Raw genomic sequence first — 57,671 nt, forward strand, 5'->3', positions numbered from 1 at the left:
TCTGGATTGATCTGCAGGTAATCAATCACCGAGAAGCCGTCGTCGGAACTGAATGGACAGAAGGGAAGAATGTGCACCGACGAAACGGCGTCGCCGACCCGTCGCTCCAGAAACTGATCCAGCGTCGATAACGGTGATTCGCCCGGCTGGGTCAGTGTGTCGCCGTAAGTGATGATGACCGAATCGCGCTCACTCCAGGAACTTCCCGGAGCGGGAGGAGTCTGCGGCGCCGGGAAGATCTCGAAGATCCGGGAGACAAGACTCGCCGAGGCTTCATTCGGGTAGATGAACTGGAGGTGGTTCTGGAGTCGTTCTCGAAGGATCGCTTCGGTGTCGGACATGGGACTGGTATCTGTCTCTAAAGAAAAATCACTGTGCAGGCCCTGAAGTTGCAGATCGCGTACCATGTGGGCAACTGTGCCTGCTCCAGACAATCGTGGTCTCAATTCACCCCCTCTTACGAGGGCAGGGAGCCAGGCAGGCGTGTTGCGAAGCGGCGGGCGGGCACGTTTGGACAGAGCCGCACTGCCTGCCGGGTGGGCGAGGTCGCGTATTCCTTACGCGATCTGCCTCAGTTTGAAGTCGACTCCGGACCGGCTTCGACATCTCGTTCGGCGGCTTCTTCGCGGCCTTCCTCGATCATGGCATCGGAATCCTGTTTATCGTCGCCTTCCGGTTCGGGCTCGACTCCTTCCTGGCGCTGTAAATGGATATCGGCCACAATCGCGAAGTGATCTGAGCCCGGCATTCGGTGACGCTGGAAATCCTTCAGCTGGTAGCCTTTGGCCAGAAAGACGTGATCGATGGGATAACGGAACAGCGGGTAGTCGGCGTGATAGGTGTTCATCAGGCTACGGCCAATCCGTGGATCCTGCAGTCCGCTCACGCGCTGGAAGAGCCGCGTTGTATGCGACCAGGCGACATCGTTGAAGTCTCCGGTCACGATCCAGTTCTCATCGGGCTCTTCGGCGACTTCATCGGCGACAATCATCAGCTCGGCGTCACGAACGCGACTGTCGCGACGCTTTTCCCCGGTGCTGTCCTTCAAGCCGGGCGGGGTCGGATGAACGCCGACAATTCGAGCCGTTCCGCCCGGGAACTCGATTGTGGCGAAGATTGAGGCCCGCCGCTCGGAAACGAGATGGCGAATTTCGTCGTGCTGGACCGGGAGTCGGGTCCAGAGTGCCATTCCGAGTCCCTCGTCACGAACAACGTGACTGTACAAGGTGAGACGGTCGCTCAACGTCGAAAGGGCTTCATGCCATTCTTCGTCGACTTCGAGAGCGAGCAGGATATCGGGGTCGAGTTCGCGAAGTTCCTCGAGAACGGCAGGCTTTTCCGGATTCCCGATCTCGAGATTGGCGACGACGATCCGTACAAAATGATCGGGGTCAATCGACTGATCGGCTGTCTCGACCGTGCTCTTCCAGACCGGCGTATACGGCAGAATGAAATAGAGCTGGAACACGGCGATGCCGCACGCGATCCCGACCATCGTCACGTCGTAATGAGACCAACTGCGGAGCCAGCCCCGCAGGGCGAGCAGCAACAGGGGAATCACCAACAGCATTAGAATCTGCAGGCGAGGAAAGTCGCAGACCCGCACCCACCATTCGCCGACCGGAAGCTGGGGTAGAATGGTGAGAAAGGCCAGGAACATCAAGACCGCGGCTGCAATCCAGCCGAAAATGGCAGTGAGCATGAATGGGATCTACTGTCGGATTGGAAGTTAACGGGAGAATGCGACACATGCTCCCCAATCAAAGACGACCCTGCGGGCCGCGTTGACGAAACGCCGGCCCGGATTATCCTGAATCTTTCGCAGGACAAAACATACGGTCGATAGTCTGATCATATCGCCTTTTTCCAGGAGTGAATAAGCCATGTCAGTAGAAATCCTGTATGTCGGTCATTCGACGTTCCAGATTCGGACCGCTCAGCACACCATCCTCATCGACCCGTTTTACTCAGATAACCCGACGACCGAAGTCTCTCCCGACGACGTGAATGCTGATTTCATCATCGTGACGCATGGCCATTTTGATCACGTCGGAGACACCGTCAGCATCGCTAAACGGACCGGAGCGCTCGTCATTTCGAATTTCGAAATCGCGAGCTGGTTCGAAAAGCAGGGGGTGCAGCATACGCACGGCATGCATCTGGGAGGCGAGTTCGGCTTCGATTTCGGGCGGCTCAAACTAACAATCGCCCATCACGGTTCGATGCTGCCCGACGGTAGTTACGGCGGAAATCCGGCCGGCGTCGTGCTGAAACTCGACGAAGGGAACATCTATCACGCCGGCGACACGGCTCTGTTCTACGATATGAATCTAATCGCCGATGAAGAACTCGACCTGGCGATTCTGCCGATCGGCGACAACTTCACGATGGGACCGTCCGATTCGATTCGGGCCATCGAGTTCCTTCGCTGCCCCAATGTGATTCCCTGCCATTACAACACCTGGCCGCCGATCGAGCAGGATACGGACGCATGGGCGGCTCAGGTTCGGGAGAAAACGGAATCCGAACCGGTGGTCCTGGCGCCGGGGCAGTCGTGGACGCTCGACTGATTCCGCGATCAAAGCGACCACTTCATTCTGCTTCGCCGTTGGTATAGAATCGAAGTAGCGTCAGTTTAATGCCTCTCAAATCTCTTCATGTTCGGAAGGTCGAATGCCGGTCTATCTCTACGAAGTCGTCCGCGAAGATGGTCAGCCCGGGGAACGGTTTGAAGTGGTTCAACGCATGGCCGAAGATGCACTCACTGTGCACCCGGAAACGGGGGAACCGGTCAAGCGTGTCATCACCGCTCCTGCCATCGGCTCCCGCTGGATGGACATGAACATGGACCGGAACATGAAGGACGATTCCAAGCTCAACAAACTCGGCTTCACCAAGTACGAGAAGAGTGGCGATGGAAAGTACGTCAAAAAGTTCGGCCAGGGGCCCGATATGATCTCGAAAGACTGATCGCCTCGGATACCGTCGAATTTCGCGAGAGTTCAGGGAAATCCCTGACGCCGGCCCAGCTTTCCTCCGCTTTGCAGCGAACAACCGGCACAACCCGATCAGCGAGACCGCGCCGTTCACCATCCGCATCGCTGCAGTTTGACCAACCGGTTATCCAGCCTATGTTTTAGGAGATAACGCCGCGCTCCCACGGGATCGATCCGTCAATGGTCGGTCTGCGGGAAGGATCGCCTCCAGTTGAGGCAGCGGTGGTCAACGTCTTGAGATGTTCCGGGGATGGACTCGATGCCTACCAAAGAAGTTTCGGCTGTTCGAAAGAGTGATCAGCAGGCCACAAGCCGTGCAGCGATCAATTCCTCTCGCGGTCTGCTGGCTCTCCTGCAGCTCTATTACCGGGCGGCAGAACTGGAAGCCTCAGCGGCCGACGAATCGGGGGAGTTCTCTGTTTCCCCGCTCATTCTGCGCGAACTCCTTACGGTCCTTCAGTATCGGGATGAGAATACATTCCTGCATTCGCGACGGGTGGCTCTCATTGCCGTGAAGCTGGCCCAGCAACTCTGCTGGAATCCGAGGGCCGTGCGCGAGCTCGAACTCGCAGCCATGCTCCACGACATCGGCAAGATCGGGATCCCCGATCACATCCTCTTCAAGCCGGGTCGGCTGACGGTCGAAGAAGCCTCGCTGATGGATCTGCGGACATCGATTGCCGAGGACATTCTCGAAGTCTGCCGCATTCCGCAGAAGATTCGCAATATCATCGTCGAGTCCCGACTCCCGTATTCCGGACTCGAAGACTATATGCGTCCGGTCGGACGAGAACTGTCGCAGGCGGGACGTCTGCTGGCTGTTGCCGATGTTTATGAATCGCTTACCCGCGACCAGGTGTACCGGAAATCCAAAACACGTAACGAGATCGTCGAAATCCTTAGCGAGCAGGCTGGCTCCCGCTTCGATGCCTCGATGGTCAAGACGCTCATTCGCTGGCTCGACAATGGTGGCGAAGAAACGTTGAAGCAGGCGACGGCCGATATGTCCGGAAATCGGGCGTTGGACCGCAATAATGCCTCGCTGGCGATGACATCGCTCTGCAATGTCTTTTCCTATCTCTACACTCTTGAGCAGTCTTACGATGGCTTCGTGGTGGTCGATCCAACCCGTCAGATCCTGCTCGCCAGCCGCGGCTGCCGACAGATTTTCCAGCGGACGGATGAAGAGATTACCGGCGAGATTCTGAACGCCGAGATGTTCCCTATGGCCGACCTGTACCAGGAATGGCTGGCCGATGAGGAAACGCCATTACGTCGGACTCTGCTGACCCACGAGGCCGATACGGTGGAAGTGAAAGTCGCCTGTCCGGACAAGGGCTGGGCAGAGCTCGAAGTGCAGTCGATCCCGTTGTTCGATTTCGACGGCGAGCTGGTCGGCGTGACCGAGTTCTACCGCTATAAGAATCGTAACCGCACACAGTCAGCTCAGTATCGGGAACTGGCGCTTCAGGCCAGCCGCGACGCGTTAACCGGGGTCGCCAATCGCGGAGCTCTGGAAAGTCAGCTTTCGCGGATCATGCAGAGCTTCAAGACCGATCCCACGGGGAATGTCTTCTCGGTGATCTATCTCGACATCGATCACTTCAAATCAATCAACGACAACTTCGGTCACGCCACCGGCGACGAGGTCCTCGTGACACTGGCCCGTCTCCTGCGGGAAGAAACGTACTCCAGCGAGTTCGTTGCCCGCTACGGCGGCGAAGAGTTTGTGGTGATCTGTCCCGAACTCGAAGCCGATCAGGCGGCCCAGCGGGCTGAGCGGTTCCGACTCGAAATCGCCAAGCTGAAGTTTCGCTCCGCGCCGACGTTGAAGATTACCTCGTCGTTTGGCATCTCTCAGGCCGAGGCTTCAGACTCTCTGGAGAGTGTCCTCAAACGAGCTGATCAGGCGCTGTACAAATCCAAGAACAACGGTCGAAACAGGACGACGATCCTGAAACGCAGCGAGGTCCATCAGGACACGCAGGGCAAAAGTGAAAAAGAGAATCCGTATCTCTTCGAAGCGGAGATCGTCGGCATGTTGTTCGATGATTTCCTCATTATGAAGCTGGAAGGCTTCGTCTCGGAGAACTGTGCGAAAATCGGTCGTGTTGCTGAGGGGGAGGTTGAGATCATTCTCGGCCGCAAAGGCTTCTTTCGCAAATGGGGAAAATCGGCTGATCGGCAGCCAGTTCGTGTCCACGTCGATGCAAGTTCCATCGTCAGTGCCCGGGGCAACCTGTCGAACAATCAACGGCTCAGCGTGACGGTCACTCCGGTTGGCAAGCCGGCCAGTCCGGCCGAGTTCCAGCAGCGGGCCCGACTCGCTTATCGGACTCTCCGCTACCACTTCCTCAGCCAGGGCTAAGCTTCCGGAATCGACTGCGGCGCGGCTTCCACGTTGCATGTGATGGCGATCGTCTATAATGCGGCAACAAATCTGTCGCACTGACCCGGCTGTTCTGGCCCGGTGAAGTCGACGAGCCTGGGGGCCGCATGATCGCCATTGTTTCATTGCTCATAACGCTGTTCTTGTCGCTGCTGGTGACGCGGATCGCCGCCATGGCCCTGATGTTGACCGGCATCTCCAGCGAGATGGCCCGCTTTCAGGCCCGTTCCGCATTCACCGGATGTGGCTTCACGACGAATGAATCCGAATCGATCGTCAATCATCCGGTCCGCCGCCGGATTCTCATGATGCTGATGCTCCTGGGGAATCTCGGAATCGCGACCGTCGTGGCAACCGTGATGATTTCATTGATTCAGGTGAAAGATACCGGTCTGCAGTGGGGAACGATGCTCGTGCTGTTGGGAGGGATCATAATTCTCTGGCTGTTCGCGACGAGCCGGATTATTGAACGTCATCTCAATCGCGTAATCTCCTGGTCGCTGCGACGCTTCGCCCGACTTGAAGTCCGGGACTACGTGGCGATTCTGCAATTGCGGGAAGGGTACGTCGTCTCTGAGATGGTCGTGCAGGCCCGCGACTGGCTGGCCGAACGCAGCCTGCGCCAACTTCGGCTCACGAAAGAAGGCGTGCTCGTTCTCGGCGTCCAGCGGAAGGAGGGACACTATCTTGGAGCGCCGGAAGCTGATACGGTGCTGAAGCCCGGTGATCTTCTCATTCTTTACGGCCCGGTCCATCGAGTGCAGGAACTCGACGAGCGACGAGCCGGGCGGAGGGGAGACGTGGCACACGCCGAGGCAATCGACGAACATGTGGAAACGGTCGAAGAACAGGCCGCACTGGATGAGGAAGTAAGTGTTGATGAGCAGCTCAGCAACGAAAGCGACAGTCGAAGAGATCCGCAAACGCTTTGACGGCGATGTGGAACGTTTCTCCAATCTCGAAACCGGCCAGGCCGCTACGGTCGATGCCCCGCTGGCGATGGAATTGATCTGCCAGGCCGCCGCGGCTGTCACGCCCGAAGCCCGCGACCTGCTCGACATCGGCTGTGGAGCAGGGAACTACTCCGTCAAGATGCTCCAGCAGCGCCCTGGCATGAAGGTAACACTCGTTGATTTGAGTCAACCGATGTTGACCAAGGCGTCGGAGCGGGTTCTCGATGTCACCAAAGGCGATGTGGCGACCCATCAGGCCGACATCCGCGATCTCGACCTTCAGCCCGGGTCCTTTGATATCGTCCTGACCGCCGCGACGTTGCATCATCTTCGTTCCGACGAAGAGTGGGAAGCCGTCTTTCAGAAGATTTACGATGCGATTCGCCCCGGTGGTTCCTTCTGGATTTTCGATCTCGTTTTAAGCTCCGCAACAGCCATCGATCAACTGATGTGGACCCGTTACGCAAACTATCTGACGGATCTGAAAGACGAAGACTACCAGAAGCACGTCTTCGACTACATCGCCTACGAAGACACGCCCCGCCCCCTGATGGAACAGATTGACCTGCTCCGCAAAGTCGGCTTCACCGACGTCGACATCCTCCACAAAAACTCCTGCTTCGCCGCCTTCGGAGGCCTCAAACGGTAGGAACCTGTGCTACGAAGAACAGCAGGCTTGCCTTCCGCGTTTCAGCAAACAAGGGTGGCCCTGATAGCTCCGCTATCAGGGCGGCGCAGCCGTCGGAGGATGCCGCTTGGCGAGGGGGAAGATTCAACCCTGCTTCGTCTTCCCCTTGAATAGCGTCGCTCACCAGTAAGTCGTCTATTCCCGTCCTCCCACGGCTGCGCCGCCCCGAAAGAATCTTTCGGGGCCACCCCGGAGGGCGTCAAACAACCGGGTTGGCTCAGACGAGTGCGTCTGAGTGACGCAGTCACTGGAAGCAGGTCAGCCGCGTGGGTCGCTTCCACACGCTGCTCTATCAAGTGTCGCCCCGCAAAAGGGTGGCCGTGATAGCTCCGCTATCAGGGCGGCGAAGCCGTCGGAGAATGCCGTTTGGCACGGGTGAAAATACAACCCTGCTTCGTCTTCCCCTTAAATGACGTCGCTCACCAATAAGTCGTCTATTCCCGTTCTCCCACGGCTGCGCCGTCCCGAAAGAATCTTTCGGGGCCACCCCGGAGGAACGCCATCCGGTTAACTACTCCACCACCTCGGTGCGAATCCAGCATGAGGGATGTTGTTCCAGTCCGATGTGCGGATAGAACGTAACCGCCTTTGGGGCGGCCAGGAGGATCAGTTTCGTATGGCGGCCCGCTCGGTCGTGAATTCGATTGAGAATCTCGGTGCCGATGCCGTGTCCCTGCCAGTCGACGTCGACAGCCAGGTCGGCCAGATACGTGCAGACGGCGAAGTCCGACAGCGCCCGGCCGATGCCGACCAGTTGTCCGCTCTCGGTGCGGGCTCCAACCAGAATGTCGGCCTTCCGGAGCATTCCTTCCATAATTTCGCGACGCTCGATCGGTCGCCGCTCGGCAAGTGTGGAACGTTGCAGAACGTCGATAAACTCATCGACATTCAGATTGGTCTCTTCGTGGTAGGTCAATTTCATCGGGGGGGATTCTGCAGCCCGTCGCACAGGTCGCGGACGTTCTTGTAAAACATTTCGGACGTAATCACCGCTTCGCGGGATGCTTTTCGGTAACCCTTCATCGGACCCGGTTCTGTCCACGCGCCCCGATCATCGAGAGAGCTGACGATCTCGTTCAGACGGCTCGCGGATGGACGACGAACACGCTCTCCCGGCTTTCGGGCTTTCTGGACCAGTTCGTACAATCGTTCGAGCTTTTCGATCTGGGAAGAAATCTTGAAGCCGTAATGCGTTGGCAGATTGGCATCGCTGCTGGTCAGGTTGTATCTGCCATCCTCGACCACGAAATAGAGCGGCTGGTTCGTCTTCAATTCGTAGAAACGGGCCAGTTGGCCATCGTCAAGCAGCGACTTTTTCAGCCACGCCAGAGCGCCGGGGACCGGTTCAAGATACTTCTCCTCGCCGGTCCATTCGTAGAGCGTTATCAGCGATTCCAGCGTTTCCTGCGTTTCATCGCTGGCGATTGAGGGGGGCTCGAACTTGCGATCCCAGACCGGGTGCATCTGTTCGTTGTACTGCTGTGCCCACGCCGGTTGAGGCTCGGGCATCCGGGCCAGCAACAGAAAGTCGCCGGTCTTCTTTGCCGACTCCAGATAGCGCGAATCCTGATAGTGCTTCGACGCGAGCAGCATCGTGTCGATCATGTTGCCGCTAACGTTGTCGTTCAGGTAATACTTGCCAGTCCAGTCATTCAGCCAGACGCGGCTCCACTCCGATGGATACGAGGCGGCGAGAACGGGATACTCGGGCCAGACCGGATTGCGGGGATGCCGGTCCCAGTTCTGAGCCCAGCCGCCGTTCGGGTGCTGAGCCAGCAGCAGAGAATCCAGAGCAAAGCGGACGGCATCGTGAATCTCCGTATTGCGGAAATTCAGAGCCGCGTCGAGTTCAATCAGAAACCGCACGGCTGCCGGGGTTGTGTCATCATCGAGCGTGGTGATGTTCGTCTTGTTCTTCCGGGAAGAACTGATGCGGAAACCGACATTGTCGCGGTAGCCCCACTTCTTCCGCTCTTCCGGATCAAACGTGATGGAGTAGAACCACCCGCCGGAATGAAGTTGCCCGGAAACGAGCGCTTCGCCCGTTTTGAGAGCTTCCTCGAGATACTTGCGGTCGCCCGTCACTTCATAGACGCGCAGCAGGCTCGATCCGATCGACGGGGTTCCGTACGGCTGGACCCAGACCACATCGGCCGGCGTCTCGGCTTCTCCCTCACTCAGTTTCAGATCGTTGCTGTATCGCCAGACGTAGCCGCCGTGCTTGGAACAGTTCTCAATATAGAAGTCCGCCGCCTTCTTCAACGTCGTGATCATCTCGTCCTGGCTCGGTTGAGCCGCGGCGGAAGCGGAGAACATGAGAACAGCCAGCAGGCCAGTCACGGAGGGAAGCAGACGCATACTGAGCGATCCTTGAAAGCGAATCATCAGACAGGGAGCCGAACGCATCAACACCATACCATGGGAGGGATCTGTTCCTGAAGCCTCGGCAGGCCACGATTGATGATTCCCGGCCGGATTGTTACGGTTTCGCTGCCTCCATTCACCACGCTGCACGGGCGCCTTGTCCACACTCGGGCGGCCATGGAAGCGACCGTTCAACATCGGATCAAGAGGATTCCACAGAGTTCTTCTCTGTGCCATCCGGGGACTTTACCTACCGTTCACACTCCCAGCTGAAACCATTTTCCTATGAATGCCATCCGGACCCGATTTGCTCCCAGCCCGACCGGTTACATGCACATCGGCGGCATGCGAACCGCTCTGTTCAACTGGCTGTACGCCCGCCGGCATCAGGGGACGTTCATTCTGCGGATCGACGATACCGATCAGGCTCGCAATGTCGAAAGCGCCCTCGGACCGATTCTGCAGGCGTTTCGCTGGCTCGAACTCGGCTGGGATGAAGGTCCGGAAGTCGGCGGCGATTTTGGCCCCTATTTTCAGTCGCAGCGGAATGAACTCTATACCGCGGCCTGCCAGAAGCTGGTCGAACAGCGGCTCGCCTTCTACGACTTCACTCCGCCGGAACGGGCGAAAGCCGAACGGGAAGCCGCCGAGAAAGAAAAGCGGAACTACATCAACAACCGCGACGATCTCGAACTGAGTTCGGCTGACGTCCAGTCGAAGATCGACGCGGGTGAGAATTACGTCATTCGCTTCGTCGTTCCCCGCGAGACCGGCGAGAAGATTGTGATTGACGACGAAGTCCGCGGACGTGTCGAGTTCGATCCGACGACGATGCCCGACCCGGTCATCATGCGAGGCAACGGCACGCCACTGTATAACTTCGCTACGGTGGTCGACGATGCCGCGATGCAGATTTCGCATGTCATTCGAGCCGAAGAGCATCTCTCGAATACGCCCGTGCAGGCTCTGCTGTTCGACGCCCTTGGCTACACTCGTCCGACGTTCGCTCACATTCCGTACGTGGCCGCCCCCGGCACCAAGGAAAAGATGAGCAAGCGGAAGCTGGAACAGTATCGGAAGAACCCGAAGTTCAAGATGCTCTTCCAGCACGGCGATTTTATCTTCCCGCTGCTCGGCCTGAAGCAGGAACTCGGCCTCGACCCGGTGATGGTCGAATACTACGAGAAGATCGGCTACCTGCCGGACGCCGTGTTCAACGCCCTGGCGCGCATCGGCTGGTCGCTCGATGATCAGTCGGAAATCATGAGCCGCGAGACGATCATCAACAATTTCTCGCTCGATCGCGTGGTGAAGTCGCCGGCCGGCTTTGACCCCGACAAACTGCTCAGCTTCCAGTCGCACTGGATGAACGAAGTTCCGCTCAGCGAGAAGGCGAGCCGCTGCCTTCCATATCTCACGGCGGCTGATTACATGTCGGAACGGGAGGATGTTGTCGGCAAGGACTATGTCGAGAAGGTCATCACCGCTGTCGGCGATCGACTTGTCCTGTTCAGCGATATCCTGAAGTACGACGAGTTCTTCACAGCGGATTCTGAACTGACCTACGACGACAAAGCGTTCAAGAAGCGAGTTCTGAAGAATGAAGACGCCATCCGGCTGTTGCGGGATCTGGCTGAGGCACTGAAAACCTCGTCGGCGTCGACCGCTGAGGAATTCGATAAGTTCGTGCACGACTGGGTTGAGCAGAACGAAATCCAGATCGGCCAGATCATCCACGCCCTCCGCGTGGCGGTTACCGGAAAGGGATCGGGCGTCGGGATGTTCGACGCTATGGCCATCCTCGGCTGCGAACGCTGCGTCGATCGCATCAATCGCTGCATCCACCAAGCCGCCAACTCCGATTCTCAATCGTGAGCCAGCCTTCTACAATACGCCTGCGAACCGGCCGAAGGAATCTGCGGTCGGTTTGAGTGAGAGACCATCCAGGGGTGCCGTGGCCCCGCACCCCGACCTATTCGGCAACGATCAACGTTTCCTGCAAGGATCTGCAGTATGTCCAAAGAGAACTCCAGCGCGGCCGAGGATGCTTCGAGCAAGCCGGTCGACTTCATTCGTGAGATCGTGGCTCGGGATGTGGCCGAGGGAACCCATGGTGGGCGCGTCCAGACCCGCTTTCCGCCCGAACCGAACGGCTATCTGCACATCGGGCACGCCAAGAGCATCTGCCTGAATTTCGGAATCGCCCAGGAGTTCGGCGGCAAGTGCAACCTGCGCTTCGACGATACCAACCCGTCCAAAGAAGAGACCGAATACGTCGATTCGATCAAGGACGATGTTCGCTGGCTCGGCTTTGAATGGGATCAGGAGTGTTACGCCAGCGATTACTTCGAGCAGTTGTACGAGTGGGCCGAAGAGCTGATCAAACAGGGGCTTGCTTACGTCGACAGCGGTACGCTGGACGAGATTCGCGAGCAGCGGGGCACGGTGAATGAGCCGGGTACGCCGAGCCCGTATCGGGATCGCAGCGTCGAAGAGAACCTCGATCTGTTCCGCCGAATGAAAGCGGGCGAGTTCCCGAACGGAGCACATGTGCTGCGGGCGAAGATCGATATGGCTGCCGGGAACATGAGCCTCCGCGATCCGATCATGTACCGCATCATGCACACGCCCCACCATCGCACGGGCGACAAGTGGTGCATCTATCCGATGTACGACTGGGCTCACGGGCAGTCCGATTCGATCGAAGAAGTGACCCACTCGATCTGCACCCTGGAGTTCGAGATTCATCGTCCGCTCTACGACTGGTACATCGCTCAGCTGGGGATCTTCCCGTCGCGGCAGTACGAGTTCGCCCGTTTGAACCTGACCTACACCGTGATGAGCAAACGGCGTCTGCTCGAACTGGTGCAGGGCAAGCACGTTCAAGGCTGGGACGATCCCCGGATGCCGACCCTGGCCGGGATTCGTCGCCGGGGTTATACGCCGGAAGCGATTCGCAACTTCTGCCGGACGATCGGCGTCACGAAGTATTCAGGAACGACGGATCTCTCCGTGCTCGAGAACTCGCTGCGGGATGACCTCAACACGCGAGCCGAACGCCGGATGGCGGTGCTCAATCCGCTCAAGGTGGTCATCACGAACTACCCCGAAGGCGAGAGCGAAGAACTCGACGCGGCCAACCATCCCGCTGATGAGTCGTTCGGAAAACGGAAGGTCCCTTTCGGCCGCGAACTCTACATCGAGCGCGACGACTTCATGGAAGATCCACCGAAGAAGTTCTTCCGTCTCGGACCGGGCCGCGAAGTTCGGCTCAGGTATGCCTATTTCGTTCGCTGCAACGAGGTCATCAAAGACGTCGACGGCAACGTGACCGAACTGCATTGCACCTACGACCCGGAAACCAAAGGGGGCAACGCTCCCGATGGCCGGAAGGTCAAGGCGACACTGCACTGGGTGCCGGTTGAACAGTCGATCGCCGCCGAAGTGCGGCTCTACGATCATCTGTTCCGTGTGGAGAATCCGTCTGATGTCCCGGAAGGGGGAGACTTCAAGGACAACCTCAACCCGGATTCTCTGCAGATCAACGAGAATGCCCGACTGGAGCCGTCGCTGGGCCAGGTCAACCCGGGTGACAAGTTCCAGTTCGAACGACTCGGCTACTTCTGCGTCGACACAACGAGCACGGCTGACAAGCCGGTCTTCAATCGCGCCGTCACGCTGAAAGACACCTGGCAGAAGGTGAAGTCAAAGGGTTAAACACAGACAGTTCTGTGTCTCGGTCGCGAGCTTGTTCTTCTGGGACGTCCTTCAACGTGAGTTCACTTCCAGCCTATGAAACCAGGCATTCTCATTACCGGCGGTCAGGGGCAACTCGGTTCGGAGTTGGCTCGCCGTCTTCCTGAGGCGAAGCCGCTCATGCGGGCCGAACTGGACATCACCCAGCCCGATCAGATCGAGGCAGCGTTCGATCGCGAACAGCCGCGGCTGATCATCAACTGTGCGGCTTACAACAAGGTCGATCTGGCCGAGACGGAACCGGTCGAAGCCTGGCAGGGGAATGCACTCGGACCGCGGAACCTCGCGCAGATCTGCCGCGACCGGGATTGCCGATTGATTCACATCAGCACCGACTTCGTATTTGCCGGCGACCGTGAACGCAGCACTCCGTTGCCGGAGAGTGAGCTTCCGAGACCGGTGAGCGTTTACGGCGCCACAAAGCTGGCCGGGGAGTATTTTGTCCGCTCGATCTGTCGAGACCGTCTCGTGATTCGGACATGCGGTCTCTATGGCGAGGGCGGGACCGGAAACTTTGTCCGCACCATGCTGCGGCTCGGTCGAGCCGGGAAACCGCTGCGAGTGGTCGATGATCAGATCTGTTCACCGACGTCAATTTCTGATCTGGCTGAAGCGATTCTGGCTCTGGAAGAAACGCAGGCGACCGGGCTGTTTCATGTCGTCAACTCCGGTGCAGTCAGCTGGTATGACTTCGCCACGATGATCTTCTCGACTGCAGGAATCGACGCCGATCTCTCGCCCGTTTCGAGTGAAGATTACGCTGCTCCCGCGGAACGACCTGCCTACAGTGTGCTCGCTTGTGGAAAGTACGAGCAGGCGACCGGCCGGAAGATGCGTTCCATCGAAGAGGCGCTTGGGGAGTATCTATCCGGGGAGACGGATTGACCGTCGGTGACCTGAAGGTCTATCCTCGGTGAGGAACGATGTCAGTCAACAGTAGTGAAAGTGGTATGAATCGTGTGCGGCATTGCGGGGTTTCTCACACAGCCGGGCACGCAGACCGTGGAGCACCTCACCTCCGTCGCGGGGGAGATGGCCGACGCGTTGCAGACCCGCGGTCCCGATGATGAGGGCGTCTGGTCCGACGCCGCGGCGGGAATCGCCCTCGGGCATCGACGGCTGTCGATTCTGGATCTGTCCGAGCAGGGGCATCAACCGATGCTCTCGGCCTGCGGCCGATTCGTGCTCGTTTACAACGGCGAGATCTACAACTCGCCGGCGATTCGGGCCGAACTCGAAAGCGAGGGAGCGAGGTTCCGCGGGCACTCCGATACCGAAGTGCTACTGGCGGCGATCTCAAAATGGGGTCTGCGTGAAACGCTGCCGAAGCTGATCGGCATGTTTGCCTTCGCCGTCTGGAATCGCCATGAGCGAAGGCTGACTCTGGTTCGCGATCGGATCGGGATCAAACCGGTTTACTATGGGCGAGTCGGGAATGATTTCGTCTTCGGGTCGGAACTGAAGAGCATCCGACGGCACCCCGCGTTTCAGAATTCCATCGATCCGTCAGCAGTCGCCTTGCTCATGCGTCACTGCTATATCCCGGCTCCGTACTCAATTTTCGACGGGATTCGCAAACTACCCCCCGGCTGTCTGCTCGAGATTGCGATCGAAGATGGGGCCGATCGTGTTGCGGATATCGATCAGCTTGAACCGGTTCGTTACTGGGATCTGCATGAAGTGATCCGTCGTGGATCGACGAACGGTTTCAGCGGTTCCTTTGACGAGGCGGTCGAGCGGCTCGATCAACTGCTGCGGGATGCGGTCGAACTGCGGATGCTGGCTGATGTTCCGGTCGGCGCGTTTCTTTCAGGCGGGATCGATTCCTCGCTGGTGGTGGCGATGATGCAGCGGCAGCGATCTCTGCCGGTCAAGACGTTCACGATCGGATTTGATGAACACGATTACGATGAAGCGCCCTACGCCCATCGAATCTCGGAGCATCTCGGAACCGAACATCACGAGTTATGCATCACGCCGAAAGATGCCCGTGATGTGATCGCTCAACTCGCCACTGTCTATGATGAACCGTTCGCCGATATGTCGCAAATTCCGACCTGCATTGTTTCGAGACTGGCTCGACGCGATGTCACGGTCTCGCTCTCGGGAGACGGCGGAGACGAACTGTTCGGCGGCTATAACCGATACGTCCATCTGGATGGGCTATGGGATCGACTGCAGCACGTGCCGGGGAGGAAGACGGCCGCGTCGCTTCTCGAAAAATTTGGGCGATATGCTCCGGAAACGTTTCAGCCGGAACGATTGCGGAAGATGGCCGAAGTCGGAAAAGTCGGAAGTCCGGAAGAGCTTTACGCCCAACTGCACCGCCATTGGATGCCGGGCGAGATCATGGCGGCCGAGGTGTCGGATCCGAGCCGGACGATTGGATTCGGAGCTCCGTTCGATCAACTCGAATTGCCGCGACTTAAATGGATGGCTCTCGACACGTTGACCTATCTGCCCGATGACATTCTGACCAAAGTCGATCGAGCCAGCATGCAGGTTTCACTGGAAGCCCGGGTCCCTTTGCTCGATCACCGCGTCGTCGAATTTGCCTGGTCACTGCCGGCGCATTATCGCTACGAGGGCGACAACGGCAAGAAGATTCTGCGGGCCGTGCTCGATCGCTATGTTCCATCCAAACTCGTCGATCGTCCGAAGGTCGGCTTCGGAATCCCGATTGGAGACTGGCTGCGTGGCTCCCTCCGGGAATGGGCGGAAGATCTGCTCAGCGATTCGAGCCTGAACGAACATGGCCTGCTGCAGAATCAGGTCGTGCGATCGACTTGGGAAGAGCACTGTTCCGGACGCCAGAATCTCCAGTATCCCCTCTGGGATATCCTGATGTTCCAGCAGTGGTATCGCGAGTGGATGTGAGCGGCACTCACCAGTGCGGCCACATGAGGCTTACGCGGATTCCGCCAGATCGCCAGAATTGGGACGGACGCCCGATTCCCACAGTTTGAACAGCTGGGATCCCTCAGTCGTCAGGCGATATTGAATTCCATCGCGGCGGTCGCCGAGTTCGACATCCAGAAAACCATAGGCGATGAGCAGGCCGTGTCCGTGAGATGACTGGTCGATCTGATCAGTCTCGTCCGCTTCGGCGAGGCTTCCAACCGAGGTGCGGCCATGCCAGGAGCTCTGAGCTTCGGCGGCGGCCTGTGCCCGGGCGTAAGCCTGGAGCAGGGCCAGACAATGGGGATGTTCTTCCAGCAATGTGAGGTCTTCGAAATTCATACTGCAAGGAATCGGCTGGCCTCGCCCGCAGGCCCACTTCGATTCCTTCACATCGCAAGGTCGATACAACCGGCTAACCGGCATAACCGTCAGAGTCTGCCACGCCGGTCAACGCTTTTTCAGGACCGCGACCCAGTCTTCTTCAAGTTCCGCAGGCGGTGGCCCAATCGATACCGTTCCGCCACCCTTGACAGACCGGCTGGACTGAATCGGTTCGCCGCCTGTTCGGGGGTTGTGCCAGACCACATCGAAGGTGGCCTGTTCCCGACTCAGATCGACCTGAATCGAGCCTCCTTTGCTGAGGTAGAGCACATAGAGCGATCCGTCTTTCGCCAGACAGTACGAATCCTTCGACCCCTGGATTCGCTCGTCGGCTGGGGTAAGTTCGTGCACGGGAACCGGCAGGCTGTCGAAAATCTTCAATGCAATCCGTCCGAAGTCCCAGGAGCGGGCGCGGCTGCGAAAGTCCTGACAAACCAGATCGTTTTCCGGCAACTTGTAGCCGAAGTAGTACATCACGCCGCCTCCGCCGGCCATCAGATTGCCCCACAGCGTCTTGCGGCGAATATCGTGCAGGTCGTATGAGACATTCTTCTCCACGGCGACGCCAGAATGCCCCTGATATCCGGGATCGGGTGGCACGCCGAGACCGGCCGGGTTCTGTTCATCGTTGCAGATGACCCAATGCTTCCCCGCCTCGCGGGATCGCCTCAGCCAGGTCTGTGTCCGCTCGTGGACTGCGGACCAGGAGTTCTGCAGAGAGAGGCCGCCAAGCGGTGTTTCTTCATTGAGGAACGGTTCATAGACCTGTTCCTGTTCGTTGGGGAATGTGTGCAGCACGATCAGATGATCATAAGGATCGATCTCAGCCAGATACTGGGCCATCGCCTTCTGCTGAGCGAAAGTCTGTGTGTTCTCTTCGCCGAGATTCCATTCCATGGCGAGCAGATAGCCGAACCGGCTGACGAGTTCCCGTAGATAGAGTTTGCGTTCGATCCCGGTGTCGCCGCCATCCAGAGCGGTCGGAACGTCTTTGGTGTTCCGGTTATGACCGGCGAAGACGTCGTCGTTTTCAGTCTCCTGAAGCTTGAAGTGCAGAAACAGCCCGCGCGATTGAGCATGGTCGAACACGATCCCCCACTGGTCGAGTTTGGAACAGTCAAAGTGGAGCGGCTGATCGCGAGCGACGAATGGCCAGACGTTGTCGCCATCTCCGCCGGCGTTGTATGTGAGAAACGAGAAGGCATTGCAACCGGCGTCGCTGAGATAGTTCAAGGCTCCGATCAATCCCTTGCCTCGATCCGACTTCCAGGTGGGATCGCCGGCGTTCCAGTCACGGCGATGCGGTTCCCAGTTCTTGAGCGGACCTTTTTTCGAGCGGGAAACGGTTCCATCGAAATCGCTGTAACCGAGCAATGTCTCCGGGGCATCGGGGCCGAACTTCAGGAAGGGAGCGCCGGTTTCCGCGTAGGTCAAATATCGCAGTTGGTTATGAATCAGCCGACCGCGAGCATAAGGACTGCCTTTTTCAGAGGAACTCTCGCTGAGGGTGAATTCGCCTTTCTGACCATGCAGAGGAGCGACAGGTTCCGTTTTCTCGCCTGTCTGAATGGCGGCGAGCCTGCCTTGAACGAACTCGACTTCCCAAGTCCAGCGTCCGGCGTGCGGAGCGGCGAAATGAGCCCGCCAGACATTCCCACGGTCAGCCGAAGTTTCCGCAGCGCGTCCATCAGCGGCGAAAAAACCGGGGACTTTGAACGTTGCGTCTGAGTCGGCATGACGGAAGGTCACGCTGAACCGGTAGTCGCGAAACGGGTTTGGCTCGGTATCAGTCTCGGAACACTCCGGGCCGGTGAATGATAACGTCAGCTTGTGCCAGGGCTCTTTCGTTCCTTCAATCCGAGCCTCCTGGGCGTCGGCGAAATGGGTTGCCGAGGTGAGCAACAAGACGGTCGAGAGAAGCAGTTGGGGAAACAGACAGCGCACCATTTCACAACCCTGGAAAGCGAAGCAGAACGGGAGACAGGAATCGGACAAAGTCGTGGCCGATCAGCCGGCGAGCACTCAGGACGAGGCTTTTTCGAGAGCGGCCATCGCCGCGGCGCGATCGTCATAGATCGTCCAGCGATGATCGAGCTGAGTCACATGCACCAGGTCGCGCACGAAAGGCTCAAGTCCGCAAAGGCAAAAGCTGCCGTCGCGTTTTTTCATCTCAGCAGCGATTCGTAAAACCGCTTCGACGAACAGAGAGTTCGTGTACTTCATTCCTGAGCAGTCGATAATAACGTGCTGACACTTGGCGTTATCGCCGTCGTTCAGATCGTTCTGCAGGACCTGTCGGAAATCAGTGGAATCGAAGCGAGTCTGTTCTGAAAAGTGAAGGATCAGAACATCGTTTTCACGAGAGATCGTGTATCGGATTGGCTGATTCATGATGAGACGCTCGTTAGCGAGGGGGAATTTTTGATCAGTTTAACCTGATTGCCGTGCTCGTTGAAATGAACTTCGTCCATAAATGAGCGCATCAGTAAAACTCCGCGTCCGCAGGGGCGCTCTGCGAAACCTTCAGCGAATGGGTCTGGCAGACTGTTCGGATCGAACCCCGGCCCCTGATCGCTGATGGTAATACTCAAGCCTTCCCGGAAACTGAGGTGAATCCGGACCTTTCTTTCGCAATAAGGCTTTTCACAACAGCGACGTTGAGCCAGTTTCTCGAAGGAGCTGATGTCCTGTTCCCGAAGTTTCGAACTGACTTCGAGGTTGCCGTGGTAGTAGGCGTTCGACAACGCCTCGTCGACGGCTGTTGTGATACGAAAGCAGTCGTTCTCAGAGAACATCTCCCGACATTCGAGAGCTTCCCGCAGTTCCTGAACGAATGCCGTGTGCAAAGCCCGGTCGTTTTCCAGGACGAACGTGACTTCGACCACACTGTTGAGCAGTTGCTTCTGATGGGACTTTTCGCGGGCCCGACCGAGCAGGCGGGAGACCACCGCGGAGAGATCGACCGCGAGTTGCTTTTTGGGGACGTAGCTGGCCGCTCCCTTCATCAGGGCTTCGGCGGCAATCTTCTCGCTGCCGGCAGCCGTCATCAGCACCACCGGAATGAGTGGGAAGCGGGACTGAGCTTCCATCACCAGTTCCAGGCCATTCATGTTGGGCATCTGGAGATCGGTGACGACAACGCTCGGATGATGCTCTGCGATGACCTTGAGCGCTTCCTGTCCATCGGATGCGGAAAGGATGGTTGTTTCGGGAATCTGTTTTTCGAGCAACAGAGCGGCACGTTTCAGGTCGAACAGAGAATCGTCGACCACCAGAATTGATGTCATGTGCTGCTCCAGGCAAACTCTGCAGAAGTACTGATCACAAGTCGTTTATATCTCCATGTCATGCGGTCGTCAACGACTTTCAGAAGGGGCTCTCTCAATCACCGACTTTTCAGCATCGGTCGTAATGATTCATGAGATGGAATGACGCGATTGCGGTGTCGCTGAGGGGCCCGTTGCGATTGATTATCGAATTCATCAGATTTTCCATGCATACGACGACGAAAACTGGTATGTTCTGGGGGCCTGTCTATTTGTCACTCCATTCTCCGGGGCAGTCGTATGGTGGTGTCTCTGCCACTTGACGAGTTTCTTGCAGCGCTCGATCACCCGCAATTGCTGGTGTGGATCGCGGACGCTGCGTCTGGCGAACTTGTCCAGGCGAACCGGACGGCACTCGATGTCTGGGGAGTGTCGCTGGGCAAACTGCAGGAACATTCTCTCTGGTGGGAACTGCTGATTCCTCAGGATGATCGTCCGATGTTTCGCCAGCATTATCAGGCGGCTGACGGAGAAGTGCATGGGACTCACCTGCAACTTGAGAACGGTCGCAGTCTTCAGCTGAATCAACAGATCAAGAAGATCGAGCTGGGCGAGAAGACCTATGTGGTCGGCACCGCATCCATCGTCGAAACAACGAGCGATTCCGAAACAATCGAGGACTCAGGCTTTCGCTCCGTCTTCGAACAGTTGCCCGTCTGCCTGCTGTTGAAGGATGCGGAAGGACGCCGGACCTACGCGAACGGTCAGTATCTCGCGATGCGGCAACTCGCTCTTGAGGAACTCATCGGCAAGACCGATCGAGATCTGTTCCGGCCGGAAATCGCTGAGAATTACGAGCGGGACGATCGGCACGTCCTCCAGACCGGAGAGGTTCTCAAGCATTGCGAGAAGGTGACCTATCCTGATGGTCGTGAAGGCTGGATCGAAACGATCAAAGCGCCAATTCTCGATGGCCGCGGCAATCCGAACGGGGTCCAGGTTCTCTTCTGGGATGTCACCGAACGTCGCAGGATTGAAGAAGCGTTCGCGCAGGAAAACTCCCTGATGCAGTCGCTGCTGACAAATATTCCCGACTCGATTTACTTCAAGGATCGAGAGAGTCGCTTTCTGCGAATCAACAAGAGCATGGCCGAGAAGTTTGGCCTCTCGTCTGCCGAGGAAGCCGTCGGATTGAGCGACAGCGATTTCTTCACGGCCGAACACGCCGGGGAGGCCCGGCAGGATGAACAGAGAATCCTTGAAACGGGCAAGCCGCTCGTGGCGCACGTGGAACGGGAAACCTGGGCCGATCGCCCCGATACGTGGTGTTCCACAACGAAGATGCCCCTGAGGAATGCGAAAGGAGAAGTCGTCGGAACGTTTGGGATTTCTCGCGACATTACCGATCTCGTTCTGGCGGAACATGCGCTGGAGCGGGAGCGCGATCTGATGCGGACGTTGATGGACGGTCTGCCCGATGTCATTTTCTTCAAGGATCGTCAGGGACGATTCACGAAAGGAAATCAGTCTCTCGCGCGATACTTCGGGATCGATCATCCCGATGAACTGATCGGCAAGACCGACTACGATTTCTCTCCGCCCGAGCTCGCCGCCAGCTTCCAGGAAGACGACCAGCGGGTGATGCGGAGCGGCGACAAGCTGATTGCCCGGGAGGAAGTGAACGAGGACAGCGACGGTAATGTCACGTACTTCCTCACCACCAAGGTGCCGATTCGGAATCCCGAAGGGGAAGTCATCGGTCTGGTCGGGATCGGACGGGATATTACCGGTCTGAAGAAGGCGCAGCTGGAGCTGACCAAAGCTCGCGATATCGCCGACGCCGCGAACCGGGCCAAGAGCGATTTCCTCGCCAACATGAGTCACGAGATCCGAACACCGATGAACGCCGTGATCGGCATGACCGAGTTGTTGCAGGATACCAAGCTGGACGATTCCCAGCGGGAGTATCTGCGGATGGTTCGCGAGTCCGGCGAAGTCCTCCTCGAACTCATTAACGACATTCTCGACTTCTCCAAAATCGAAGCAGGCAAGTTCACGCTGGATTGCATTCCCTTCGATCTGCACGAAACGCTTGGCGACACGATGAAGTCAATCGCCGTGAGAGCGCATCGAAAAAAGCTTGAGCTGGCATTCCACATCTCTCCGGATGTTCCTCGCGGCATCATTGGCGATCCGGCTCGCCTGCGGCAGATTCTGGTCAATCTCGTGGGGAACGCGATCAAGTTCACCGAGAAGGGCGAAGTGCTTGTCGACGTCACGGCGGAAGAGCAGGGGGCGACGACGAGAGTCAACTTCTGTGTTCGTGATACCGGGATCGGCATTCCGGAGAATAAGCAGAAGTATATCTTCGAAGCCTTCGAACAGGTCGACGCATCGACGACGCGTCGTTTCGGAGGCACCGGTCTGGGGCTGGCCATTACATCACGGCTTGTGGCGCTGATGGGCGGAGAGATTGATCTTCGCAGTGAGCCCGGCAGCGGGAGCACGTTTACATTCTCCGTCGATTTCGAGCTGGCCGGCGAATTCGAGAGCCGGGGCATGCGGGCAACTCCGGAACGACTGATCGGCATGCCCGTGCTGATTGTCGATGACAATGCGACGAACCGGCGGATCGTCGAGGAAATGCTCCGCGTCCGCGGGATGCAGCCGCACGTCGTCTCGAGTGCTGCCGAAGCCTACTGGGCGATTAAGGATGGGCCGAAGTACGGTCAGGAATTCCCGTTGATTCTGACCGATGTCAACATGCCGGACGTCGACGGGTTCACGCTGATTGACCGGATTCGAGAAACAAAAGACATCACTCAGCCCATCATTATGGTTCTCACATCCGGAGACCGGCCAGGCGACTTTGCCCGCTGTGCGGAGCTCGGTGTATCGGCTCATTTGATGAAACCGGTCAAGCAGTCCGAATTGCTCGATGCCATCGGACAGGCACTGGGAATCACGCATCTGCTCGAACAGCCGGTTCCGCTGGAACAGAACAATAACCGGATGCCGTCGCTGAGAATCCTTGTGGCCGAAGATGCCTACGCCAATCAGGTGCTGGCTCGCGGACTGCTGGAGAAGTGGTCACACACAGTGACGATCGCATCCAATGGCAGGCAGGCACTTGAAGAGCTCGGAAAAGCTCCCTACGACCTCATCCTCATGGATGTGCAAATGCCGGAAATGGATGGTATCGAAGCAACCGCCCAGATTCGCAGCTGTCAGGCGGCCGGTCAATTCTCGCATTTGCCACGGAATCCGATTCCCATCGTGGCCATGACGGCTCACGCGATCAAAGGGGATCGGGAACGCTGTCTGGCGGGGGGAATGGACGGATATGTGTCCAAGCCCATTCGCACGGCCGAATTGCGCGAGGCCATTTTTCAGTGTTTTCCCGCACAGGAGCTGCTCGAAACCGGGTCGGATTCTGAGGATCCTACCCCGGAGATTTCCGGTTTTCAGCAGTTCTCTCTCGAAGAGGCCCTCAAGACCGTCGACGGGGATGAAGACCTGCTTAAGCTGATTATCAAGGCTTTTCTTGAAGAATGCCCGCAGCACCAGCGAGATCTGGCGGAGTCGCTCTCGACCGGCGACGCCGAGACGACCAGACGGCTGACGCATCTTATCAAAGGCGTCTGCAGCAGCCTGGGAGCGGAGACGGCCCGCGAAATCGCCAGTGAAATGGAACAGCGATGTATCGGTGGACAGGCCGAAACCTGTTGCGAAATGCTTGCTCGACTTAACGGAGCTCTGGAAGATCTGCGGGCTGAGTTAGAGGCTTATCTTGAATTGCATTAGATCGTGCCGAAGAATATTCAGTGAATTGGAGCAGTTTCCCTTAAGGTCCAGCCGTTCCATCTGCGTAGAATGCAGCGATTCAGGCGAGATTCGCTTCGACGTGGACACACGGTAGAACGCTCCGATCTGAGGGCGGTTCGAGTCCGGAATTTCCAGGCTCTCCCGCAAGGCAAAGTTTGAAGGTTCATTACGGCATCGTCGCAGCCGCGACGTTGATGAAGACGATAATGTACGGCGAATTGATTCCTGTTGCCGGCGGCAAGCCAGTCATTCTGAATCGCGAACTCATCGTGATCGGACGTCATCCCACCTGCAATCTACGCATTGATCGCGACCGGATCGCAGACTTCCACTGCCAGTTGCTCTGGGACGACGGTTTCTGGTACTTCGAACCGCTTGAGCACGACAAAGTCGGCGTCGACGACCAGATCATTCGGCAGAAGACGGTCGTGATGCCTGGAAGTCTCGTCAACGTGGGACGATTCCGGCTGCGACTACAGTATTCTTCTCCGCTGCTGGCGGATCGCGAAGAGCCTTCGTCCAGTCCCAAACTGGCCGATTACATTCACCCGGCTGACACGGCTGTGTGTGATGCGGGCGCCACGCAGAAGGTGCCGATTTCGTCCGGTGAAATCGATGTCGACCAGGCTCCGCCCAACGGCAATCTCATTCCCGCTGGCGGCGGCGATCCAATCGAACTCAGAAAGCGATCGATCCTCATCGGACGAAAGCCAAATTGCGATCTCCAGATCAATAACGGCAAAGTCTCTGGAGAGCACTGCGAACTGACCTGGGAACGGGGGCACTGGCGGATCAAAGACCTGGGCAGCACGAACGGAGTGAAGATTAACCACGGTCCGGTCGAGCAGGAATGGGTTTTCCCTGACGACGTGATCTCGATCGGCGTCCTTCGGTATACGATCAGTTACACGGCCATCGGCGAGGCTCCTGTGGAACAGAAACAGACCTTCGCGAAGAGCCTGCTTGAAAAAGCCGGCCTGGAAAAGCTGGCGGGGGAGAACGCGCCAAAGTGGCTCGAAGAAGACGACGAATTCAAACGTGAGCGATATCAACTGGAGTAGAACGCTGCGCATTTTCTGAAGGAGCGGCCGACTCTGACCTTGTGTGCTTGAGGGAAAAGTGATGGCGAAGATTCTCGTTGTAGACGATTCCAAGGCCGACAGAACACTCGTGGAAGGTCTGCTCACGCGGACGGGTGCGCACGAGGTGATCCAGGCGGGCAATGGGGTGGAAGCTCTCTCCCGTATGCAGTCCGCGTTTCCGGATCTCGTCCTGACCGACCTGCACATGCCTCAGATGACCGGCATCGAACTGGTGCGGGCGCTTCGGTTCGATCATCCCGAAATTCCCGTCATTCTGATGACCGGCCAGGGAAGTGAAGAAGTCGCGGCCGAGTCCCTCAAAGCCGGTGCGGCCAGCTACATTCCCAAGCGGAGAATGTCAGAACATCTCCTCGAAATCGTGCAGCAGGTTCTCTGTACCGCACAGGGGCAGCAGTCCCGCGCTCATCTGATGCACTACATGGATGGAACGAAGACCCGGTTCCGCATTCCGAACGATCTGCGGGTGATTCGTCTCGCGGTCGACCTGTCTCTGAACATGTTGAGAAGCATGCGGCTGGCGGACGAAACCGAGCGGCTGCGTGTCGGCATCGGGCTCCGGGAAGCTCTGGAGAATGCCTGTTTCCGGGGGAATCTCGAAATGGATCAAACCGGTGGCAACAGCGGCACCCGGGAGGTCCTGATCAGTGAACGCCGTCATCAACGACCGTTCTGCGACCGGTGGATTAACTTCGAAATCCAGATCGATCGACAGTCGGCCCGATTCATCATCTCGGACGAAGGACCTGGCTTCGACGTCCAGCAGATGATGACCAACGCGGACGAGTCGATCGATCCCCGTTATCGCGGCCTCGTGCTCATGCATTCGGTCATGGATCATGTCGAATTCAATGAGACCGGAAATCAGGTCACGCTGATCAAGCACTGTGCTTCAACCGACGAAGAGATGATCTACAGCGAAGACCCGGAGCCGGCCGGGACGTAAACCGTTCGGTCAGTTGTTATCGGGCGTATTCATTCGATCGAGAACGGCCTGAAACTCGTCGCGCAGGCGGCTGGTCTCCACAGATCGACGCAACGGAAGCTGTTCGAGCGGATCGAGCCGGATATCGTACAGCCGGCCGTCGTCGTAAAGTTTGTAATGCCCGTCGTGCACCGACTGCGACCGGACAAACTTCTCTTTGTCCCAGCCCGGTGCCGGATCGAAATGACAGAATGTCCACTTCCGTGGAGTGTGCTTCTGTCCCAGCAGGAGTGGGTAGAAGCTGCGGCCATCCAGCTGCTGAGTGGGCTCGATCGGCTTCCCTGCAGCTGCGAGGAAAGTCGGCAGAAAGTCGGTGGAATCGACGAGAGTATCGCTGATTCCCGGCTCGATGGTGCCCGTCCAGCGTACGATCAACGGGACCTGCGTGCCGGCTCGGGTCATATCCCCTTTGCCGCCGGCGACGGTGCCAAAACTTGTGTCGGAAATGATCCGTTTGTCCGTCCCGTTGTCGCTGTAGTAGATAATCAGCGTTTCTTCCCCCAGGCCGGCGGCCTCAATGTGATCGACCAGTCGACCGACGACTTCGTCCATGTAGGAGACCATGTCGGGAAAGTACTTGTTGTCTCCGCCAGTCGTTCCGAGCGGGGGATGCATCTCACTTTCGATGCCCCATTCTTCGCTCCGCGGTGTCGGCACGAACGGCCAGTGAGGCAGACACATGGCGTAGTAGACGAAAAAGGGTTGGTCGCCGTCGGCTTCCCGGTCGATGAAATCTGAGATGAAGTCGACCCACAGGTCTTCGCCGTATTTCCCCTGCGTGTCTTTTCGGATCTTGCCATTTTCGTAAATGGTCGGGTCGGCGTAACGATGCCCTTTGTCTTCGGTATGTCCGGCATGCCATACGCTGTATTCGTCGAAGCCGGCGTCTTCGATTCTCATGCCGGTGCCGCGTCGCTGGTCCGCTCCCGGGTAATCGGGCGGGTCATAACTGTGGAGTTGCCACTTCCCGGCCATGCACGTTCGGTAACCAGCGGCCTGAAGTTCGTGACCGAACGTGCGGGCATTGGGATCCATGCAGCCGAAGTAGAGCCAGTTGCGATTGTTGTAGAGCCCGGTCATCAGCTGAATCCGGGTGTTCGTGCACAGTGGTTGAGCATATGCCTGGGTGAACCGCCTACCTTCGGCGGCCAGTTGATCCAGCCGTGGAGTGCGGTAGCTCGTGCCGCCGTAGCAGTTCAATCCTTCGACACCCAGATCGTCGGCCAGAATCAGGACGATATTGGGCGGACGTTTTCCAGCCGCCTCAGAAGAAGTGACCAGGCAAACAGCAAACAGGCAGAGGATTAGCAGTTGAAGACGCATATCGATTCCCAAGCTGGAGCACGTAAACGGCGGTCTCATTCTGTCCGTTGCCGAGGAGCGGGTCAAATCCGACCCGAAAAGCACCCAGTCCGTCGTGTCGAGCAATCTGCTCGACCGAGTAGCGACGTATGAGCGATAAAAGGCCTGCAAATGACCAACTTACTTCGCTGAAGCCCGCTACTCTTACGGAATCTGTTCTAGCCGGGATTCCTGGGAAGCGGTTCGAGGGTTTCCGAGCCACGGATGACTTTTTCAGTTGTGACGGTCCCGACCGGGACTATAACACAGAGTCCGTTGTGTCCTGCATGTCAACCGCCACTCTTCGGCGGTCGCTCGTTTCGCAGGCGAACCCTCCTCAGACGAGTATCAGGAATCATGATTTCAGATCTGGAACGTCAGCCCTCCGAGAAGCAGTCCGACATCCTGACGCCTGAAGGATGGATGAAGTCGGTTCTCGTCGGGGCGGGATTGTACAACGTGATCTGGGGGGCTGCGGTCGTTCTGTTTCCGGTAACGCTGCTGAACTGGCTCAGCCTCGATCCCATGTTGAACTATCCCGAGTTCTGGCAGGCGATCGGAATGATCGTTGGCGTTTACGGAATCGGGTATCTGATTGCCGCCTCGGACCCTTACCGTCACTGGCCGATCATTCTGGTCGGGTTACTGGGGAAAATCTTCGGTCCGATCGGATTCGCCAGCGCAATGATCAACGGTCGTCTGCCGTGGTCAGTTGGCTGGACAATCCTGACCAACGATCTGATCTGGGGTATTCCGTTCACGGTGATTCTCTGGCGAGCCGCCCGAGCCAATCAGGCCGAGTACTCGATGATCCGCATTCGGCCGAAACGCGATCAGTTCGATCCGATGACTCACGTCACGAGTCAGTTTGGACAGACGTTGCTGGAACTTTCACGGCGACGAAACGTACTGGTGGTGTTCCTCCGCCATTCCGGATGCACTTTCTGTCGACAGACGCTGGCTGATGTCGGACGTCTGCGTGGGGAAATCGAAGCGGCCGGAACCACGATCGCCCTCGTGCACATGGGGCAGCAGGAGCCGGACGATCTGCTCGAAAAGAACAATCTGAGCGACGTTCACTGCTTTCGCGATCCGTACTGCAAGCTTTACGAGTCGTTCGGGTTGCGGATCGGCGACTTCACCCAGCTGTTTGGTGCCAAAGTACTCTGGGCCGGAATGCAGGCCTTCGCGGCGGGGCATCGTATTGGGCGATTGAATGGCAACGGCTTCCGAATGCCAGGCGTCTTCCTGCTTCGCGATGGCCAAGTGCTGAAGAGCTATCGCCACGCTTCGGTTGCCGATCGGCCGGAGTATCTGTTGCTGGCCAGCGGCGTCGAACAGGACACACCGGGGCACCCCAACTCCTCGACCGCTTCCGCCTCTCGTTGACCGGAAAAGAAATATTCGCGACTGCTTCGCCTATTCTGGTCGGAACAGTCTCAGCGGTTGGCCGTCGCCTCCGTTTCGAAGACCGCTCGATCGCTGAGCCAGTCTTCGCGGCTGTAATGGATGATCGAGGTATCAGTTTCCTGAATGTCGAGCCGTTCGAGCCGAAAGCCGAGATCGGTGATTTCGGTGAACAGGACGTAGGCAAGATTCTCCACGCTGGTCGGTCGCGGCATTACTTTGAGCCGCAGGCATTCGCCCGTCCGTTCCATATGCCCCTGCAGGGTTTCGTAGAGCGGATCGTTCTCGTGGATCAGCATGGAATGATCGTAGTTGTCCTTGAGCAGTGGCTCGACGAGACGATCGAAGTCGCCGAATAGCGTTGAAATCGCTCCGTCCCGTTCGACCTCGAAGTGACAGATCACTCCGTAGCGATGCCCGTGAATATTGCTGCATTTGTCGGGCAGCTCTTCGTTACGATGAGCCGCGTAGAACTTGTAGCTCTTTTGAATAATCATCGGGAAGGTCTTCAGCGATTGATCAGGGACATGACTTCCGCACGGCTCGCTTCGTTGTTCTTGAAGCGACCGCGAAGCGCACTGGTGACCGTGGCACTGCCAGCCTTGCGGACGCCGCGAATCGACATGCAGGAATGCTCGGCTTCCAAGACGACGGCAACGCCGACGGCTCCGAGCTCTTTCTCAACCAGGTCGGCAATCGTCTGTGTCATCCGTTCCTGAACCTGCGGACGGCGGGCCACTTCTTCGACGACACGGGCGAGCTTGCTGAGCCCGGTCACCTTCCCTTTGGGGAGATATGCGACATGTGCCACACCGGTAAACGGCAGCAGATGGTGTTCGCACATGCTGGAAAAGTTGATGTCCCGCACGAGAACCATTTCATCATAGTCCTCAGGAAACGTCACCCGGAGATGGCGGGCCGGATCGACTGAGAGCCCCGAAAACATTTCGGCGTACATGCGGGCGACACGCGCGGGCGTATTCAACAGGCCCGGCCGATCGGGATCCTCGCCGACAGCTGTGAGAATGGTTCGGACAGCATCCTCAATGGCAGCGAGATCGACGGGTGATTCCACAGCTGGCGATTCCTGGACATCAACATCTTCGTAAATTGGATTCATATGGCAGTGGGCGCTTTGAAAAGAAGAACTCCGAGAATTCCCGAATATCCGGTCAACCAGCGTATTATAAGCAGCTCTCGAAAAGAAACCGATAGAAAAGAGCACGCTGGTGCTTTTCTACGGACTTGCCGCCCTGCAGGCAAGCGGGAGAATCTGCACGGCCTGGAACGACACTTCCGCCAGAGCGAAAAACTGGGGGCCGGAATCGACGCAGACTGCGTGGCAACAGGGCTCAAATTCCCTGGGTTTCGGGATTCAGCTCTCCGAAACACTGTTTTAGCTTCTTTAAAGCCGAGACCTGAATCTGGCGAACGCGTTCGCTGGAAATTCCCAGCTCCTGAGCCAGCTCAGCCAGGGTTTTTCCTGAGCCGCCCTCTTCGAGGGAAAATCGCTGCCGAATCACACTCTGCTCTCGGAAATCGAGACAGCGATCCATGTGATCGAAGATCCTGCGAGCCGCCAGGTCCGGTGCGACAAGCTCCTCGGCGAACTCAATCTCATCGCTGGCGGCGCCAGCAATGATGCTTTCATGCTCGGAATGAGACACCATCTGCCGCTTCCGGTTCCGCTTGATGAAGCGGTAGAAGTGCCGCTGGATCGAATTCGTGGCGTAGGTGCTGAATCGGAACCCACGCTGATAGTCGAATTTGTCGATCGCACCGAGCAGGATCACGTTCGCTTCGCTGACGAAGTCATCGAAATCGGAGTTATTGGTGGCAAAACTCCGGGCCAGAGACAGCGTCAGCCGATAGCTGCACCGGGCCAGCTGGTTCCGCACGCTGCGGGCATCGATCAGGTGTTCTTCGACTTCCTGCAGCTGATCCTCGCTCAATTTTGGTTGATCCAGTAATTGCGCGGCTCGATAACGCAGGTAGTTCAGCTTGCGGAACAGAAACGCTTCGCCCGATGGAGAAAGCAGCGGGTACTCAGTTCCCAGTTCCGATTCCCCGTCGTCCGGGGCATACATCGGGTCGGGGTTCCGGTAAAGCGTGGCCGCGTCGTAGGACAGCTCAGCGAATTCGGCGCTGGCGATATAGGAGACGAGCGGCGTCGGCGAATCTCTCGCGCCCGCAGGCGGATTCTGCGCAGTCGCACCGACAGGTGTGTCAGCCGGGATCCGGCGATCAGCAAGCATTGAGACTTCAGAGACCATTTCGGTTCCGTCCAGCAAGCGTGACAGGCATTCTCCCCAGTATAAGAGAAGCAGTGAGGCCGGCCAGAGAAAAACGGTCAAATCGGCCAAAATGTCCCACCTGAGTCATTCCGGCCTCAGCGGCGGATTCGGCGAGCCGCCCGCCGGCCGATGGGGCGGAGCCAGGATTGCCCTTTCGGCACGGCGTTCTGCGGCTCGTCGCTATCTTTGGGGCACAGTCCCCGTTACTCTCTGCGACTGTTCGATACCTCTCTTCCGTCTGGCTGAACTCCCTGCGATGAAGTTTTTTCCGAATCTCGCCCTGCTGGCTCTGCTGCTGACATCCTTTTCGACCGAAGTCGGAGCGCAAACCGGGGAGACGGAACGGGCTGAGCCGATTCCGATTCGAGCGGATGTGAACGAGCCGATCGAGCTTTCGCCGACAGAGCTGACTCACCGCCGCAATCTGCTGATTGGCTACAGTGCCGCGATTATCCTTGCCTCCATGCTGGGGGGATACTTGCCGTCGAAAGTCAAGCTGACGCACACCCGCCTGCAGTTGCTGATGAGCTTCGTGGGAGGGCTGATGCTCGGCGTGGCACTGTTCCACCTGTTGCTCCATGCGATTATCGACAGCCCCCGGGAAGATATGCCTCAGGTGATGACCGGCGTCGGGCTCGGCATCATGCTGATGTTCCTGCTTCTGCGAGCGTTTCACTTCCACCAGCACGATCTCTCCGCTGAATCGGTCGCGGCTCCGGAAATCCTGCCCGAACTGGGATGTGTTCCTCCCTCAACTCACGATCATGCCCACGACCATGGTCATGCCCATCAGCACGGCCATGCTCATGCTGCGGCCGCTCCGTCACGGCGGCGTTTTTCGTGGATCGGAATTGCCTTGGGGCTCGGGCTTCATTCGGTGATGGACGGGGTGGCCCTGGCGGCCAGCTGCCTGCGAACGCCATCTTCCGGCGGCGAAGCGGCATTGTGGGGCCTGGGAACATTTCTGGCTGTTCTGCTGCACAAACCGCTCGATGCGGTCTCAATTACAACGGTCATGGCCGCGACCGGCTGGAAACGCTCTGTCTGCACGACGGTGAACATCTCCTTCGCCGTGATGTGTCCGGTCGGAGCGGCTCTCGCCTGGTGGGGATTACTGGGAACTCACAGCCACGTGCTGCTGATCTCTTATCTGCTGGCATTCTCGGCCGGAGTCTTCCTGTGCATCTCGCTCAGCGACCTGCTGCCGGAAATGCAGTTTCACGCCCACAATCAGTGGGGGTTGACTCTCTCCCTGTTCGCCGGATTACTTCTGGCGTGGGGGCTGATGTTCCTGGAACCCGTGCATTCTCTGTGAACGACTGCCGATTCTGCCGGAGTGCCCGGAATTGCCTCGGGTTTGCAGCGAATCCGGATACCCATTAAATTTCAGGAGTTACGGGACACGCAGGGACGCGTACGCGTGGTCTGACCTCCAGTGCTGACCCTCTCTTTTTTCTGTCGTCGGATGGAACGATGCCTCGATTGACCCAATCGGATCTAAGCAATCTCAATCACAATTTCGAAGAGCGCACGCCCCAGGAACTGATTCGCTGGGCGGCGATGACCTTTGGCGATCGCGTGACGGCTCTTTCGGCCATGCAGCAGTCGGGCAATGTGATCGCTCATATGATCTCGGAACTGCGGCTGAAGATCCCCGTGCTTTTCGTCGACACCGGCGTGATGTTCCAGGAAACACTGGAAACACGCGATCGGCTGGCCTCGGAATACGGGCTCGAAATTCGCACACTCACTCCCGAACTGACCATGTCGGAGCAGACCGAAAAGTATGGGGTGCTCTACCTGTCGCCAGATGGGCAGGAGAAGTGCTGCCATATGCGAAAGGTGGAGCCGCTACAGCAGATTGCTGGTCAGTACAGCGGCATCGTGAGCAGCCTGCGTCGAGCCGATGGAGGCCGCCGCGGCAACAATCCGATCCTGACCATCGATGTTGAGATGAATGCCATCCGGATTAATCCGCTGGCCAACTTCACCGACGAGCAGATGCAGCATTACATCGAACAGCACAAGGTAATTACCAATCCGCTGCACGCTCAGGGCTATGCCACGATCGGCTGCAACCGCTGCACCACGCCGGTCATGCCGGGTGAGCCCAAGCGAGCCGGCCGCTGGCGACATCTCGGGCCCTGGTCGATGTACTGCGGCATCAATCCGACCGACGTCAACGACCCCACTCACAACTACATCGAGCTTCCTCAGGAGGAAGTCGACCGCATTCTGGGAATCGAGAACGACTTCATGATCTGATCCTCGCCTGCTTCGGCAGCCGCGATGGCAATCGCTTGTCCGATTCACCAGCCAAACTGAAACGAAACTCTAAAACTGAATTGAGCTGTCATGAGCAAGAATTATCGCGGCGACGTCGATGCCGCCACTTCCGATCTCGACTTCGAGAAGAACAACTACCAGATCGAACTTGAGACGACCCACGGCAAGATCCTGCTGGACATGTGGCCCGACGTCGCTCCGGAACACTGCCGCAATATCCTCGGACTGACCCGCGTCGGATTCTACGACGGCATCATCGCTCACCGTGTCATTCCTGGTTTCGTGGTCCAGATCGGCTGCCCGAACGGCACCGGCACCGGCGGCCCGGGTTACACCATCAAGCAGGAATTCAACGATCGCCCCCACGAAGCCGGCGTCCTGTCGATGGCTCGCACCAGCGATCCGAACTCGGCTGGTTCGCAGTTCTTCATCTGCCTGGACCGGGTGCCGCACCTCGACAATCAGTACACCGTCTTCGGCAAGACGGCTGATCAGGATTCCCTTGATATCGTCCTGAAAATCGGCAGCGTGAAAACCAACTCCAGCGACAAGCCGCTCGAAGACGTGAAAATCACGGGTAGCCGCGTGATCGAGAACGCGAAGTAAGCGAAGTAGAGAAGTCATCAAAGCCCGGCCGGAATCCCGCCGGGCTTTTTTCATGCGCATTGCAAACAGGGTGGCCCGCCGCTGACGGGCACGTGACGACGTCACAAGAGGCTGTCTCGTGTGTGCGCGAATCGAGAGTCGAACGGACGATGAGGTTGTCAAATGTCCCTTCGACCCTTCAGGGCTTCAAGGGGAGAAGGGTGCCCGAAGGGCGGATGAGGGGGCGATCTGCCAGCGACGTTCCGATTCCGGTCGATGGGAGCAGTCCAGGAAGTTTGGAACTGGTGCTCCCTGTTCGCCCGGTCCACCCGTCTCCGAGGGAGAATCTCCAGTCCGTTCGTGCCGAATTTCCAGCTCCTCAGTTTGGAATGTGAAACTTCGTGAGGTAGGATGCTTTCATAGACTGGTCAAAGTGCGCCGAATTGGCAGCGCTGATGGAGCGTCTTATCAACACCCGATCGGAAGCAGGATAATGCAGAGAAGTTCGATTCTATGGATTCTGACCGTTCTCGCGGTTCCGTTTGTCACGGTTTTTGGAGACCGGGCGGCTGTCTTGTTGCAGGAAAAGCCCGTCGCGGAGCAAAAGGCTGAAGTCGAGCCGGCTCAGCCGGAAAAGAAGGCCGAACCGAAAGCCGCGAAGAAACCGCCTGCCGGAGCTGAAACCACCCCGGCCGATCTGAGCTGGCTTCCGAAAGAAGAAACGGGCGTTTTCAAGTTCCTCAAGAATCATCCCGAAGCCGACGGTCGAGGGACGGTGGTTGCGATCTTCGACACTGGCGTCGATCCGGGAGCAGTCGGACTGCAGACCTGTCCGGATGGCAGCCCCAAAGTCATCGACATTATCGACGGCACCGGCAGCGGGGACGTCGAACTCAAGGATCCCGTCAAAGCCGAAGAGATGAAGCTGACCGGGCTGACCGGCCGCACGCTCAAGGTCTCCGACAAATGGAAGAATCCGAACGGCGAGTATCGTCTCGGGATGAAGCTCGGCTATGAGCTGTTTCCGCCGGAACTCGTCAGTGTGATCAAAGCCGAGCGGGAAGAGCAGTTCCGCCGAAAACAGCATAAGCACCGAACCGAGCTGGCTCGCAAGCTGGCTGCTTTCAAGGAAGCGAATCCCAAGCCGGACGACGCGAAGAAAGCCGAGCAGAAAGAACTCGAAGCTCAGGTGGAGCTGATCGACGAGATGCTCAAGACCTACTCCGATCCGGGGCCGATCTACGATTGCGTCGTCTTTCACGATGGCGAACGGTATCAGGCGGTCGTTGACACCGACGAAGACGGAGATCTGGCCGAAGAAAAGGTGATGACGAACTTCCGCGTGAACCGCGAGTACGGCACCTTCGCCGATCCGATTAACATGAATTTCGGCGTGAACCTGTACGATGACGGCAAAGTGCTGTCGATCGTCTGTGACACCGGCGCTCACGGCACGCACGTGGCCGGGATTGTTGCCGCTTACTTCCCGGAGAACCCGGAATGGAACGGTGTCGCTCCCGGGGCTCAAATCGTTTCCGTGAAGATCGGCGATACCCGCCTGGATGGCATGGAAAACGGACCGGGCCTCGTCCGTGGTCTTCAGGCCGTGCTCGAAAATAAATGCGACCTGATCAACATGAGCTACGGCGAACCATCGCGGACGCCGAATGCCGGCCGTGTGGCGGAACTTTACAGCGAAATCGTGACCGATCACGACGTGATTTTCGTCTCCAGTGCCGGCAATGCCGGTCCTGCCCTGACGACTGTCGGAGCTCCCGGCGGAACGACTTCGGCGATCCTGGGTGTCGGGGCATACCTGTCTCCGCAGATGATGCGATCGGAGTATTCGATCCGCGAATCGCTTCCCGGTCTGCCTTATACGTGGACGTCGCGCGGCCCAACCGCTGATGGCGATATGGGAGTCGATATCTATGCTCCCGGTGGAGCCATCGCACCCGTGCCGCTCTGGACCCGTCAGGTCAATCAGCAGATGAACGGAACCTCAATGGCCTCTCCGAATGCCTGCGGCAACATCGCGCTGCTGCTGTCAGCCGCGAAGCAGAAGAAGATCCAATACAATCCATACTCGGTTCGCAAAGCGATTCAGAACTCAGCCGAACCAGTGCACGGCGATGAAGTCTTCGCTGCCGGTCCGGGACTCATCCAGGTCGACAAAGCCTGGGCGTTCCTCGAGTCGCACGCCGATCAGGCGGGGCAACGCCTCAACTTCGGGATCTCGATTCCCTCACTGCACGATGCCCGCGGAGTTTATCTCCGCGAACCGCATCAGACGACACGGATCGCTTCGTACCGAGTGACCGTCACTCCGGAGTTTCCGGAAGGAACGTCGATTGAGAATCGTCTCGGGGTGAACCTCTACTGCAAGCTGAAGACAACCGCTGAGTGGGTGAAGTCTGGGGACCTGCTGCATCTCAACCATGGTGGAAACCGTTTCGAGATCGAAGTCGATCCGACTGGCCTCGAGCCGGGTGTCCACTTCGCTGAAGTCCTCGCGTATCCGACCGATGGCGAAGTATCAACGATTCTGTTCCGCGTGCCGGTCACGGTCGTCGTGCCGATTCGCGATGCGGAGATTGAAGAGAACAACTACTCGATGTCGTTCGAAGGCGAGTTCGCTCCGGGGCAGATTCAGCGGCACTTCTTCGACGTTCCTTCCGGGGCCACCTGGGCGGAAGTGAAAATGAAAGTGGTCGATACACCCGACGTCAAATTCTTCCGACTGCATACATTGCAGTTAATCGACGGGCAGGATTTCGAAGAAGGCGAATCGGGGACTTACTTCCAGCTCATCCCGGAAGTGGAAACCGTGCACGCATTCCCGGTTGTCGGCGAGCGGACACTGGAAGTCACGCTGGGTCAATACTGGTCGATTCTCGGAAACAGTACGCTGGAGTACAGCGTTCATTTCCACGGGTTGAAACCAGACGATGCCTCGCTGACACTCTTCTCCGGCCAGGGGACGACCGAAGTGACGGTCTCCAATGAACTGCTGACCGAGAAGGTTTCGCCGGAAGGGAGTCTGACCGACTGGCGGACAATCGTCGAACCGAAGTCGAGCGAGATCCGGGCCCTGTCGGCCGATCGCGATACTCTGCCGAACGGTAAGACGGCTTATGAACTCAAGTTGACTTACGAATTCAAGCAGGATTCCAAAGGGCGAGCGACGCTGCACATTCTGCCCTGGGAAGATTTGCTCTACGATTCGCAGGTCGGCCCGTTTGTGTATGGCGTCTTCGACAGCAACGGCCAGCGGGTCGCTACGAACGACATGTTCCCGGATGCCGCGACATTTGATAAGGGAACGTACAAGGTCGAAGTGATCACCCAGCATTCCGAGTACGACACACTCAGCGAATACGAGAAGACTCCGCTGACAATCGTACGGCCACTCTCTTCGCCAATCTCGCTGAAGTTCTGGTCATCGCCGGCGGCTGCCGCCACAGGCGATGCTCATTCGGTCGGCGGTATTCTCCCGACGGACGACGCGTTGACGTTCTTCGTGGGGGAACCATCTGCCGATTCGCTTCCGAAGCAGCTGAAGTCGGGCGATTCACTGCACGGTTCGATGAAATACTCAGGAGAAGACGGAGCGACGACAAGCTACACCGTTCGCTTCTTCTATTCCAAGCCGGAAGAATCGAGCTCGGCTACGTCGAGTTCGGATAAGAAGTCGCTGGAGGAGAAGATCCGCGATCTGCGTCTGGCTCATCTGAAGACACTCGACCCAACCAGCGACGAATTCAAGAAACTGCAGGAAGAACTGCAGACCGAGAAAGCCGATGATCCGCAGCCGCTGATCACCGCCCTGGAGAAGCTCGATTCCGATGATAAGCGGAAAGAGCGTCTCGAAGCGGTCATCGCCGCGGCCGACAAAGTGATTGCCAGTATCGATCAGGACAAACTGGCCGCTCAACTTGGCCGACGCGTCCCGGAAGGCGACAAGGAAGCAAAGAAGGCTCACGACGAAGCCGAGAAACAGAAGAAGCAGCTCGTCGATGCCCTGTATCGCAAGGCCAGGGCGATCGCTTACCGCGAACTGCCCGATGTCGTGGAGAAGACTCCGATCGCCGATCAGGCGGCTCAGGACAAGGCCTTCGACGATGCCTTGAAGGCGCTGTCGGTCTGGGTCGATCCGAGCGAGAAGGATTATTTCCTGTTGACCGTCCGTAAAGAACGCCGAAAGGGACATTATGCCCAGGCGATTCGACTGCTCAATAAGCAGATTAACGGCGAGGCTCCCTTCCTGTACTCCAAGAAGCGGCTCGACATGTTCGGGCAGCTGAAGTGGGAAGACTGGCACGACTGGCAGCGGAAGAAACTGCTGATCCAGTTCCCGGAAAAGCAGCCGCCCTACGACTCGAAAGAGGACTGAACCAGGGTGGATTCTGAATAAGACAGGCACGACTCGCAGTTTCGGGTCGGGCCTGTTTTGTGTTTGGCGATCAGGTTTTCCAGTCATTCTGTTCAGTATCTCCGAATCAAAGACTGACAGCTGCTTTCAAATTGTGTAAGCTGATGTTGATATGTTGACCGCGATTTCCTCAAATCGGCGGTCCGTGCACATATTCCTGCCCGACGTCATTTCCTTCCCAAACGACCCGGAGTCTGCAGATGCGAATTTGTCAGATCGTCCGCACTGTGCTGCTGATTGCCGCCTGGTGTGCTCTTTCTCCCCTCGGACTGATTGCGGCTGAGCCGGCCGCCTATCCCGGCCAGATCCTTTCCAGCGAGCCCGTCCTCTATCTGCAGATGGACGCCGTGAACGGGAAGGTTCCTTCAACCGGGACTGCCGAAGGACTGGTTGCCTCTCCGGTCGGAGAAGTGAAGCTCAACGTCGGTGGCCCTCAAAAGGAAGGTTATCCGCTCTTTTCGCAATCGAATCAGGCGGTTCAGCTGTCGCGGGGCAAGCAGTATCTGCGAGTTGACGATCCCATTGGCGAGAGCCCGCTCAAGTTCACCAACAGCGACGAAATCACAATCGAAGCCTGGGTGAAGCCTTCCGGCGATATCGCTCCCGCGTTCCCCTACATTGTTGGAAAAGGGCGAACGAAAACGCCCGGTTTCCATCCAAATAACCAGAACTACGCTCTTCGGCTCGATACGCGAAACGGGGCCGCTCCGCTGAGCTTCCTGTTCTTCACTGAAGGGATGCTCAAAGGGGGATCCACCTCTGATTTCGCTCACCGCTGGACCAGCAAGGCGTCCGTGCCGCGTGACGAAGAATGGCACCACATCGCCGTCTGCTACAAGTTTGGCGATCCGAAGTCGATCAAAGGGTACATTGATGGTAAGCCGACCGACGGATCCTGGGATCTGGGCGGCGAAACGACCGAAGCCCCCGTTGTGGATGATGACGATGTCTGGATCGGGGCGTCGATGGGCGGCTCCAATGCTTTCACGGGCGGGCTCGATGAAATCGCCATTCATCGGACGATTGTTCCGGCCGAACAGATTGCCGATCGTTTCCGCCACAACGCAGTCGACTACCTGCAGCTGATGGTCGAAGAGACCTTTGAGAATGCTCCGTCCGATCGCGTGAATGTCGACATTTACGAGCGAATTGGCGAGTCCCGCAGCTGGAAGATCAGTCCGAAAAACAAGCTGCCGGTCTGGGAGACGGATGCGTTCGCTGTGACGAAGCTGCCTCGCAAGTACAACAAGCGGGGGATCATCGAGGATCGCCCGACTCCGAGCCTGATTCATCTTTACAGCCGAGTGACGTTGCCGGCCGGTCAGCATGAACTGATTCTGCGATCACTCAACTCGGCTCGACTCTACATCGACGGCAAGCTGATCGAATCTACGCCGTTTATGGGGTTGAACTCTTCGGCTCATGGTGAGATGCACGAGGTTGGTGAATCGAAACATGGTGAACTGAGCTGCCCGGCTGCTCACTCCGATCTTCGTGTGATGTTCGAGTCCGACGGCAAACCGCATGTCTTCTCCTGGATGATGATTTCTGGTCACAAGAATCTGCCCATGGAGTTGGGCGAGCTGACCCTCGCGGTTGGCACTCCGGAAACCGGCTATAAACTGCTCGGGCCCGAACTCAAATGGTCTTACGACGACGCCGGCTGGATCGCCTTCACGGAGCGGGAACGGGAACGGCTGATCGACTGGAACGCCCGCCTGCGTGCCGAAGCATCGGCCAGCGAAAAGGCTTACTGGAATGAACGTCATGCTCAGGTTCGCGCCTGGGTGGATCGCCAGCAGCGACCGGAAGTCCCAGTCGTCGCGGGCGTGGACAATCCGATCGACCGGTTCATTCTCTCGGCTCTTAAAGAACAGGACATGGAGCCGACCTCCATTGTCGATGATTACACCTTCCTGCGCCGGCTGACGCTCGACATCATCGGGACGAATCCGACTCCGGAACAGATTGAAGCCTTCCTGAACGATCCGGCGGAGCATCGTCGCGCCTATGCCGTCGAGCGCATGCTCAATGAGCCGGCCTGGGCTGATCACTGGGTCAGTTACTGGCAGGACGTGCTGGCCGAAAATCCCGGGCTGACCAAGCCGCGCCTGAACAACTCGGGTCCCTTCCGCTGGTATCTGCACGACGCCTTTTCGGATAATCGGTCGTTCGACCGAATGGTGACCGAACTGGTGCTTATGGAAGGGAGCAAATGGAACGGCGGGACGGCTGGCTTCGCGGTCGCTTCCAACAACGATGTTCCGATGGCCGCCAAAGCCCACGTTATCGGGACGGCGTTTCTCGGCGTCGAGATGAAGTGTGCTCGCTGTCATGATGCTCCCTACCATGAGTCGCTGCAGCGAGATCTATTCAGTATGGCCGCCATGCTCGAAGGTAAGCCGGTGGCTGTTCCGAAGTCGAGCAGCATCAACGTGAGCCCGGAAGAACTGGCGCAGATGACAGTGAAAGTCACGCTTCGTCCCGGAGAACAGATTACACCGTCCTGGCCGTTCGAAGAGCTGATCGCTCCGCAGCCTGCGGACGACCTGCAGTTTGTTCGTAACTCGGGCAATTCCCGCGAAGTGCTCGCCAGCATGCTCACTCATCCAGAGAACGAGCGGTTCGCTCAGGTTGTTGTGAACCGCGTGTGGAAACGGTTGATCGGTTACGGAATCGTGGAACCGGCTGAAGACTGGGAAACCGGTGAGGCGTCTCATCCGGAAATGCTCAAGTGGCTGGCTCAGGAATTTGTTCGTCAGGGCTACGATCTGAAGAAGCTGACTCAGCTGATCGTGACTTCGAAGCTCTATCAGCGGGAAGCAATTTCCGGTGACTACGATGCCCAGATGGCCTTCTCCGGTCCGACGCGTCGTCAGGTTACGGCTGAACAGCTGGTTGACAGTGTGTTTGCCGCCGTGGGTAAAGAACTGCCGGCCGAGCGATTGACCTATAACGCCGATGGTCGTCAGGCCGAGGTAAACTTCATCGATCTCGGCAAGCCCCGTCGGGCTTGGGAACTGGTCGCGATCAGCAATGAGCGCGAGCGGCCATCGATGGCCCTGCCGATGGCTCAGGGACTGGTCGATGTGATGTCAGCTTACAACTGGCGAAGCGAACGACAGGATCCGGTGACTGAGCGGGAATCAACGGTCACACCGCTCCAGCCGATGGCGCTGGCCAACGGGACGGCGTTGAACCGAGCCGTGGATCTTTCCGAGAACGGCGACCTCGTTGAAATCTGCCTGAACGCGGACAGTGTCGAGGAGCTGGTTGACTCCTTGTATCTGCGGGTGCTCACTCGCAAACCGACCGCAGAAGAACTGGCGGCGTTCCGCGATTTGCTGCAGCCTGGATTCGATACCCGGAAGACCGAAGTGAAAGATGCTCCCGAGCCGAAGCTGTTCCGGTCTCCACTCACGTGGACCGCTCACTTCGACCCGGATGCTTCGCTCGAAGGAATTCGTCAGGCCGAGGTGGCTGCAAAGGGAGATCCGCCGACAAAGCGGCTCGATCCGGAATGGCGGCAGCGGGTGGAAGACGGGCTTTGGGCTCTGCTCAATTCCCCCGAGTTCCAGTTCGTCCCCTGACGAGGTTTTCTGCTTCGAACGACTCCTTTTGAAGACACCAGTGACGTTTAAGCCGCCAAGGACACAATCATGTTGAATCGTCGAGATATTCTGAAAGCGACCGCAGCCACCGCTGCCGGATCCATGATTCTTCCCGGAATCGGGCGGGCCGAAGAGCACGCGCTTAAACTGGGCAAAGCTGAGCACTGCATCATGATGTGGCTCGGAGGTGGTCCGGCTCAAATGGATACCTTCGACCCCAAACGGGTTTCGAAAGACGGTCTCAAGGATCCCGGCTCGGCCTATCCGGCCATCGACACAGCCGTGCCCGGCATACAGCTTTGCGAGCACCTGCCGCGGATGGCCAAAGTGATGGATCGCTGCACGGCGGTCCGGTCGCTCAACCACGACGAAATCGACGAGCATGCCGCGGCTTCGTATCGCATGCATATCGGGCGTCCGACGAGCGGAACTGTTGTCTATCCCTCGATGGGTTCGGTGATCGTCAATCAGAAGGAAAGCCTGTCCGACAAGGTTCCCGACTACGTGTTGATGGGGCATCCTTCGCCGGGGCGGCAACCTGGATTCCTCGGACCGGAGAATGGCTTCGTTTATCTGACCGATACCGGTTCCGGGCCGAAAGGTCTGTCCCGCCCACCGCGAATCACGGACATGCGACAGAGTCGCCGCGAGCAGCTTCTCGCCAGCCTGAGCAAGAAGTTCGAGAAGTCTCACGCCGATGAAGCCGTCGTTCAAGCCTATCTTTCGGCGGCAAAGAAGGGATTCGATCTGGCCGGTCCGGAATTTATGTCAGTCTTTGAGCTTGACCGCGAAAGCGACGATGTTCGTAACGCCTACGGCGAAGAATTCGGACAGCGCTGCCTGCTCGCTCGCCGGCTGATTGAACGGGGCACCCGGTTCGTGGAAGTCTCCTTCAATCTGACATTCGTGAACGGCACCGGCTGGGATACTCATCAGGAAGGACAGGCCGGACAGCATCTGCTGATCGACAGTCTCGACAAAGCGTTCTCCGCTCTCGTGGCCGATCTCGAGAAGAGCAACCTGCTCGACAAGACCCTGATTATCATCTGCGGCGAGTTCGGACGTCCGGCCAGCTTCGATTCCAAAGGCGGGCGTGGGCACCATTCCAAGGCCTTCAGCGGACTGCTTGCGGGTGGCGGACTGAACCATCGAGGAGCAATCGGCGTCACCGACGAACTGGCTCAGGAAATTGTCGATGGTCCGCGCGTCAGCGTGCCGGACTGGTTCGCCACGATCTTCTCGGCGATGGGTGTCGATCCGTCGCACGAACTTTACGCCGGCGACCGCCCCGTGCCGATTACCGACAGCGGACGTCCTGTCGCTGAATTGTTCGCGTAAACTGAAATCGACGTAGAGAGTCCGACGAAGTGATGTCGCCTGGGAGATATGACGTCATTATTGTCGGGCAGGGGCTGGCCGGGAGCTGTCTGGCATTACGCCTGCTCGAGCGGCACCAGCGAGTTCTCGTTCTCGACCGCGATGAAGCGGTCACGTCCTCGAAGATTGCCGCCGGGCTAATGACGCCAATCGTTGGCCAGCGATTCGCGCTCAGCTGGCGATTCACGGAATTCCACAGCGCAGCCCTTGCGTTCTATTCGGCGATCGAACAGCGAACCGGAAGACAACTGCTGTGGACTCGCAGTTACGTTCGTGTTTTTCGGGACCAGAAGGAACGGGACCGCTGTCAGACGCGACTTCCGAACGTGGCGGCTTCACTTCAGGCCCGGCTGCTGGCCCCCGGTGCCGATGAGCTCCGCTCGAGTGTCGCTCCCTGGGGAGGATTGTTTCTTCCGGAAGTGTTGCAGCTCGATGCCGCCGGCTTTCTGCAAACGACGCGAGAACGACTGGAGCAGACCGATAGCGTCCGGAGCGTTGAACTGCAGCCGGATGAACCGATGCAGTTTGAGGCAGACGCGATCACGCTGCCGCGGCTCGGAGTAACTGCTGGACGACTCGTCTACTGCGGTGGAGCAGAAGATCGTTGCCGTCCGCATTTCTCCTCTCTTCGTTTTCTGCCGGCCAAGGGCGAGATCCTTTCTTTGCGAACATCTCGACTGGAGAGCGGACGGATACTCAGTGGGGGCGTTTGGCTGGCTCCCGCGACAGAGGGAACCTTTCGACTCGGAGCGACCTATGATTCGCAGCACCTCAATCAAGAACCGACTGAAAGTGGGAAAGACTGGCTGTTGAGCCGCCTGAGAAACATGGTGGGCGAACAGGAGGCAGAAGTGATCGGACATCAGGCAGCCGTCCGCCCGGCTCTCAATGATCAGAAGCCGATTCTGGGACTATCGCCGAAATGTCCGCAGATCGGGCTGTTCAACGGGCTCGGATCGAAAGGCTCTTTGCAGGCCCCGTGGCTGGCGGCACATTTCGTCGCCCATCTCCTGGACGAGTCCCCGCTGATTCCCGAAGTCCGCTGGCGGGAGAAGGCATGATGCTGAAGCTGACTGAGCTGGCTCACGAAGCTGTGAGGTCAGTCGTTCGACCTGGGGAGGCCGTGGTCGATGCGACTTGCGGCAATGGCCACGACACGCTGTTCCTGGCAAGCCTTGTCGGGAAGGACGGAGATGTCCACGCGTTTGACATTCAGAAGAACGCGATCGAACAGACGCTAGATCGCGTTGCTGCTTCAGGCTGCGAACAGGTCGTGTTGCATCATCGCAGCCATGCCGAGCTGGATACCGTTCTCACAGAAGCCGGGATCTCAGTGATCGCAGCGATGATGTTCAACCTCGGTTATCTCCCGGGGGGAGATCACGCTGTGACGACGAAACCGCAGGCGACGCTGGCCGCGTTGCGAACCGGATCGAAGATGTTGAGGACAGGGGGAGTGATGACAGTGTTGGCTTATGTGGGCCATCCTGGAGGCATGGACGAGGCGGCTGAAGTTGAGCAGTTTCTGGGAACGCTTGGGGGCAGGTTTGAAGTTCAACTGCGAAAGAATGAGTCTCCGGTGAGTCCACGGTTGTGGATTGTTGGGAAACGGTCCGTGGAGATGTAACGCTGAAGTCGCTGCCTGAGGGGTGGCCCCGAAAGATTCTTTCGTTGGAGAATGGGATTGGACGTGGCGAGTCACTGAACGGGGGGACGTTGTGCAGCTGCGGACCTCAGACAGCATTCTCTGTCAAACTGCGTTCTCCTACGGCTTCGCCGCCCTGATAGCCGAGCTATCAGGGCCACCCGGGGAGAGTATTCAACACCGAGATGAATCTCTTTGTCATCTCACGCGAGAAACGGAAAAGAGGATGCGACTCGGTGAATCGCATCCTCTTCCTGGTACAAACTCAGACCCTGATCAGTCGAGTTTTTTCAAGTGGATGTCGCGGAGCTGGAAGGGCAAGCCGTGGTCTTGGAAGCCGATGTAGCCTGACTTAGGGCGGGTGGCAAGCGGGCCTTCCGACAGGTCGACTTTGTTGACGACCTCGCCGTTGAGTTTGACGGTCAGTTGGTCGTCGACGCAACGGATCTCGAAGTGGTTCCATTCGCCAGCGGGTTTGGCGGCATTGGCAGAGGGGGGAATCCGCGGGATGACGCCGCCAGACGTGTGGTCGGTCAGTTTGTCCTGGCCGTGCGAATCGTAGATTTGCACTTCGATGCCCTGCGAAACGGGATCGTCGCGATCAGCGACATGGAAATAGAAGCCGCTGTTGCCCTTGGGCTGGGTCTTGTAGTCGAACTTCACTTCGAAGTTCCGCGCCTGATCGTTCAGCCACAGGTAGGCATCGTACCGCTTCCAGCCCGATTCCCCCGGACGGGGTTCGAGGGTCACAACGCCCTCATCATTGATGCTCCAGTTGCCGGTCGTGGTCCAGTGTTTGTCGAGCTGATTGTTGGGCAGCAGGTCGACCCATTTGCCTTTCGATTCCGCCTGGACCGGCGAGCAGAGGAGCAGCGCTCCGCAGAGAAACAGCATGCAGATTCTCATCGGGATTCCTGTCAGTGAGTGATTCAAAATGATCGTTCGGAACGTGGGCCTGAAAACACGCCGATTTCAGCGGGGAGATGATGGATCGGCGTAGATTGATCTGTTCCCAGTGGCTAGACTATCGCAGTGAACAAGGTCTGTAAAGAAAGCGGTGTGTCTCCCCCAGCGCAGGCGAGGAGTCCTCTCGATGGCGACGTGCAACGGTGAACGGCGTGGTGAAGGAAGTCCGAAGGGGGACCACTGCAGTGGACCGACCTCGCGGCGGTCGTTTCTGCAGGCCGGAGCTCTCGGAGTAGCCGGGTTTGGATTGAGCGATCTGTTACGGCTCAAAGCGAGAGCCGGAGAAACCGTCGGTCCGGATCATCCAGCCGTGATTTTCGTATGGCTGCCCGGCGGTCCGCCGCACATGGAAATGTACGACATGAAGCCGGATGCTCCGAGCGACTATCGCGGAGCCTACTGGCCGATCAAGACAAACGTTTCCGGTCTGGACGTCTGCGAGCATATGCCGCTACACGCGAGGTGTGCGGACCGCTATACGATTATTCGCTCGATCGCGCACGAGTTTGCCGATCACGGTGGAGGTCACAAACGCTTTCTGACGGGCCGGGATCCCAAGGCTCCGGCTGGCTTCGTGAATGATGCGCCCATGGTCGGATCCGTCGTCGCGAAATCGTTCGAGCATCGTAATGCCGGGCTGCCGAACTACATTTCCGGGACTGATGCCGGCCGAGCCGGAGTCGATACCTACAGCTTCGGAGCGGCTTATCTCGGTTCCACGTACGTGCCCTTCAATGTGCCCGGAGATCCGAGTGCCGATGACTTCCAGGTCAAGAATCTGTCGCTCGACAAATCGGTGTCGGATCGGCTGAGCGATCGCAGCACACTGCTTTCTAACCTGGATGGACTGCGTCGCGAAATTGATCGCAGCGGAATGATGTCGTCGATGGATCGCTTCAACCAGCAGGCGGTCAACATGTTGACGAGCGACAAAGCCGCGACAGCGTTTGATCTGACACGGGAGTCGGAGGCTGTGCGCGAACGTTACGGCATGCATGCCTGGGGCCAGCGGGCTTTGCTCGCCCGACGTCTTGTTGAAGCGGGCTGCACCTTCGTCACCATGGTCATGGAGAAGCCGTATCAGTCCGGGATTCCGTTCGCGAAGAACGGGACCTACAACTGGGACTCTCACGCGGTGAACTGTCATCTGTTCGATGATGGGAAGATCCGTCTGCCGATCTACGATCGAGCCGTCACGGCTCTGGTGGAAGACCTGCATGCCCGCGGACTCGATCGCCGCGTGTTGCTCGTGGTGACCGGCGAGTTCGGACGCACGCCGCGGATCTCTTACCGGAAAGGGACCCAGACCGGTGTGGAACAGCCGGGCCGCGATCACTGGCCGCAGGCGATGTCGATGTTGGTTTCCGGCGGCGGCTTGAAGATGGGACAGGTGATCGGGTCGACGAACTCGAAGGGGGAGCACCCGCAGGATCGTCCGCTGACGCCGAACGATCTCTGGGCCACCGTATATCGGCATCTCGGGATTGACTACAGCCAGTCGTTGATCGATTACACAGGAAGGCCGATGCCGATTCTCCCGGACGGAGAGCCGATTGCTGAGCTTCTTTAGGCCAGATTCCTCAGGTCACACATGTTTGACGACCTACGTAGTTGACCGTATGCTCTGCTGATCTGGTGAATCACTTCATCAACGGTTGCGCGCATTCTGAGCGTGACCGTCATTCTGCCGCATCCTCCGAACAATTCGCGACTTGCAGAACGTTCGGGTCGGCGTGCGCAGGTTCTGCGATGATCGTGAGGATCAGGGTTGCGCTCACCTCCAGACTTCGAACAGCCGCCAGATGCGGCAAAGGACAGTGGAATCCGCATAGAATAAGGAACTTGCAAATGTCGCAGCGCGCTCGCAGACTGGCAATTGCGCCGGCCCTGGTCTTCGTCTTTACGGTCGTTTTTGGACTGTGGAACGTTTCGACCGGTTACGGCCAGGAAACGCCCGAGGGGGCCAGTACGTCTTCTGTTACGGGAGAATCACCCAGGGAAGTAGCGGCAGAGTCCGTCGCCGAGTTGACTGAATCGCCGGCGCCCGCAGAATTCAGCGAAGCCAACATGGCCTGGATGATGATCTGCTCGGCTCTTGTGCTCATGATGACCGCTCCTGGTCTGGCTCTTTTCTACTGTGGACTGGTTCGCAAGAAGAACGTTCTGAGTGTGATGATGCAGTGCGTCACGCTGATGGGCATCATGTCCGTGCTCTGGGTGGTCGTCGGCTATTCGCTGGCCTTTGCTCCGGACATCATGGGCGGCTTCGTGGGCGGATTCGATCATGTGATGCTCGACGGAGTCCTGCCAACCTGGAATGCGGAGACGGGGCAGATCGAAACCCCAGCGGCCGGGACGCAGATTCCGACGCTGCTGTTCGCTGTCTTTCAGATGATGTTCTTCATCATTACCCCGGGTCTGATTGTCGGGGCGTTTGCAGAACGAATGAAGTTCTCGGCCATGGTCGTCTATTCGATCCTCTGGGGACTGCTCGTTTACTGTCCGATCGCTCACTGGGTCTGGTCGGATAACGGCTGGTTGTGCGAATGGAACGAAGCCGCCGCCTTTCCGGCTCTCGATTTTGCCGGCGGAACCGTGGTTCATATCAGCTCGGGAGTCTCGGCTCTCGTGTGTGCTCTGATGGTCGGCGCCCGATACAACTATCAGAAAGAACCGATGCCGCCACATAACCTGACCTACACCTTCATCGGCGCCACGATGCTCTGGGTCGGCTGGTTTGGTTTCAATGCCGGAAGTGCCGTCGCCGCGAACACGCTGGCTGTGAATGCCTTCGCCGCAACGCATCTGGCTGCTTCCGCCGGGGTGATTGCCTGGGCAGGCATGGAATGGCTGACGATCGGTCGCCCGACGATTCTGGGAGCCTGCTCTGGAGCCGTCGCCGGTCTGGTTTGCATTACTCCCGCCAGCGGAGCGGTGACCGTTCCTTCGGCAATGATCATCGGACTGTGCGGGGGGCTCGTCAGTTTCCTGGCCTGTACGAAGCTTAAGAATGCCTTCGGATACGACGACTCGCTGGACGTCTTCGGCGTCCACGGGATGTCGGGGATCGTCGGTGCTTTGTTGACCGGGGTGTTTGCTTCAAAGAGCATCACCGGAGCCCGTGTCGGGCTGATCGAAGGCAATGGAGCTCAGATGGTCAATCAGGCGGTCAGTATTCTTGCCGCAGCCGGGATGGCGATTGTCGGAAGCGTCATTCTGCTCAAGTTGATCGACCTGACGATTGGGTTGCGTGTCAACGAAGAGAAGGAGATTCGGGGTCTCGATCTGACCGAACATGGCGAAGAAGGTTACATCTTCCTGTAAGACTGTAAGCGTAGCCGCCATAGAATTCGAACTGTTGGACGAACAATTCCGGGCCGCCCCGCACGAGGGGCCCCGGTTTCTGATAACATACTCACAGGTTCCGTGCGCTCCGCGTATCCTGTGTCTCCACGGAGAAGACGACATGAAGAAGATTGAAGCTGTGATTCGCCACTTCAAGTTGGAAGAAGTGAAGGATGCGCTGACCCAGGTCGGCGTTCAGGGGATGACGGTCAGTGAAGTTCGCGGGTTCGGCCGACAGAAAGGGCATAAAGAACAGTACCGCGGGGCGGAGTATACCGTCGATTTCATGCCCAAGGTGAAGATGGAAGTCGTAGTCGAAGACGACGCGGCCCGCAACGTGATTGATACGATTCTGCGGACCGCACGGACCGGCCAGATTGGCGACGGAAAGATTTTCGTCACCGACCTGTCGGAAGCGATCCGTATTCGTACGGGTGAAACCGGAGAAGAATCGATCTGACTCCGGCCTGTAATGAGGTCTGGTAGCCGCAGCTGATCCCGGAAGCTCTGCTCCCGCCGGACGGCTGCGGCCATCACTATTCCCTCAGGCCAACACGGCATTCGTCTCGACTCGACGGAGCGCCGTCCATTATTTCATCGCGCACGATTCGAAGCTGGGAACCCACAGATTCACCGTCGCTCGTCGCTCGCGAGGGGGTTCCGCAGAATGAATGAAGAAGCATTGTCTCAGCCTCTCTCGTCCAAGGCGCGCTGGCAGGCGACGTTGTCGGCGATCATCGAAGCCTATCGCAAGCAGCAGATCGACGTCGATTCGACTCTGCAGAAGATCACGCAGGAGATGGATGCATTTATCCTCTCGCTGATCGAAATATCGATGGAACAGATCCCGGAGCATTCCCGTGCCGGATTGAGTGAAGACGTTGCCGTGATTGCCGTGGGCGGCTACGGACGCGAGGAGATGTTCCCGTATTCCGACGTCGATATTCTGATCACCTTCGATACCCATGGCGGGCCGATCGTCGAGCGGCTCAGTTCGGAGTTTGTTCGGCAATGCTGGGATTCCGGACTGAAACTCGGTCACGCGATCCGGTCCATCAACGAGACCGTCAGTCTGGCTCGCAGTGAATCGCAGGTCGCGACTGCTCTGGTTCAGACACGTCTGTTGTGGGGAAACGTGGAACTCCACACCCGATTGCGGACGCGGTTTGAGAGCTGGCTACAGAAATCCCGTCGGCCGTTTCTCGATCATTGTGAAGCATCACGAAAGAAGGAAGTTCAGGAAACCGCGCTGGCGGTTTATTCGCTGGAGCCGGACGTCAAACGTTCGCCGGGCACACTCCGCGATCTGCAGCTCCTTCGCTGGGTGGGATTTGCCCGCTACGAAGTCACCAGCTTCAGGGAGCTGGCGGCCTGCGGGGCGCTGAAGCCCGGGATCGCGGAGTCATTGATCGAGGCTCAGGCGTATTTCTCGACGATTCGAATGAATCTGCACGTTCACGCCCGGCGGGCTCAGGATGTTCTTTCCCGACAGGAGCAACTGCGGTTGACCGATCAGGAGGGGATTTCTGACTACGAAGGTCAGCGAGCCGTCGAACGGTATATGCAACAGTACTTTCAGAAGGCGGACTTCGTCGCCCGTACGGCCCGCCGCTTCATCGAACTGAGTCGTCCGAGTACGTTTCAGGAACGGGTCGCTGCTCGGATCTATCGACGGGTAATCAACGAGACCTACATCCTGCTCCATGGTCGATTGAACGTGGTCAGTCACAACGTTGGTCATGTCACTTCATCGCTCGAGAATATCCTGCACGCGTTTATCGTCGCCGCCGATTCCAAGGTGCGGCCCTCGTCACGACTGATCGAGTCGATTCGGCACCGTGTCGGAGACTTGCCCAAAGAGGTCTCCCCAACGGCCTCCGCTCATTTTCTCAATCTGCTGAACCGAATCGGTTCGGTGGGAGGGATCGTCCGAGATCTTTATGAATGCGGCGTTCTTGAAATTCTGGTTCCGCAGTTTACCCACGCCCGCGGTCTCCTGCAGTTCAACAACTACCACGCGTATACGGTCGATGAACACACATTCCGCGCCCTGGAGGCCATGGATGCACTTTCGCGTAATCCTGTCTACCGCCCGGTCTTTGTCGAACTCAAAAAAGCCTGGACGCTGAGTCTGGCGCTGTTACTACACGATCTGGGGAAGGGGTTTGAGCAGGACCATAGCCAGCTCGGGGCGCAGATCGCACGCTTGACTGGAACTCGGCTCGGGCTCGAATCCGATGATTCCCAGCAGATTGAACTGCTCGTGCTCGAACATCTCAGCATGTCGCTGCTGGCGTTTCGACGAGACACCTCTGATCCTGTCGTTGTCGCCCAGTTCGCGCGCACGGTGCAGAACATCGCCAATCTCCGGAAGCTGTATCTACTGACTGTCGCGGATATTCAGGCGGTCGCTCCGGGAGTTTGGACCGATTGGAAAGCGCAGTTGCTGACAGAGCTGTTCGATCGCACCCAACTGTCGTTGAGTGGAAAGTACGCCAAGCCCGATCTTGATCAGCAGCTCAAGGAAGCTAAGCGGCTCGCGGCTATTGAGTACGCTCGGCGGAATCCGGATTCAACGAACAGCGAGAAGCTGACCCGGGAACTCAATGCGATGCCGCAGAGCTATCTGTTGTCAGTGACGCCGGAGAACGTGGCCCAGGACATGACAACGGCCCTGCAGCTTGCAGGAGATGACCTGCAGATCATCGACCGGTACGATGAAGATACCGGAACACTGGAATTGACCATTATCACGCGGCAGCGGGGGTCTGAGCGTTGTTTCCATCGGATGACCGGCGTGTTGACCGCGGCTCATCTGTCGATTCTTTCCGCAGACATTTACACGAGCGACTCCGGATTCATTTTCGACCGCTTTCTGGTGCACGACTGCGATTCGGCTCTGCGTCCGCCGCCGAGTCGGCTGGAACGAATCCGCGAATATCTGACAGAAGCCGTGGCCCGTCCGATCTCCTTCGAGAAGCTTTTCCAGCAGCAGCGGCGCTATCAGCTGAAGTCGGAGCAGGAGCCCATTTCGAATCAGAGACCGCGGGTTTCGATCGACAACGACACATCGCCGCATGCGACGATCATCGATGTCTTCGCTCACGACCGGCCGGGTCTGTTATTTACGGTTTCAAAGGCGATCTACGATCTTGATCTTTCCGTGACGCTGGCTCGCATCACAACGCATGTCGATCAGGTGGTCGACGTGTTCTATGTGACGGATCTCGATCAGAAGAAGATCCGCGAAGCCTACGTGTTGAAAGCGATCGCGAGTCGGCTGGAGCATGTGATCGAAGAGTTCGATCGTCACGGTTACCGGTTGTTTGTCTCGTGAACCAGCGGTCTTAAGCAACGTTGCTGGCGAGCTGGTTTCTCGTCACCGCCTGTTGCACGGCCGACCAGACCTGAAACACGGACACAGCGGTGAGGCACTGCATGTGTCCGCTGCCGGAGAATGGACATTGCTTCCGGTAGCTGGCCGCGCAGGGGACTTTCGCCTGAACGAGCTGATGCTGCCCCCCGGCTGGGCCGGAACGTTCCGCTGACGTACAGGTGAAAATCCCGACCACGGGCGTCCCGACGCCGGCCGCCAGATGCATCGGGCCGGAATCGTTCGACAGGACCAGAGCGGCCCGGCGGAGAACCTCGGCCAGTTGGGTCAGTGAAGTCTCCCCGGCCAGGTTGAGAACCTGCTGATGAGGTCGCTTTTCCCGCACGAGGCTGCACAGGTCCTCGGCTGCGTTTCGCTCGCCACGAGTGCCGACGACGATCAGATTCATGCCATACTCACGGAGAGCCCGGACGCCGATCTCGGCAAATGAAGGAATCGGCCACCGTTTGGTTTCCCACATGGCTCCGGGATGAATCACGAGAAACGGACCGGAAACTCCACCAATCAGGGAATCGACCCGCTGACGATCCTGTTCCGAGAGACCCGGAGAAACGGGAGCAGGGGAGCCGGTCTCGCCCAACGCTTCAGCAACCCGCCAGTAACGGGCGTGAGCGGGGACACCGCGTTCGGTTTCTGGCAGCAAACCATGACAGGCCAGATGAGAATATTCCCGAGCCGTCTGCAGTCCGACCCGCAGCGTTGCCCCGGTCGCTGCGGTCATTACCGCCGATCGCAACAGTCCCTGTAGATCGAGGCAAAGGTCGTAGCGGCCTTTTCGAAGTTCCCTCAACAGCCGGATCGACGCGGAGAATCCGCCTTTGCGTTCATAAATCAGGACCCGATTGAGCAGCGGATGTCCTTCAAGCAGATCGACCAGTTCGCTGCGGATCACCCAGTCGATGGTCGCTCCGGGGAATCGCTGCTTCAACACCGGGAGCAGCGGCATCGTCTGAACGACGTCGCCGAGCGCACTTGGCTTGATAATCACGATCCGGCGCGGTTCGATCTCGTTGAGTAGATTGACGATACGAGAACTCATGGCTGGCGGACGATCGGTCAGAAAATAGGGGCGGAAAACGCGGAGGATGATAGTGGGAGTCTTTTCCCGGCGGCAAGATCAATCAGGGAACCGCCGCGAGCAGGAATTCGCCAGGACTCTCCGATGTCGTATGAAGCCGGATTTCAGGTGAGGTTGCCGGAATCAACACGGTTGTGCCCGGTATGCATTCGATCCCGGTATCCGCTGTTTCCAGCCGAAGCGATCCCCGAAGGGTCATGAGAACTCGGCACTGTCCGGAGGAGGTCAGCGAGCATTCGTCGGCGATTCGGAATCTCTCGATCGCAAAGAACGATGACTGAACGAGCTGCTCGCGGCTGGTGCCGTCCTCTTCAGAAAGGAGCTTCGGAATGACCGGCGAAACCGGACCTGATTCGAAATCGATGCAGCGCAACGACTCTTGAAGGTGCAATTGCCGCGGAATCCCCTCGGCATCGACCCAGTTCCAGTCGTGAATACGGAAGGTGAGGTCGCTCGACTGCTGGATTTCCGCGACAAGCACGCCCCGGCCCAGCGCATGAATCGTGCCTGCGGGAATGAAGAAACAGTCGCCCGCCCGGGGAGTGACCTGATGCAGGCATTCGGCGACCTGATCCCGCTCGACGGCCTGCTCAAAAGCCGCACGGTCGATTCCCGCTTTCAGACCGGCATAGATGCAACTGCCCGGCTCCGCATCGATTACGACCCAGGCTTCGGTCTTGCCATTCTCTCCGGTCATGAACTGTTCCGCCAGTTCGTCGTCGGGGTGCACCTGGACCGAAAGGGTGTCGTTGCAATCGAGATATTTGATCAACAGCGGAAATTGAGCAGCGGTTCTGCCATTGCCGAAGAGTTCTTCCGCGTATTGTTGAACGAGCTCGGTGAGTGTCTTTCCAGCCAGCGGGCCCTCGGCGACGACGCTCTGATCGTCACCGTGGTCGCAGATCTCCCAGCTCTCAGCGTAGTTGGTTGCGTCTCCCAGCAGTTTGCCGAGTCGTTGGCCGAGCTTTCGACCGCCCCAGCGGGCCTGCTTAATGAGAGGTTGGAAAAGAATGGGTTCCATGAAAAGACCTGCAACGGAATCTGAGGCGGAATTGATTTCTGGTGGCCAGATTCTAGGGAACCGGTCCAGCGGCGAAAACACGAAGTCTAAGGGGAGGCGGCCGGTCCGTTGGGGACCGCATATGGTATCGCTCAATGAGACTGCTATAATAGGAGTTGCTCAATCGAGCAGACACCTTTCTTCCGACACCAGTGATTGACCCGAGGTGAAGCCGTGAACGATTCGACGCGAGCCGACTGTATCCAGCTCGATCCTCCGCTGGCAATTGTCTCGGGAATGCGAACGCCGTTCGTCAAAGCTCATGGAGCTTTGGCCAACTTCCCGGCCGATCAACTGGGCCAACTGGCCGTGAAAGCGGCTCTGGAGAACATCTCGCTCCCGCCCGCGGAAGTCGACGAACTGGTGATGGGCTCAGTATCTGGCCAGAGCAATGCCGCGAACGTGGCGCGAGTCATTGCCCTTCGCTGCGGAATCCCTGAAGACCGCATTGCTCACACCGTGAACCGCAACTGTGCTTCGGGCATGGAATCGGTGATCGAAGCGTCGCAGATTATTCGTGAGGGGAGAGCCCAGGTGCTCGTCGCCGGCGGGACCGAGTCGATGTCGCAGATTCCCTTTCTGTATAACGAAGGGGCCAAAGCCTGGTTCATGCAGTTCCAGCGGGCGAAGTCCTGGTCCGACAAGCTGAGCCTGCTCAGTCAGGTCCGACCCGCCATGTTCAAACCGGTCCCGCAGATTCAACTCGGGTTGACGGACCCGGTGTGCGGACTGAACATGGGAGAGACCGCCGAAGTGCTCGCCGATGATTTTCATATTCCTCGAACCCGGCAGGATGAATTTGCTCTGGAGAGTCACCGCAGGTGCCTTCAGGCACAAGAGAAGGGCTTCTACAAGGACGAAATTCTCCTTATGTCAGGTCATCTGACCGGTTCTGCGCCTCTGCAGGAAGATCTGGGGCCGAGGAAGAGTCAGTCGATGGAGTCGCTCGGCAAGCTCAAGCCGGTCTTCCGCAAGCCGAACGGGACGGTCACTGTCGGCAACAGCTGCCCGATTACCGACGGAGCCGTGGGACTGGTCGTGATGTCGGCGGACGAGGCGAATCGCAGAGGACTGACTCCGCTCGGCTATCTGCATGCCTATTCGCTGGCGGGGCTGGATCCGAAACGGATGGGACTCGGACCAGTCTTCGCGATTCACAAGCTGCTTCGCGGCACCTCGAAGAAGCTGGACGACTTTGAACTCGTGGAGATGAATGAAGCATTCGCTGTGCAGGTGCTGGCCTGTGTGGAAGCAATGAAGTCAGCCGAATATTGCCGCACGGTGCTGGGCCGAGAGGAGCCGATTGGCGAACTGCCGTTGAATCGCCTCAATGTAAATGGTGGGGCGATTGCCATCGGGCATCCCGTGGGAGCGACCGGCGCTCGATTGATTCTGACATTGCTTCGGGCCTTGAAGGATCGCGATCTGCAAACCGGTCTGGCGAGTCTGTGTGTTGGCGGCGGACAGGGAGCGGCGATGTGGCTGGAACGAGCCTGATCCAGTGAACTGCAGTGGACTGAATAGCTCTAACGCGAACGTCTGGAGAAGCACATGACCGGTCAGTGGACGCATTGGGATGTCGAGCAGAGCGCAGAAAACAGTCTGACGGTCTGGATCGACGTGCAGGGACAGTCGCAGAATGTTTTTTCGAACGACGTCATGTCTGAACTCGACAGAGTGCTGGATGAACTGGAGTCGCACCCCGAGGCCCAAGCCATCGTGTTTCGCAGCCGGAAGGAGAACAGCTTCTTCGCCGGGGCGGATATCCACGAGTTTCTCGATATCCAGACCGCCGCGGAAGCCGAGCAGGTCTCGGAGCGGGGGCAGACAATCTTCAAACGTATCGCGGCTCTGAAGCCATTGACGGTCGCAGTGATTCAGGGACCGTGCCTGGGGGGTGGGCTCGAAATGGCGCTGGCCTGTGACCGCCGCATTGCGGTGATCAGTTCGTCGACGCGGCTCGGTCTGCCGGAGATTGAACTCGGTATTCTCCCCGGCTGGGGCGGCACGCAGAGACTCCCCGGCCTGGTGGGCATCCTGCAGACGATCTCGCTGATTCTCCAGGCCAAGAAGCTCACTGCGGAAAAAGCCGAGAATATCGGACTCGTCGATCAGGCTGTGACGCCGGATCAGGTCGAGGACGCCGTTTTGAAGTGTGTGAAGTCGGGGGGCGAGATCCGGGCGGAACGGAAACGGACCTGGTTGAACTGGGTGCTCGACCGTACGAATTTCGGCCGGGACATGGTCATCGCTCGAACCGGCAAGAAAATTGGCCGGCAGAAGGAGCACTATCCCGCACTTGAGAAAGCGTTGACGGCCATCAGGAAATCGTACGAGAGAGGAGACGCCGGCTATCGCTACGAACAGGAAGCGATCGGACAACTCCTGTTGAGTCCGACCTGCCGCAATCTGGTGCGGCTGTTTCTGCTGCGAGAGCGGGCCCGCTCGCTGGAGACGTGGGACGTCTCAGAGTCGGTTCGCGAGCAGTCTCCGCGCACACTGGTTGTGCTCGGCGGAGGGACGATGGGAGCCGGCATCGCTCAGATCGGGATCAAGAACGGGCTGCATGTGGTCGTTAAGGAGATCAACGACGAAGCTGTCGAGGCGGCTCAGCAGCGGGTCAGTAAGATCTACGACACGCTGGTCGATCGGAAGAGTCTGACTCAATCCGAAGCGGACACGCATCTCGGCCGACTGACGCTCACGACCCAATGGGAGCCGTGCAGACAGGGAGATGTGGTCATCGAAGCCGTGCCGGAATCGCTAAGCCTGAAGCAGTCGATCTTCCAGGAACTGGCGGCCATGGTTCCTGTTGAGACGGTTCTGGCGACGAATACTTCAGCTCTGTCAGTGGATGAAATCTTCGCGGACGTTCCGGCTGGCGAACGCGTGGGCGGTCTGCACTTCTTCAATCCTGTGCATCGAATGGACCTCATCGAAGTCGTTCAAGGGAGCACAACCAGCCCGGAGACGACGGGGCGACTGCTGGCACTCTCTCGCAAGCTGGGCAAGACGCCCATTCTGACGCGGGATTCTCCGGGCTTCGTCGTGAACCGGGTGTTGATGCCGTACCTGGACGAGGCGGTCAAGATTGCTCTGGAGTTCACCTCGTCAAGCAGCGATCTGGCCGGGATCGATCAACAGATGAAGCGCTTCGGAATGCCCATGGGCCCGCTGGAGTTGATGGACCAGGTAGGGATCGATGTGGCCGCTCATGTCGCTTCGTCGATGTCGGTCGTTTTCGGC

Annotated in this window: 42 protein-coding genes (2 of these 42 cut by a window edge); 27 read left to right on the forward strand and 15 right to left on the reverse strand. The window is 58.1% G+C overall.

Translation table 11 applies throughout. The annotated features are described in order from the left end of the window. Positions 1 to 341, reverse strand: partial view of a sugar phosphorylase gene (locus tag L1A08_RS01200; protein WP_238753310.1) — the beginning only. Its footprint begins 1,396 nt before the window's first position; the window shows 341 of its 1,737 coding nt (coding positions 1–341); the start codon lies at positions 339 to 341; the stop codon falls past the left edge of the window. 230 nt (positions 342 to 571) lie between these two features. Next, the gene (locus tag L1A08_RS01205; protein ID WP_238753312.1) at positions 572 to 1,702 is read right to left on the reverse strand and encodes an endonuclease/exonuclease/phosphatase family protein; all 1,131 of its coding nucleotides are present in this window, start codon (positions 1,700 to 1,702) and stop codon (positions 572 to 574) included. A 181-nt stretch (positions 1,703 to 1,883) separates the two neighbouring features. Between L1A08_RS01205 and L1A08_RS01210 the strand changes: the two genes are divergently transcribed. The 5 genes from L1A08_RS01210 (at position 1,884) to L1A08_RS01230 (ending at position 6,987) form a co-directional block, all read left to right on the forward strand. Continuing rightward, on the forward strand, positions 1,884 to 2,570 hold the full coding sequence (locus L1A08_RS01210; RefSeq protein WP_238753314.1) for a metal-dependent hydrolase: 687 nt from the start codon (positions 1,884 to 1,886) through the stop codon (positions 2,568 to 2,570). Positions 2,571 to 2,673: 103 nt separating this feature from the next. After that, the gene (locus tag L1A08_RS01215) at positions 2,674 to 2,970 is read left to right on the forward strand and encodes an FmdB family zinc ribbon protein (RefSeq protein WP_238753316.1); all 297 of its coding nucleotides are present in this window, start codon (positions 2,674 to 2,676) and stop codon (positions 2,968 to 2,970) included. Positions 2,971 to 3,255: 285 nt separating this feature from the next. Next, entirely contained in the window at positions 3,256 to 5,364 is a 2,109-nt protein-coding gene (locus L1A08_RS01220; protein WP_238753318.1) for a diguanylate cyclase, read from the forward strand. Positions 5,365 to 5,492: 128 nt separating this feature from the next. Beyond that, complete coding sequence (locus tag L1A08_RS01225; protein ID WP_238753320.1) at positions 5,493 to 6,317, forward strand: TrkA C-terminal domain-containing protein; 825 nt, start codon at positions 5,493 to 5,495, stop codon at positions 6,315 to 6,317. Next, entirely contained in the window at positions 6,265 to 6,987 is a 723-nt protein-coding gene (locus L1A08_RS01230) for a class I SAM-dependent methyltransferase (RefSeq protein ID WP_238753322.1), read from the forward strand. Before L1A08_RS01225 ends, L1A08_RS01230 begins: the two co-directional genes overlap by 53 nt. Positions 6,988 to 7,537: 550 nt before the next feature. Here L1A08_RS01230 and L1A08_RS01235 read toward each other — a convergent pair. Both L1A08_RS01235 and L1A08_RS01240 read right to left on the reverse strand, forming a co-directional pair. Next, positions 7,538 to 7,948 carry a GNAT family N-acetyltransferase gene (locus L1A08_RS01235; RefSeq protein ID WP_238753324.1) on the reverse strand — a complete coding sequence of 137 codons (411 nt, stop codon included), beginning with the start codon at positions 7,946 to 7,948 and terminating at the stop codon, positions 7,538 to 7,540. After that, positions 7,945 to 9,384: a pectate lyase gene (locus L1A08_RS01240; RefSeq protein ID WP_238753326.1), complete on the reverse strand. Its 1,440-nt coding sequence runs from the start codon at positions 9,382 to 9,384 to the stop codon at positions 7,945 to 7,947. Before L1A08_RS01240 ends, L1A08_RS01235 begins: the two co-directional genes overlap by 4 nt. A gap of 291 nt (positions 9,385 to 9,675) precedes the next feature. On the opposite strand from L1A08_RS01240, the gene gltX reads away from it, so the two are divergent. From gltX to asnB, 4 genes are all read left to right on the forward strand, one after another. Beyond that, on the forward strand, positions 9,676 to 11,265 hold the full coding sequence (gltX, locus tag L1A08_RS01245) for a glutamate--tRNA ligase (RefSeq protein ID WP_238753328.1): 1,590 nt from the start codon (positions 9,676 to 9,678) through the stop codon (positions 11,263 to 11,265). Between the two features lie 138 nt (positions 11,266 to 11,403). After that, positions 11,404 to 13,107, forward strand: a complete 1,704-nt coding sequence (locus L1A08_RS01250) for a glutamine--tRNA ligase/YqeY domain fusion protein (protein ID WP_238753330.1) — start codon at positions 11,404 to 11,406, stop codon at positions 13,105 to 13,107. Between the two features lie 75 nt (positions 13,108 to 13,182). After that, entirely contained in the window at positions 13,183 to 14,031 is an 849-nt protein-coding gene (gene rfbD, locus L1A08_RS01255; RefSeq protein ID WP_238753332.1) for a dTDP-4-dehydrorhamnose reductase, read from the forward strand. 72 nt (positions 14,032 to 14,103) lie between these two features. Next, the gene (gene asnB / locus L1A08_RS01260) at positions 14,104 to 16,023 is read left to right on the forward strand and encodes an asparagine synthase (glutamine-hydrolyzing) (protein ID WP_238753334.1); all 1,920 of its coding nucleotides are present in this window, start codon (positions 14,104 to 14,106) and stop codon (positions 16,021 to 16,023) included. 30 nt (positions 16,024 to 16,053) lie between these two features. Here the strand turns inward: asnB and L1A08_RS01265 are convergent, their stop codons facing one another. The 4 genes from L1A08_RS01265 to L1A08_RS01280 all read right to left on the reverse strand — a co-directional run bounded on the left by L1A08_RS01265 (position 16,054) and on the right by L1A08_RS01280 (position 19,715). Continuing rightward, on the reverse strand, positions 16,054 to 16,386 hold the full coding sequence (locus L1A08_RS01265) for a hypothetical protein (RefSeq protein WP_238753336.1): 333 nt from the start codon (positions 16,384 to 16,386) through the stop codon (positions 16,054 to 16,056). Positions 16,387 to 16,494: 108 nt separating this feature from the next. Beyond that, positions 16,495 to 18,375 (reverse strand): DUF5060 domain-containing protein, encoded by a 1,881-nt coding sequence (locus tag L1A08_RS01270; RefSeq protein ID WP_238753339.1) that lies wholly within the window; start codon positions 18,373 to 18,375, stop codon positions 16,495 to 16,497. A 75-nt stretch (positions 18,376 to 18,450) separates the two neighbouring features. Then, entirely contained in the window at positions 18,451 to 18,819 is a 369-nt protein-coding gene (locus tag L1A08_RS01275) for an STAS domain-containing protein (RefSeq protein ID WP_238753341.1), read from the reverse strand. Beyond that, on the reverse strand, positions 18,816 to 19,715 hold the full coding sequence (locus L1A08_RS01280) for a response regulator (RefSeq protein ID WP_238753343.1): 900 nt from the start codon (positions 19,713 to 19,715) through the stop codon (positions 18,816 to 18,818). The genes L1A08_RS01275 and L1A08_RS01280 overlap by 4 nt, the downstream gene beginning before the upstream one ends. A gap of 279 nt (positions 19,716 to 19,994) precedes the next feature. Between L1A08_RS01280 and L1A08_RS01285 the strand changes: the two genes are divergently transcribed. The 3 genes from L1A08_RS01285 (at position 19,995) to L1A08_RS01295 (ending at position 25,565) form a co-directional block, all read left to right on the forward strand. Then, the gene (locus L1A08_RS01285; protein ID WP_238753345.1) at positions 19,995 to 23,498 is read left to right on the forward strand and encodes a PAS domain-containing protein; all 3,504 of its coding nucleotides are present in this window, start codon (positions 19,995 to 19,997) and stop codon (positions 23,496 to 23,498) included. A gap of 176 nt (positions 23,499 to 23,674) precedes the next feature. Then, on the forward strand, positions 23,675 to 24,580 hold the full coding sequence (locus tag L1A08_RS01290; RefSeq protein ID WP_238753347.1) for an FHA domain-containing protein: 906 nt from the start codon (positions 23,675 to 23,677) through the stop codon (positions 24,578 to 24,580). Between the two features lie 61 nt (positions 24,581 to 24,641). Then, on the forward strand, positions 24,642 to 25,565 hold the full coding sequence (locus L1A08_RS01295) for an ATP-binding response regulator (protein WP_238753349.1): 924 nt from the start codon (positions 24,642 to 24,644) through the stop codon (positions 25,563 to 25,565). Positions 25,566 to 25,574: 9 nt separating this feature from the next. Here the strand turns inward: L1A08_RS01295 and L1A08_RS01300 are convergent, their stop codons facing one another. Beyond that, positions 25,575 to 26,927: a sulfatase-like hydrolase/transferase gene (locus L1A08_RS01300; RefSeq protein ID WP_238753351.1), complete on the reverse strand. Its 1,353-nt coding sequence runs from the start codon at positions 26,925 to 26,927 to the stop codon at positions 25,575 to 25,577. Positions 26,928 to 27,302: 375 nt separating this feature from the next. Here L1A08_RS01300 and L1A08_RS01305 point away from each other — a divergent pair, with 375 nt between their 5' ends. After that, positions 27,303 to 28,334, forward strand: a complete 1,032-nt coding sequence (locus L1A08_RS01305) for a SelL-related redox protein (RefSeq protein ID WP_238753353.1) — start codon at positions 27,303 to 27,305, stop codon at positions 28,332 to 28,334. A 50-nt stretch (positions 28,335 to 28,384) separates the two neighbouring features. Here L1A08_RS01305 and L1A08_RS01310 read toward each other — a convergent pair whose 3' ends face one another. The 3 genes from L1A08_RS01310 to L1A08_RS01320 all read right to left on the reverse strand — a co-directional run bounded on the left by L1A08_RS01310 (position 28,385) and on the right by L1A08_RS01320 (position 30,607). Further along, on the reverse strand, positions 28,385 to 28,849 hold the full coding sequence (locus L1A08_RS01310; RefSeq protein ID WP_238753355.1) for a 6-pyruvoyl trahydropterin synthase family protein: 465 nt from the start codon (positions 28,847 to 28,849) through the stop codon (positions 28,385 to 28,387). Positions 28,850 to 28,860: 11 nt separating this feature from the next. Further along, the gene (gene folE / locus L1A08_RS01315; protein ID WP_238753357.1) at positions 28,861 to 29,472 is read right to left on the reverse strand and encodes a GTP cyclohydrolase I FolE; all 612 of its coding nucleotides are present in this window, start codon (positions 29,470 to 29,472) and stop codon (positions 28,861 to 28,863) included. 232 nt (positions 29,473 to 29,704) lie between these two features. Then, positions 29,705 to 30,607, reverse strand: coding sequence for a sigma-70 family RNA polymerase sigma factor (locus L1A08_RS01320; RefSeq protein ID WP_238753358.1), 903 nt, complete (start codon positions 30,605 to 30,607; stop codon positions 29,705 to 29,707). Between the two features lie 295 nt (positions 30,608 to 30,902). Here L1A08_RS01320 and L1A08_RS01325 point away from each other — a divergent pair, with 295 nt between their 5' ends. The 8 genes from L1A08_RS01325 to L1A08_RS01360 all read left to right on the forward strand — a co-directional run bounded on the left by L1A08_RS01325 (position 30,903) and on the right by L1A08_RS01360 (position 44,564). Then, the gene (locus L1A08_RS01325) at positions 30,903 to 31,961 is read left to right on the forward strand and encodes a ZIP family metal transporter (RefSeq protein WP_238753359.1); all 1,059 of its coding nucleotides are present in this window, start codon (positions 30,903 to 30,905) and stop codon (positions 31,959 to 31,961) included. A 158-nt stretch (positions 31,962 to 32,119) separates the two neighbouring features. Then, positions 32,120 to 32,911, forward strand: a complete 792-nt coding sequence (locus L1A08_RS01330; protein ID WP_238753360.1) for a phosphoadenylyl-sulfate reductase — start codon at positions 32,120 to 32,122, stop codon at positions 32,909 to 32,911. Positions 32,912 to 33,001: 90 nt separating this feature from the next. Beyond that, entirely contained in the window at positions 33,002 to 33,538 is a 537-nt protein-coding gene (locus L1A08_RS01335; RefSeq protein WP_238753361.1) for a peptidylprolyl isomerase, read from the forward strand. 472 nt (positions 33,539 to 34,010) lie between these two features. Continuing rightward, on the forward strand, positions 34,011 to 37,910 hold the full coding sequence (locus tag L1A08_RS01340) for a S8 family serine peptidase (protein WP_238753362.1): 3,900 nt from the start codon (positions 34,011 to 34,013) through the stop codon (positions 37,908 to 37,910). A 239-nt stretch (positions 37,911 to 38,149) separates the two neighbouring features. Next, positions 38,150 to 41,539, forward strand: coding sequence for a DUF1553 domain-containing protein (locus L1A08_RS01345; protein ID WP_238753364.1), 3,390 nt, complete (start codon positions 38,150 to 38,152; stop codon positions 41,537 to 41,539). Positions 41,540 to 41,605: 66 nt separating this feature from the next. Further along, positions 41,606 to 42,898, forward strand: a complete 1,293-nt coding sequence (locus L1A08_RS01350; protein ID WP_390896836.1) for a DUF1501 domain-containing protein — start codon at positions 41,606 to 41,608, stop codon at positions 42,896 to 42,898. A 32-nt stretch (positions 42,899 to 42,930) separates the two neighbouring features. After that, positions 42,931 to 43,998 carry an NAD(P)/FAD-dependent oxidoreductase gene (locus L1A08_RS01355; protein WP_238753368.1) on the forward strand — a complete coding sequence of 356 codons (1,068 nt, stop codon included), beginning with the start codon at positions 42,931 to 42,933 and terminating at the stop codon, positions 43,996 to 43,998. Then, a complete protein-coding gene (locus tag L1A08_RS01360) occupies positions 43,998 to 44,564 on the forward strand; it encodes a class I SAM-dependent methyltransferase (protein ID WP_238753370.1) in 567 nt (188 codons plus the stop codon). Before L1A08_RS01355 ends, L1A08_RS01360 begins: the two co-directional genes overlap by 1 nt. A 294-nt stretch (positions 44,565 to 44,858) precedes the next feature. Here L1A08_RS01360 and L1A08_RS01365 read toward each other — a convergent pair whose 3' ends face one another. Next, on the reverse strand, positions 44,859 to 45,488 hold the full coding sequence (locus L1A08_RS01365; RefSeq protein ID WP_238753372.1) for a 3-keto-disaccharide hydrolase: 630 nt from the start codon (positions 45,486 to 45,488) through the stop codon (positions 44,859 to 44,861). Between the two features lie 187 nt (positions 45,489 to 45,675). Here L1A08_RS01365 and L1A08_RS01370 point away from each other — a divergent pair, with 187 nt between their 5' ends. The 4 genes from L1A08_RS01370 (at position 45,676) to glnD (ending at position 52,230) form a co-directional block, all read left to right on the forward strand. After that, positions 45,676 to 47,118: a DUF1501 domain-containing protein gene (locus tag L1A08_RS01370; RefSeq protein WP_238753374.1), complete on the forward strand. Its 1,443-nt coding sequence runs from the start codon at positions 45,676 to 45,678 to the stop codon at positions 47,116 to 47,118. A gap of 278 nt (positions 47,119 to 47,396) precedes the next feature. After that, a complete protein-coding gene (locus tag L1A08_RS01375; protein ID WP_238753376.1) occupies positions 47,397 to 48,872 on the forward strand; it encodes an ammonium transporter in 1,476 nt (491 codons plus the stop codon). 142 nt (positions 48,873 to 49,014) lie between these two features. After that, the gene (locus L1A08_RS01380; RefSeq protein WP_238753378.1) at positions 49,015 to 49,353 is read left to right on the forward strand and encodes a P-II family nitrogen regulator; all 339 of its coding nucleotides are present in this window, start codon (positions 49,015 to 49,017) and stop codon (positions 49,351 to 49,353) included. A gap of 207 nt (positions 49,354 to 49,560) precedes the next feature. Next, positions 49,561 to 52,230 carry a [protein-PII] uridylyltransferase gene (glnD, locus tag L1A08_RS01385; protein WP_238753380.1) on the forward strand — a complete coding sequence of 890 codons (2,670 nt, stop codon included), beginning with the start codon at positions 49,561 to 49,563 and terminating at the stop codon, positions 52,228 to 52,230. Positions 52,231 to 52,240: 10 nt separating this feature from the next. On the opposite strand, the gene waaF is transcribed toward glnD, so the two are convergent. Together waaF and L1A08_RS01395 are read right to left on the reverse strand one after the other, a co-directional pair. Then, positions 52,241 to 53,326 (reverse strand): lipopolysaccharide heptosyltransferase II, encoded by a 1,086-nt coding sequence (gene waaF, locus L1A08_RS01390; RefSeq protein ID WP_238753382.1) that lies wholly within the window; start codon positions 53,324 to 53,326, stop codon positions 52,241 to 52,243. 82 nt (positions 53,327 to 53,408) lie between these two features. Beyond that, positions 53,409 to 54,386: a type I phosphomannose isomerase catalytic subunit gene (locus L1A08_RS01395; RefSeq protein ID WP_238753385.1), complete on the reverse strand. Its 978-nt coding sequence runs from the start codon at positions 54,384 to 54,386 to the stop codon at positions 53,409 to 53,411. Positions 54,387 to 54,599: 213 nt separating this feature from the next. Here L1A08_RS01395 and L1A08_RS01400 point away from each other — a divergent pair, with 213 nt between their 5' ends. Both L1A08_RS01400 and L1A08_RS01405 read left to right on the forward strand, forming a co-directional pair. Beyond that, positions 54,600 to 55,922: a thiolase family protein gene (locus tag L1A08_RS01400; RefSeq protein WP_238753387.1), complete on the forward strand. Its 1,323-nt coding sequence runs from the start codon at positions 54,600 to 54,602 to the stop codon at positions 55,920 to 55,922. A gap of 54 nt (positions 55,923 to 55,976) precedes the next feature. After that, positions 55,977 to 57,671: the 5' portion of a 3-hydroxyacyl-CoA dehydrogenase NAD-binding domain-containing protein gene (locus L1A08_RS01405; RefSeq protein WP_238753389.1), read on the forward strand. 447 nt of this gene lie beyond the right edge of the window; the window shows 1,695 of its 2,142 coding nt (coding positions 1–1,695); the start codon lies at positions 55,977 to 55,979; the stop codon falls past the right edge of the window.

The organism is Rubinisphaera margarita, from assembly GCF_022267515.1.
Classification (GTDB): domain Bacteria; phylum Planctomycetota; class Planctomycetia; order Planctomycetales; family Planctomycetaceae; genus Rubinisphaera; species Rubinisphaera margarita.

Bases quoted from the DNA above. Each gene is read 5' to 3' on its own strand.
- L1A08_RS01205 (WP_238753312.1), bottom strand. From the start codon at position 1,702: ATGCTCACTGCCATTTTCGGCTGGATTGCAGCCGCGGTCTTGATGTTC.
- L1A08_RS01210 (WP_238753314.1), top strand. From the start codon at position 1,884: ATGTCAGTAGAAATCCTGTATGTCGGTCATTCGACGTTCCAGATTCGG.
- L1A08_RS01215 (WP_238753316.1), top strand. From the start codon at position 2,674: ATGCCGGTCTATCTCTACGAAGTCGTCCGCGAAGATGGTCAGCCCGGG.
- L1A08_RS01220 (WP_238753318.1), top strand. From the start codon at position 3,256: ATGCCTACCAAAGAAGTTTCGGCTGTTCGAAAGAGTGATCAGCAGGCC.
- L1A08_RS01225 (WP_238753320.1), top strand. From the start codon at position 5,493: ATGATCGCCATTGTTTCATTGCTCATAACGCTGTTCTTGTCGCTGCTG.
- L1A08_RS01230 (WP_238753322.1), top strand. From the start codon at position 6,265: ATGAGCAGCTCAGCAACGAAAGCGACAGTCGAAGAGATCCGCAAACGC.
- L1A08_RS01235 (WP_238753324.1), bottom strand. From the start codon at position 7,948: ATGAAATTGACCTACCACGAAGAGACCAATCTGAATGTCGATGAGTTT.
- L1A08_RS01240 (WP_238753326.1), bottom strand. From the start codon at position 9,384: ATGCGTCTGCTTCCCTCCGTGACTGGCCTGCTGGCTGTTCTCATGTTC.
- gltX (WP_238753328.1), top strand. From the start codon at position 9,676: ATGAATGCCATCCGGACCCGATTTGCTCCCAGCCCGACCGGTTACATG.
- L1A08_RS01250 (WP_238753330.1), top strand. From the start codon at position 11,404: ATGTCCAAAGAGAACTCCAGCGCGGCCGAGGATGCTTCGAGCAAGCCG.
- rfbD (WP_238753332.1), top strand. From the start codon at position 13,183: ATGAAACCAGGCATTCTCATTACCGGCGGTCAGGGGCAACTCGGTTCG.
- L1A08_RS01265 (WP_238753336.1), bottom strand. From the start codon at position 16,386: ATGAATTTCGAAGACCTCACATTGCTGGAAGAACATCCCCATTGTCTG.
- L1A08_RS01270 (WP_238753339.1), bottom strand. From the start codon at position 18,375: ATGGTGCGCTGTCTGTTTCCCCAACTGCTTCTCTCGACCGTCTTGTTG.
- L1A08_RS01275 (WP_238753341.1), bottom strand. From the start codon at position 18,819: ATGAATCAGCCAATCCGATACACGATCTCTCGTGAAAACGATGTTCTG.
- L1A08_RS01280 (WP_238753343.1), bottom strand. From the start codon at position 19,715: ATGACATCAATTCTGGTGGTCGACGATTCTCTGTTCGACCTGAAACGT.
- L1A08_RS01285 (WP_238753345.1), top strand. From the start codon at position 19,995: ATGGTGGTGTCTCTGCCACTTGACGAGTTTCTTGCAGCGCTCGATCAC.
- L1A08_RS01295 (WP_238753349.1), top strand. From the start codon at position 24,642: ATGGCGAAGATTCTCGTTGTAGACGATTCCAAGGCCGACAGAACACTC.
- L1A08_RS01300 (WP_238753351.1), bottom strand. From the start codon at position 26,927: ATGCGTCTTCAACTGCTAATCCTCTGCCTGTTTGCTGTTTGCCTGGTC.
- L1A08_RS01305 (WP_238753353.1), top strand. From the start codon at position 27,303: ATGATTTCAGATCTGGAACGTCAGCCCTCCGAGAAGCAGTCCGACATC.
- L1A08_RS01310 (WP_238753355.1), bottom strand. From the start codon at position 28,849: ATGATTATTCAAAAGAGCTACAAGTTCTACGCGGCTCATCGTAACGAA.
- folE (WP_238753357.1), bottom strand. From the start codon at position 29,472: ATGAATCCAATTTACGAAGATGTTGATGTCCAGGAATCGCCAGCTGTG.
- L1A08_RS01320 (WP_238753358.1), bottom strand. From the start codon at position 30,607: ATGCTTGCTGATCGCCGGATCCCGGCTGACACACCTGTCGGTGCGACT.
- L1A08_RS01325 (WP_238753359.1), top strand. From the start codon at position 30,903: ATGAAGTTTTTTCCGAATCTCGCCCTGCTGGCTCTGCTGCTGACATCC.
- L1A08_RS01330 (WP_238753360.1), top strand. From the start codon at position 32,120: ATGCCTCGATTGACCCAATCGGATCTAAGCAATCTCAATCACAATTTC.
- L1A08_RS01335 (WP_238753361.1), top strand. From the start codon at position 33,002: ATGAGCAAGAATTATCGCGGCGACGTCGATGCCGCCACTTCCGATCTC.
- L1A08_RS01340 (WP_238753362.1), top strand. From the start codon at position 34,011: ATGCAGAGAAGTTCGATTCTATGGATTCTGACCGTTCTCGCGGTTCCG.
- L1A08_RS01345 (WP_238753364.1), top strand. From the start codon at position 38,150: ATGCGAATTTGTCAGATCGTCCGCACTGTGCTGCTGATTGCCGCCTGG.
- L1A08_RS01355 (WP_238753368.1), top strand. From the start codon at position 42,931: ATGTCGCCTGGGAGATATGACGTCATTATTGTCGGGCAGGGGCTGGCC.
- L1A08_RS01360 (WP_238753370.1), top strand. From the start codon at position 43,998: ATGCTGAAGCTGACTGAGCTGGCTCACGAAGCTGTGAGGTCAGTCGTT.
- L1A08_RS01365 (WP_238753372.1), bottom strand. From the start codon at position 45,488: ATGAGAATCTGCATGCTGTTTCTCTGCGGAGCGCTGCTCCTCTGCTCG.
- L1A08_RS01370 (WP_238753374.1), top strand. From the start codon at position 45,676: ATGGCGACGTGCAACGGTGAACGGCGTGGTGAAGGAAGTCCGAAGGGG.
- L1A08_RS01375 (WP_238753376.1), top strand. From the start codon at position 47,397: ATGTCGCAGCGCGCTCGCAGACTGGCAATTGCGCCGGCCCTGGTCTTC.
- L1A08_RS01380 (WP_238753378.1), top strand. From the start codon at position 49,015: ATGAAGAAGATTGAAGCTGTGATTCGCCACTTCAAGTTGGAAGAAGTG.
- glnD (WP_238753380.1), top strand. From the start codon at position 49,561: ATGAATGAAGAAGCATTGTCTCAGCCTCTCTCGTCCAAGGCGCGCTGG.
- waaF (WP_238753382.1), bottom strand. From the start codon at position 53,326: ATGAGTTCTCGTATCGTCAATCTACTCAACGAGATCGAACCGCGCCGG.
- L1A08_RS01395 (WP_238753385.1), bottom strand. From the start codon at position 54,386: ATGGAACCCATTCTTTTCCAACCTCTCATTAAGCAGGCCCGCTGGGGC.